The following is a 56,739-nucleotide window of genomic DNA, read 5'->3' on the forward strand; positions in this document are numbered from 1 at the left end:
CCTTCGGCGATATCGAGCCCCCGTTGAAGGGCTCAGACGCCGATGTTCTCGAGTTCTTCGCCCACCGCATGCTCGTCCGCGCTGGAGGAACTTCAGGCGCAGTGCTGGGCACGCTCTTCCGCGAGATGGGCGATGCCTTCGCCGACGCAGACGTGGATTCGCGCGACGCCGATGCCGCCGACTTCGCCCGCGCCCTGAGCACCGGCCTGAACAACGGCGTCGACGCGATCACCGCACTCGGTGGCGCAAAAGAAGGCGATAACACCTTGATCGACTCCCTCGCCCCCGCCGCGAAGGAAGCTGCGAATCTCGTCAAGGAGGCCGGAGCCAACACCATCGCCGAGGTTCTCGAGCAGCTTCATACCCCCGCTGTGGAGGGCGCGAAGTCCACCCGCGGCATGCAGGCTAAGAAAGGCCGTGCTTCTTACCTGGGAGAATCTGCCGCCGATGTGCCGGATCCCGGCGCGATCGCCATCACATGGTTGTTCGGCGAGGCAGCCGTCGACGAGTTCTAAAACACGGTTTTCTACACTCGTAGGCAAACGTAAAACGTGACGCACTAAATACTGAAGGAGCTAGTTGTCGTGGATTACATTTCCCGCCACATCGGCCCGACGGACAGCGAGCGCAGCATCATGCTCGACGCTGTGGGCTACAGTTCGGTCGATGAGCTGGTTGCCGCCGCTACCCCACCGGGCATCCTGGCGAAGGCACCGCTTGACCTGCCGGAGGCGCTGACGGAGCAGGAAGCCCAGAACCGCCTGCGGGAACTGGCCGGAAAGAATACGGTACTCAAGGCCTTCTACGGCCAGGGATTCTCCTCCACCATCACTCCCCCGGTGATCCGCCGCGGTGTCGTGGAGGATGCTGGCTGGTACACCGCCTACACCCCGTACCAGCCGGAAATTTCCCAGGGCCGCTTGGAGGCGCTGCTCAATTTCCAGACGATGGTGCAAGACCTCACGGGTCTGCCGATCGCGAATGCATCGCTTCTCGACGAAGCGTCTGCCGTCGCCGAGGCCATCGGTCTCATGTCCCGCAAGGTGAAGAAGGGCCGCCGCGTGCTTCTCGACGCACGTCTGCACCCCCAGGTCATCGCCGTCGCCGCAGAGCGTGCACGTGCTTTGGACCTCGAAGTGGAGGTCACCGCGCTCGACTCCAATCTGGTCGGTGAGGACTTCGTCGGCGTCGTTCTGGCCTACCCGGGCACCGAGGGCGATATCGTCGACCCGCGCCCGGTGATCGAGGCGATCCACTCCCGCGGCGGTCTTGCTACCGTTGCGGCTGACCCGCTGTCGCTGCTGCTCCTGGAATCGCCGGGCGAGCTCGGCGCGGACATCGCCGTGGGCACCACGCAGCGCTTCGGCGTTCCGCTGTTCTACGGCGGTCCGCACGCCGCGTACATGGCCGTGACGGAGAAGCTCAAGCGCCAGATGCCGGGCCGTCTCGTCGGTGTCTCCGTCGACGCTGAAGGCTATCCGGCCTACCGTCTCGCCCTTCAGACTCGCGAGCAGCACATCCGCCGTGAGAAGGCGACCTCCAATATCTGCACCGCCCAGGCACTTCTCGCTGTCACCGCGTCCATGTACGCCGTGTACCACGGGCCGGAAGGCCTGCGCGAGATCGCGCGGGACGTGCATGAATGGGCGGGGCGATTCGCGGCGTCGATAAGCAATGCTGGCTTGACCGTCAAGCACGACGCGTTCTTCGACACCGTGGCTGTCACCGTCCCGGGCCGCGCGCAGGGCATTGTCGACACGCTGGCCGACGCTGGCTACCTCGTGCGTGCCGTCGACGAGGACACCGTGGCTGTCAGCTTCGGCGAGGACACTGAAAACGCCGATCTGGCGGCGCTGCTCAACGGCTTCGGCATCATCGATGACCCCGCTGCTTCGGCGGTAAGTCACCTGCCGGATGCTCTCGCGCGCACCACCGAGGTGCTCACCCACGAGGTGTTCAACACCCACCACTCCGAGACGATGATGATGCGCTACATCCGCTCGCTCGGCGACAAGGACTTGGCGCTCGACCGCACGATGATCCCGCTGGGCTCGTGCACGATGAAGCTCAACCCGACTGCGGGCCTGGAGGCAATCACGTGGCCCGGCTTCGCAAATGTCCACCCGTTCACTCCCGACAAGTACACCGAGGGCTGGCGCGAGCTGATCGACGAGCTGACCGGCTGGCTGGTGGAGATCACCGGTTACGACGCAGTGTCCGTCCAGCCGAATTCCGGCGCCACGGGCGAGCTGGCCGGTCTGCTGGCCATCCGTCGCTACCACGTGGCTAACGGCGATACCGAACGCGATATCTGCCTGATCCCGGCCTCCGCGCACGGCACGAACGCTGCGTCGGCGACGCTGGCGAACCTGCGCGTGGTCGTTGTGAAGACCGCCGAGGACGGCTCGATCGACATCGCCGACCTGAATGCCAAGCTGGAGCAGTACGGCGAGCACATCGCCGCCATCATGATCACCTACCCGTCCACGCACGGCGTGTACGAGGAGACCGTCACCGAGGTCGCGGACAAGGTTCACGCTGTCGGCGGACAGGTCTACATCGACGGCGCGAACATGAACGCCCTGACCGGACTTGCCCGCCCGGGCGATTTCGGCGGCGATGTCAGCCACCTGAACCTGCACAAGACCTTCACCATCCCGCACGGCGGCGGTGGCCCGGGCGTCGGCCCGATCGGCGTCGGTGCGCACCTCACCCCGTTCCTGCCCGCCGACCCGCAGATGTCCGGTGCGGACGCGGCGAAGGAAGCCGCCGAGGGTGCCGGTGTGCCGATCTCCGCGACCACCTACGGCTCCGCAGGCGTGCTGCCCATCTCCTGGGCGTACATCGCCATGTCCGGTGCTGACGGCCTGGCTTCGGCCACCCGCAACGCGATCCTCAACGCCAACTACCTGGCGCACGAGCTCAACGACTCCTTCCCGGTGCTCTACACCGGCAACGCCGGTCTTGTGGGCCACGAGTGCATCATCGACCTGCGCGAGATCACCGATGCCTCCGGCGTCACCGCAGCCGATGTGGCTAAGCGCCTCGTCGATTACGGCTTCCACGCCCCAACACTCGCCTTCCCCGTTGCCGGCACGCTCATGATCGAGCCGACCGAGTCCGAGGACATCGCCGAGCTGCAGCGCTTCGTCACCGCGATGCGCTCCATCCGCGCAGAGATCCAGGACATCATCGACGGCAAGGTGGCTTACGAGGACTCCGTCATTCACCACGCGCCCTACACCGCGCGCAGCCTGGTCACCTCCAACTGGGACTACGCCTTCACCCGCGAGCAGGCCGCCTACCCGGTCGAGTCCCTGCTCACCGGCGGGAAGTACTTCCCGCCGGTGCGACGCATCGACGAGGCCTACGGCGACCGCAACCTCGTCTGCGCCTGCCCGCCACCGGAAGCATTCGACCTCTCCGCCTCCCCTGAGGACGGCGAGATCATCGAGCCTGTCGTCACCGAAGAAAACAGCAAGTAAAGGAGCACACACATGCCGCAGACTCCGCTGCACAGCAAGCACGAAGCGCTCGGCGCATCGTTCACCGACTTTGGTGGCTGGACCATGCCGCTGAAATACGGCAGCGAGCTCGAGGAGCACCGCGCCGTGCGCAACGCCGTGGGCATCTTCGACCTATCCCACATGGGCGAGATCGACGTAACCGGCCCGGATGCCGGCGCGTACCTCGACTACGTCCTCATCTCCAACCTGTCCAACCTCAAGGTGGGCAAGGCTAAGTACTCCATGATCGTCGACGAGAACGGCGGGATCCTGGATGATCTGATCACCTACAAATTCTCCGACGACCACTTCATGGTCGTGCCCAACGCCGCCAATACCGCCACCGTGTGGGCTGCCTTTGAGGCGCGCACCGAGGGCTTCGACGTTGAGATCCGCAACGACTCCGAGGCGGTGGCGCTCATTGCTGTCCAGGGCCCGGGATCGCTCGAGGCACTCACGCCCCTGCTTGCCGACGACCCGGCGCCCCTCGCCTACTACTCCGGCGCGTGGACCACTCTGAAGTCTGACGGCTCCGACGTGGAGGTCTTCGTCGCCCGCACCGGTTACACCGGCGAGGACGGCTTCGAGCTCTTCTGCCAGAACGAGGACGCCGAGAAGATCTGGGACGCCGTGATCGACTCCGGCATTCCGTGCGGCCTCGCCTCCCGCGACTCCCTGCGCTTGGAAGCTTCCATGCCGCTGTACGGCCACGAGCTCACCGCCGACATCACCCCGGTGGAGGCAGGCATGGGCCGTGCCTTTGCCAAGAAGGAAGCGAATTTCGTTGGCAAGGACGCCCTGACCGGACGCGAGCCATCCGTTGTCATCGCCGGCCTGACCTCCGAGGAGCGCCGCGCCGCCCGCGAAGGCGCAGAGGTCTTCCTCGCAGACGAGGACGGCTCTGACAACCGCATCGGCGTGGTCACCTCCGGCCAGCCCTCCCCCACTTTGGGCCACCCGGTCGCTTTGGCGCACATTGATCCCGCGCACGCTGAGCCGGGCACTAAAGTGGAGGTCGACATCAGGGGTAAGCACTACGCTTACACCATCTCTGAGACCCCCTTCTACTCCCGAAAGGACAAATAAGAATGTCTGATCTGCCCCAGGATTTCTCCTACTCCGAGGACCACGAGTGGGTCAACGCCGCCGCTGACGCCGTAGAGGGACAGACCGTCCGCATCGGCATCACCTCTGTGGCCACCGAGCGCCTCGGCGAGATCGTCTTCGCTGAGCTGCCGGCCGTCGGCGACACCGTGACCGCAGGCGAGACCTGCGGCGAGGTCGAGTCCACCAAGTCCGTCTCTGATCTGTACTCCCCGGTCACCGGCAAGGTCACCGCGGTCAACGAGGACATCGAAGACAACTACGAGGCGATCAACAACGACCCGTTCGGTGAGGGCTGGCTCTTCGAGGTCGCCGCCGAATCCGCAGGTCCGCTCATGACTGCCGACGAGTACGGTTCCGCAAACGGCCTGTAAACGGTCTCCTCTTAAGCCGGCGCGGCGGGAGGTCTACCATGAAGGGCATGAGTGCCCCACGTGTACCGTTCTTCCCCGCCGACCGCTCCATCCGAGCCTCAGATTCCCCACTAGACGTGCGGGAACTGGGGCTCGTGGACTATTCGGAGACCTGGGAGCTGCAGGCGAAGCTCGCCGCCCAGCGTGCCGACGACGAGATCGGCGATACGTTGCTCGTACTGCAGCATCCGAATACATACACCGCCGGCAAGCGCACCCAACCGGAGGATCTCCCCGATAACGGCCAGCCCGTTGTCACCGTCGACCGCGGCGGCCGCATCACCTGGCACGGTGAAGGCCAGCTGGTCATCTACCCCATTATCAAGCTCGCCGACCCCGTCGACGTGGTGGACTTCGTCCGCCGCATCGAGGAAGCCATGATCGCCACGATCCGCGAATTCGGTGTGGAGGACGCCGGCCGCATCGACGGCCGCTCCGGTGTCTGGGTGCCGGCAGACGATCCGTCGATAGGCGTGCGCCGCGACCGCAAAGTCGCCCAGCTAGGTATCCGCATCACCCGCGGCGTGACCATGCACGGCCTCGCCGTCAACTGCAACAACACCCTCGAATACTTCGGCCACATCGTCGCCTGCGGGATCAGCGACGCCGATGTGACAACAATGAGTCTGGAGCTGGGTCGGGACTTCACTACCGCAGAGCTGGCACCCCTGCTCATCCGCAATCTGGACCGCGCGCTCTCGGGCGAACTCGCCGTCGCTGACCACACCATTTCGCGCGACTGACTCTAAACGGGGGTTGCTTCGGCCTGCGATATTCGCACCTTTGCGCGAGCGGGGTTAACGTGGAACCCGTGACTGTCGCAGAAGAAGGACGCAAGCTGCGCCGCGTTGAAAAACGCAACGCGCAGACCCCGATCGAATCCAAGCCGCGTTGGATCCGCAACGCCGTGAAAACGGGCCCCGAATACGAGGACATGCGGAAGAAAGTGAAGGGTGCTTCCCTTCACACCGTGTGCCAAGAGGCCGGCTGCCCCAATATCCACGAGTGTTGGGAATCCCGTGAGGCTACCTTCCTCATTGGTGGCGCGAACTGCTCCCGCCGCTGCGATTTCTGCCAGATCAACTCCGCAAAGCCGGAGCCGCTCGATCGGGAAGAGCCGCAGCGCGTCGCAGAGAGCGTCCGCGAAATGGAGCTGAACTACTCCACCATCACCGGTGTCACGCGTGACGACCTCGAGGATGAGGGCGCATGGCTCTACGCCGAGGTTGTGCGCAAGATCCACGAGCTCAACCCGCACACCGGCGTGGAAAACCTCACCCCGGACTTCTCCGGCAAGCCGGACCTGCTCCAGCAGGTCTTCGAGTCCGAGCCGGAAGTCTTCGCCCACAACTTGGAGACCGTCCCGCGCATCTTCAAGCGCATTCGCCCGGCTTTCCGCTACGACCGCTCCCTGGACGTCATCCGCCAGGCACGCGATTACGGGCTGATCACCAAATCCAACCTCATTCTCGGCATGGGCGAGACCCGTGAAGAGGTCCTCGAAGCACTCCAGGACATGCACGACGCGGGCACCGACATCATCACGATCACTCAGTACCTGCGCCCCGGCCCGATGTACCACCCGATCGAGCGCTGGGTGAAGCCGGAGGAGTTCATCGAGTACCGCGATGCCGCCTACGACATGGGCTTCGCCGCTGTCATGTCCGGCCCGCTGGTGCGCTCCTCCTACCGCGCAGGCAAGCTCTATGTCGAGGCCATGAAGTTCCACGGCCGCGAGCTGCCGGAGAACTTGAAGCACCTCGCCGAGACCTCCCAGGGCGCCACCGACCAGGAAGCCGAGACCCTGCTGAACAAGTACGGCGCGTCCGAGGAAACCCCGGTCGTCTCCGCAGGCCGCCCCGCCGTCGGGCTTGGCATGCCGGGCATCGGCGCCGACTAGACGCGGGCGCGGGCGCTCAGGCGCTCCGCCGCCCCGCCACAGCTCTAAACCCAGCTATCTGGATCCAGATAGCTGGGTTTGGCGTATGCGAACAGTGACTCGTTCTAGCGACGACTAAAGCCCACCAGGGATCTCCCCTGATGGCCTTAGTCATGTGAGCGAGGCTCCGTCTTAATCAGGGACCGTCACTGACTTACTTCTTGCCGGTCGGAATGTTGGAGCCGACCTTCCATGCCTCCGGGTTGTCGCGGGAATCGTCCGTGCCACCGTCCTTGAACAGCGGGCGGTCGAGGACAACCGACGGGATGGCGAACGCGTCCACGAGCACCTCGGACCACGGACCGAGGGAGTCGACCAGGTCGTTGATGGATGCGCGGGCTGCCTTGACGCGACCGGAGGAGATCACGTTGTGCTCCTGGTACCAGCCGGCCTCGCGGACAATGGTGTCGAGAACGAACAGGTGGCGCACCTGCTCGAAGACGGCGCGCTCGGTGGAGCCCACCGGCAGGGAGCGCTCGGCCTCAATCATGGCCTGGACCATCAGGTTCTCGATGTACGCCCACGCGGCGTTGAGCATGTGGTCCTGAGCCTTGTCGATGACCTTCGCAGCCTCAGCCTTGTTCAGCTTGCGTGCGCTCTGGATACGGCGGATGAGGGAACGCATGACCAGCTGCTCGCGCATCTGGACGACCTTGAGCTGGTAGTCGGCATCGAACAGGGACGCTTCCTCGCTGGTGAACGTGTCCACCACGGACTGGACGGTGGAGCCCAGGCCAGCGCGGCTGCGGAAGATGTCGGTCACGTTGGTGGCCGCGAACTTCACGATGTCCACTGCGGACGGGTTAGCCATCTCGCTGGTGTACGCGGTCAGCAGGTTCTTGCCGGCGAGCTGCAGCAGGACGGTGTTGTCGCCTTCGAACGTGTTGTACACGTCGGTGTCGGCGCGGAAGGTGGTCAGCAGGTTCTCCGACATGAAGCCGGCGCCACCGCAGGCCTCGCGGCACTCCTGGATGGTGTCGGTGGCGTGCTCAGTGGCCACGGCCTTGAACGCCGCCGCCAAGGTCTCCATCTCGCGGGAAGCCAGAGCCTGTGCTTCGGTCGGGTTGGTCACGGACCACTCGCCGGAGGCCTGGCGTTCCGTCTGGTCGGCGTAGCGGGCCGTCAGCTGGTTCTGCAGCAGCTGGAGCGCGTAGGAGCGAGCCAGCGGGATGATCAGGCGGCGGCGGTGCTGGCGGTAGTCGATCAGCTTGCTTTCCTCGCCGGTGTCGCCGTAGTCGAACTGGCGGCGCTGGTGCGCGTACTTCAGAGCGATCGCCAGGGAGGACTTGGTCGCGCCGGATCCGGCGGCACCGACGGCAATGCGGCCGCGAATCAGGGTGCCCAGCATGGTGAAGAAGCGGCGGTTCTTCGAGTCGATCGGAGACGTGTAGTTACCCTCCGCATCGACATCGCCGAACTGGTTGAGCAGCGCCTCACGTGGGATACGGACGTTGTCGAACGTCAGGGTGCCGTTGTCGACGCCAAGCAGGCCGCCCTTGTGGCCGTGGTCGCCGATGGTGACGCCCTCGACCGGGGAGCCATCTTCCTCGCGGATGCGCACCACGAAGCAGTGCACACCGTGGGATTCCTCCACACCCGGAGTGTAGAGCTGCGCGAAGACAGCGGACCAGCGGCCGTCGCGGGCGGTGTTGCCGATGTAGACCTTGGTGGCCGACGGAGACGGGGAGTTGATGATGAACTCCTGGGTCTCCGGGTCGTAGGTCGCCGTGGTCTGCAGCTCCTGCACGTTGGAGCCGTGGCCGCGCTCAGTCATGCCGTAGCTGCCCAGCTTGGACAGGTCCATGGCACCCTGGGCGTACTCGCGGTGGCGCTCGGTGCCCAGCACGTCCACGGCACCGCCCCACAGGCCGAACTGCACACCGGACTTGATCGCCAGCGAGCCATTGAACTGCCCGAGCAGGTCCAGGCCCATGATGCCGACGTGGGCTTCACCCGAGCCACCGTTCGCCTTGGAGAAGGCCGTCTGCATCATGCCGGAGGCGGCCACCATTTTGACCTTCTCCAGCAGGGCGGCGCGGATCTCTTCAACGGAGCCCTCGATCATCGGCAGCGCTTCCTCACGGTTGAGCTGCTCGCGGATATTGTCCTTCTGCTCTTCCCACTGGCCATCGAGCAGCTTCTTCAGCTTGCCCGCGACTGCTGCGTCCGGGGTCTCCGGCAGTGCCTGCGGGGAACGGGTTTCGGGAGACGCCTTCTGGGGACGGCGTTCCAGATTGACCTTGCGGACTTTGTCTTCAACGGAAGTCATGATGACCTTCTTTCCTGAAAATGCTTCCTTTATGTGGTTGGGGGTATGTGGTGTTTAGCGCTCGATGATGGCGACAACACCCTGGCCGCCTGCCGCACAGACGGAGATGAGGGTGCGGCCGCCGCCGTTTTCCTCGAGGGTCTTCGCTGCGGAAGCGAGGATGCGTGCGCCGGTCGCCGCGAACGGGTGGCCGGCTGCCAGCGAAGAGCCCTTGACGTTGAGCTTGGAGCGGTCGATGGAACCCAGCGGGGCATCCAGACCGAGGCGCTCGCGGCAGTAGGTCTCGTCCTCCCATGCCTTGAGGGTGGCGAGCACCTGGGAAGCGAATGCCTCGTGGATCTCGTAGAAGTCGAAGTCCTGCAGGGTCAGTCCGTTGCGCTCGAGCAGGCGCGGCACTGCGTAGGTCGGTGCCATCAGCAGGCCGTCCTTGCCGGACACGAAGTCCACAGCAGCCAGCTCAGAGTCGACCAGGTACGCGCGGACCGGAAGGTTCTGTTCCTTTGCCCACTCTTCAGAGCTGAGCAGGATTGCCGCGGCGCCGTCGGTAAGCGGCGTGGAGTTACCTGCGGTCATGGTGGCGGTGCCGCCGTGCTGCTCGGCGTCCTTCTTACCGAAGACCGGCTTGAGCTTGGACAGCTTCTCCACGGTGGAATCCGGGCGGAGGTTGGTGTCGCGGTTGACGCCCAAGAACGGGGTCATCAGATCATCGAAGAAGTTCTCTTCGTATGCCTTGGCCAGGTTCTGGTGGGAGGTCGCCGCTAGTTCATCCTGCTCCTCACGGGAGATCTCCATCTCGCGTGCGGTGATCGCCGCATGGTCGCCCATGGACAGGCCCGTGCGCGGCTCACCGTTCTGCGGCTGCTCCGGAGCGAGCTGGTTCGGACGAATGGAACCAGCGAGCTTCAGCTGATCCTTCACAGACTTCGCGTTGGAGAGACGGATCAGCGTCTTACGCAGCGTGTCATTGACAGCCAGCGGAGCATCCGAGGTGGTGTCGGCACCGCAGGCAATGCCGTTCTCGATTCGGCCGAGCGCGATAGCGTCAGCGACCTGGATCGCGGAAGTCAGCGACGTGCCGCAAGCATGCTGCAGATCAAAGGCCGGGGTCGTAGACGCCAGCTCCGAACCGAGCACGGACTCGCGAACCAGGTTGAAATCGCGTGCGTGCTTGAGCACAGCACCGCCGACGACGAGACCCATCTCCTGGTCCTGCAGGCCATAACGTGCGACAAGACCGTTGAGGGCCGAGGTCAGCATGTCCTGGTTAGAGGCCTTCGCGTACTCCTTGTTGGAACGCGCGAACGGGATACGGTTTCCGCCGAGAATGGCTACTTTGCGGGGTTGATTCATGCTTATTTCCTGCACTTCCCATGGAGCTCGAGGTAAGTAACTGCTGTTCAGTCGTTTACCGTGCGATATTTGTCTGACATTTTACAAAGTTCGAACTTTGTAAGGTTCGTCACCATTGCGATCTTATAATAGTATCCGACACAGAGCTACCGAATTGATACGGTCGCACCCCCAAATCAGAAGGAGAAAGTTGTGGCAAAGAAAGGCCTCCTCGAACAGTTCATCAACTCCCCTCTCGCCGCTAAGGCGGGTGTCCCCCAGGGCTACCCCCTACGCCGCTACAAGCAGGGTGAGGATCTTCTTCACGGCCCGGTCGTCGTCGGTGGCAACGGCCGACTGGCCGAGCAGATCACGTCTCTCCTCGACGGCCCGTACAAGCTGATCAAGGCTGAGGCAGACACCAAGCGCGCCGGCATCGTCTTTGACGCGACCCAGCTGGAGAAGCCGGAAGACCTGGTCCAGCTGTACGAATTCTTCAACCCGCAGCTGAAGAAGGTCCTGGACAACGCACGCCTTATCGTCATCGGCACCACCCCGGAGCTGCTCGAGAACGCTGATGCCCGCATCGCTGCCCGTGCACTCGAGGGCTTCACCCGCTCCCTGGCCAAGGAGATGCGCAAGTCCGCCACGGTTCAGCTGGTCTACGTGGACCCGGCGATCGACGGCGCACAGATCAACAAGGTCGAGTCCACTCTCCGCTTCCTCCTGTCCGGCAAGTCTGCTTTCGTCGACGCACAGGTCATCCGCATTACCCCGGTCGATGTTCAGCTTCCGGAGAACTGGGAGAAGCCGCTCGAGGGCCGTCTCGCTGTCGTCACCGGTGCTGCTCGCGGCATCGGTGCCACCATCGCCGAGACCCTGGCCCGCGACGGTGCCAAGGTGATCTGCGTGGACATCCCGCAGGCTGGTGAGGGCCTCGCCGGGACCGCGAACAAGGTCAAGGGCACTGCCCTGCCGCTCGACGTGACCAACCCGAAGGCCGCCGAGGAGATCGCCAAGCACGCCCAGGAGCGCTACGGCCGCAAGATCGACACCATCGTCCACAACGCAGGTGTCACCCGCGACAAGCTGCTCGTCAATATGGACGAGGACCGCTGGAACATGGTCCAGAACATCAACCTCGTCGCACCGGTGCGCATCACCGAGGCGCTGCTCGACGCCGACGCATTCGCCGAGAATCCGGCCATCATCGGTGTTTCCTCCATGGCTGGCATCGCCGGTAACCGCGGCCAGACCAACTACGCCACCACCAAGGCAGGCGTGGTCGGCTTCGTCGACGCTCTGGCTGAGCGCATCGCCGAGGCCGGCGGTTCCATCAACGCCGTCGCACCGGGCTTCATCGAGACCGACATGACCGCCGCTATGCCGCTCGGCCCGCGCGAGGTCGGCCGTCGCCTGAACTCCCTGAACCAGGGCGGCCAGCCGGTCGACGTCGCTGAGACCGTCGCATACTTCTCTGCACCGTCTTCCGTCGCCGTCAACGGCAACACCGTCCGTGTCTGCGGCCAGAACCTCCTGGGAGCGTAAACACAATGACTACTGCTGTAAATCGGGGCAACGACGACAACGACCCCAAGAAGAAGGCCGAAGCAGCCGCCGCTGAAGCCAAGACCGAAGCTAAGGAAGCCGCTGCACAGGCTCAGGACAAGGCTGAAGAGGTCGCTGAAAAGGCAGCCGACACCTTCGAAGACGTGAAGGAGAAGGTCTCGTCCAAGGTCGACGAGCTGACCGATGCCGCCGAAAAGAAGGCTGAAGAGGCGACAGAGTCGAAGGCCGACGCAACTGCGCCGAAGGCAGCCGCCGGATCCACCAACGGCAACGGCACCCGCCAGTACGAGAACCTGAAGTCCATCCCGGACATGAAGGCGATCAACCGCAAGATCTTCGTCAGCGCCATTCCAGGTATCGGCGGTACCCGCGAGGCGAAGCAGGATCCGACATCGGCAATCCAGGTCAACGGCGTGAAGGTGGATAAGGCCAACCTGGCTGACTACACCAGCGCGACCGGTCTGCGCCTGGGCAACGATCTGCCGCCGACCTACTTCTTCGTCCTCTCTTTCCCGCTCGTCATGGAGTTGCTCTCCCGCCCGGACTTCCCGTACGCGGCGATGGGCGCGGTGCACGTCACCAACGTGATCGAACAGACCCGCACGCTCAAGGTCGACGACACGTACACCATCCGCTCCCACGGCGAGAACCTGCGTCCGCACCGCCGTGGTCTACTGGTCGACATCGTCACCGAGATCTTCGTCGAAGGCGAGGAGAACGGGGAGCCGGTGTGGCGCCAGACTTCGACGTTTTTGGGCATGGGCGCGAAATTCGCCAAGTCTGCAAATGTCAGCGTGACCACCCGCGCCGAGGATTCCGGCAAGGTCCTGCCGAAGCCGGAGCTTCCGGAGTTCAAGCCGAACGCCCGCTGGCGCTGGACTGGTGCCGACGTCAATGCGTATGTCGAGGCCTCCAACGACCACAACCCGATTCACACCTCCAACCTGGGTGCGAAACTGTTCGGGTTCCCGGCGCGCATCGCTCACGGCATGTACTCCGCCGCGGCTGTGCTCGCCCCGCTTGAGGGCCGTCTGCCTCAGGCACTGCGCTACTCCGTCGAGTTCGTCAAGCCTGTGGTGATCCCAGCGCAGGTCGCTCTGTGGACCATCAAGGACGAGGACGGTTCGTACGATATCCAGCTGCGCGGCTCCTCTAAGCCGGACAAGCTGCACCTCAACGCGGAGATCACTCCGCTGTAGGCCACAAGCGCTGACTCGTCGGCCGCGCTTTCCCGCCGCTTCCCCGCCACAGGAAGCGGCGGGTTTTCGCGTGTGTGGCACCAATCAGCCGTGGTAGTTCGTGCGGTGTGCGGGCTCTTCGTTACTCTAGTGACCATGGCAAAGGACAAGAAGGCAACTGCAGCCGACGCTTCCGCGAAGAAGGAACAGCGCTCGGCGAAGCGCATGAAACGCAAGCAGACCCGTTCCCAGATCTGGCAGGCGTTCAACCTCCAGCGCAAGCGCGATAAGAAGCTGATCCCGCTGATGCTGGCGTCCATCGTCGGCGTGGCGCTGCTCTTCTTCCTGATCGGTCTGCTGTTCGGTGGCGAGTGGTTCATGCTCGTCCCTGGCATTCTGTTCGGCTTCGTTCTGGCGATGTTCATCTTCACCCGGCGCCTCGAGGGCTCCATGTACGAGGAAGTCGGCGACACCCCAGGCGCAGCTGCGTGGACGCTCGAGAACATGCGCAACACGATGGGCATCGTGTGGCTGACCAAGACGGGTATTGCCGCTAATCCGCAGATGGACACCGTCCACCGCGTGGTGGGCAACCCTGGTGTCGTGCTCGTCGGAGAGGGCGACCCGAAGCGTCTCAAGCCGATGATGGAGAAAGAGCGCAAGCGCATCGACCGCCTCGTCGCGGGAGTCCCCATCCACGAGATTCTCGTGGGTTCGGGCGAGGACCAGGTCCCGCCGAAAAAGCTCCAGCGCACGCTGTTGAAACTTCCGAAGAACTACAGCAAGGACGAGGTTTATTCCGTCAACGCGAAGCTCGAGGCGATGGACAATATCCGCGGCGGCCAGCGCGCCGGCCTGCCGAAGGGTCCGATGCCGCACCAGGCGCAGAATATGGCGGGCATGAACCGCAAGATGCGCCGCATGCAGCAGCGCAAGGGAAAATAAACAGAGTTTCCAGCTAAATCCGCTCGTCAGCCACCTGGCTACGAGCGGATTACTGCTGTTCCGGTCGCACGATCGTGCATCCCGCGGCCGTCAGGGTCAACGATCGCCGCGGGGAAGATGAATCCAGTCAAGATGGTGCGCACCGCCGCTCGCCAGAAGCCGACGGTCGCGCCAGGCTTATCGACGCGAGCGACGCCCATCCCCAGCACTGCCATTCCCGGCGTGCGCGCAAAGAGCCAGCCGCTGAAGATTCCCAGCAACAGCCAAAGGATGTACGTCAACGTGGCAGTCCCGCCGAATACGTGGGTATTCATGACGATGAAACCCGCAATGATCCAGCAGATTCCCCAGTCGATGAGCACGCCTCCGGCGCGGCGCATGACCGATGCCATGGCTCCGCTGCCGTTCTTCGGCATGCCGAGGTGCTCCCCTGGCCAGCGTCCGACCATGAAGTCGTCGTCGCCGCCCACGGGACGGGGCGATTGTTTTCCGGCGTTGCCGCCACGCTGCGCATTACCCATGGTCATCAAGGATAGAACACCGTTTTTCTAATCCGAATTCATCTCTTCGGTACACCGGCGGAGACATTGCCCTTCCATGTAACATCGGTGGAAGCACCCAATTTGCACTCAAGGAGTTTTTAACTGTGGGCTTTGAAAATATCCAGGACACGATGAAGTTCATCAAGGATGAAGAAGTCGAGTTCGTCGACGTCCGCTTCACCGATGTGCCTGGCATTGAGCACCACTTCAGCATTCCTGCGTCCATGTTCGACGAGGACGCTGTCGAGGAAGGCTTGGCTTTCGACGGTTCGTCGATTCGCGGTTTCACCACTGTTGATGAGTCCGACATGATTCTCTTGCCGGATCTCGCTACCGCGCAGATCGATCCATTCCGCAAGGCGAAGACGCTGAATGTGAAGTTCTTCGTCAACGACCCGTTCACGCACGAAGCGTTTTCTCGCGATCCACGCAACGTCGCGCTCAAAGCTGAGGAGTACCTCGCGTCCACCGGCATTGCTGACACGTGTTTCTTCGGCGCAGAGGCGGAGTTCTATCTCTTCGATTCCGTGCGCTACTCCACTGACGCGCACAAGGCTTTCTACGAGGTGGATTCCATCGAAGGTTGGTGGAACCGCGATCGTGAGGTCGAGCACGACGGTTCCCCGAACCTCGGCTACAAGACGCGTTTGAAGGGCGGATACTTCCCCGTCCCGCCGTACGATCAGACGCTCGATGTCCGCGACGACATGACGCTGCGCCTGGCGCAGGCCGGTTTCGAAATCGAGCGGTTCCACCACGAGGTGGGCACTGGCGGTCAGCAGGAGATCAATTACAAGTTCAATACCCTGCTGCATGCGGCTGATGACCTGCAGACTTTCAAGTACATCATCAAAAACACCGCAAAGGAATGGGGCAAGACAGCGACGTTCATGCCGAAGCCGATTGCCGGCGACAACGGCTCCGGCATGCACGCCCACCAGTCCCTGTGGAAGGACGGCGAGCCGCTGTTCTACGACGAGTCCGGCTACGGCGGCCTGTCCGATATCGCGCGTTTCTACATCGGCGGCATTCTCCACCACGCAGGAGCAGTGCTGGCGTTTACGAACCCGACGCTGAACTCCTACCACCGTTTGGTCCCAGGCTTCGAGGCCCCGATCAACCTTGTGTACTCGCAACGCAACCGCTCCGCGGCGATCCGAATTCCGATCACGGGTTCGAACCCGAAGGCCAAGCGCATCGAGTTCCGTGCACCGGACCCGAGCGGTAACCCGTACCTTGGCTTCGCGGCGATGATGCTGGCCGGCTTAGACGGTGTGAAGAACCGTATCGAACCGCACGAGCCGGTGGACAAGGACCTCTACGAGCTCCCGCCGGAGGAAGCGAAATCCATTCCGCAGGCTCCGACCTCGCTCGAGTCGTCTTTGGCTGCATTGGAAGAAGACAGCGACTTTCTTACCGAAGGTGATGTCTTCACCGAGGACCTCATCGAGGCCTACATCAAGCTGAAGGTAGACGAGGAGATCACGCCGGCGCGTCTGCGCCCGACTCCGCTCGAGTACGAAATGTACTTCGACGTCTAAAGCGCGCGCTGCTGCGCCGCACCACCCCGCGCCTCCCGTTCCCGAGGAGGTCGCGGGGTTTTCCCGTTTCGCACAATCAGCTCAGATGATTACCATATGTTGAGTGACTGATAAGTTCCGCCAACTGCCTCCGCCCGGCCCCGCTTGGGGCGGCAGCCTCATGGGCACGTCGATCGTCGCTCGTCTGCTCGTCGAAAAGAACATGATGGTCGGCGCGGGCATCTTCGCCGCGATCGCCTGCGTGATCCTCGTGGTGCTCGTGTACGGATTCGCGCGCTACCGCCACCCCAGCTTCGAGCGCACGACGATGGCGGAATGGTCAATGTTCTTCATCGGCATCTTGGCGCTCGGCGCAGCGCTTTCGGGCTTGACCGGCGAGGGTGTGTACCGCCTCATCGGATTCTGGATCGGTGCGCCCGTCACGGTTGTCACCTGGGCCATCCAGCTGACGCGTTTCGACGGCACCCCGCGGTTTACCTGGGGCTTGCCTCTTGTCGGACCGATGATTTCGGCCTCCGTCGCCGGTTGGCTCGCCCGCGATTACGGCGAGATGTACCACATCATGGGCACCGTCTTCTTCGCCATGTCGATCCTCACAGCAGTGCCGGTCTTCATTCGCGTTTATTGGGCTGCCTGGCACCGGAAGGTTGATCTACGCGGCCCGAACTCGGCCACTGCATGGGTCCCGCTCGGTGTTGTCGGACAATCCACAACAGCGATGCAGATCCTCTACCCCGGTCCCGTGTCGATCTTCTATGGTCTCATCGCGCTCGGGATCGCCATTCCATTAGCGCTATTCGCAATGTTCACCTTCTACCCGAACGTCGCGCGGTGGGTCGAGTACTCACCAGCCTGGTGGGCGTGCACCTTCCCGCCGGGCACGATCAGCATGGGCGGCCACCAGCTCGCCCTCGTCAACGGGTCAGAATGGCTCGATGTGGTCGCACTCAGCATTCCGATTCTCCTCATCATCCATTGGTCGCTGTGTTCGGGAAGATTCCTAAGCTGGGTCGCGGAAGGACGCCGCCAAAAGGGATAGGTCCCTTCGCGCATTCTTCGGCAAAATTTTCTCACCGGTTATATATTTGGGTCCGTCCGTACAACTGCTCGAAGAAGGCGATAATGACTACTCCGAACATGCCCGGCCCGAACGGCCCCATTGGCAATCACGGCAACCCCGGCCCAGGCTCCCAGCAGTGGGGCAACCAGCAGCAGGCACCGAACGGCCCCGCCGGTCGGCCTTCTGCGGGTTCCACTGCCGCGGCAACGAAATCCTCGTCACTTCCTGGGTGGCCGACGTTCGCGGCAATCGGCTTGTTCCTTCTCAGCCTGATCAGCAGCTTCTTCCCTATCTTGACGCTGAAGTCGGACGCGGAAGCGCAGCGCGCCCAACTTGAAGAAGAATTCGGCGGCCTCAATCTCGGCATCGAAGACAATATTCTCGACTTCACGGTGACCATGAACTGGTGGGCTAGGGCCAAATTCAAGACTGCCGATACCAGTGAGTTTGCCAAGCAAATCGAGAACGGATACTCAAATACCGCCGAATTCGAAGATTTCCAGGTCGTGCTGATCGCATTGACCGCTCTCGTGCTCGTCGCATACGTTTCCGCCATCGTGCTTGGTTTCCTCAAACTGGAGCGCTTCGGCATCATGGCTGGGCTCGCCGCGGCAGCGTTCCAGGTCATCGCGATCATCGTTGCAGTGCTCAATTACGCCGACGCCAACGATCAACCAGAGATCAAGGATCTCCTGCAGGTGAGCTTTGGTGGCGGTTTCTGGACTTGGGTCCTGTTGGCTATCGCCGCCATTGCAGCATTTGTTTTCGCGCTGATCAACGGTGGATCTAAGAAATCCCCGAGCACGCCGGCGTTCGCAGGCCCCGGTCAGCCAGGCCAGCCACAGGGTTTCGGTCCGGGCCAGCCGCAGCAGCAGGGTTTCCAGCAGGGCCAGCCGTTCTCTCCGCAGGGCCAGCCGTTCTCTCCGCAGGGCCAGCCAGGACCGGGGTTCAACCCGGGCCAGCAGCCGGGACCGGGCGCCGGTTACCCGCACCAGCAGTTCGGCCGCTAAACAGCGCCCCTCTTCACCCCGGGCATCCACAGCACGGATGCCCGGGTTTCGTCTTTCCACAGCAAGCGCGCTTATCGACGAATCACCAAAAACTATTGACGGAGTGTTGTGTTTATGCAACACTTTGGATCATGCCCCCAAAGAAGGGTCCCGTTGACCTGATCCACCGTCAGGTGCGGGTGCTGCGCGTGGAGAGGGACTTAACGCGCGCGCAGCTCGCGGAAGCGATCGACATCAACATGCCCGACGAAATCTAATGGAGGAACCACTCATGACCGCCGCCACACCGAATACCGTCAAGGCCCGCAACCGCACAATCCATGCGACCGACGCTGCGATTGCCGTGGTGATCCTTTCCGCCGCTCTCCAGTTCTTCCAGCCGGGCATCGCGAACCTGCTGTGGATGGTAGGTGCTCTCGCCGCAGCCGTCGGCACGGTCGCCCTGCGCAAGCAGATCAATGGCGCCGACCTTCCGGGGGCGGAGCTCGACGAGTACGAGCTGCAGCACCACCTCGAGGCGCGCGAGGACGGTTTCAAGACGGGACTCGTTCTCTCTATCGCGTTCTTCCTCATCTCCGGGCTCGTCGCGCTGGCGTGCCAGCTGTGGGTCGAGCTCGATGCCACGGAGGTCGCCCTCTTCTTCGCCAAGCTGCTCACCGTCCAGATCCTGTGGGTGCCGTTCATGATCGCGCGCTCGTTGGCCGGCAAGATCAACCGGGACGAGCTCATCACCCGCTAAGGGTGAGGTGAACACAGTGATAAACTCCGGTTATGAGCGCCTATCATCTCCTCGGCCGCACATACCGTCTCCCCGCTGATGCAGCATCGGACTCTTCACGAGCTCCAGCCGGAATGCCTCCCCGACCCGCGTGGTGGCGTCCGCTGCTGGAGCTCGTGCTCGCTACCTCGCTCATGATCGGGCTCACTGCCGGAGCGACCGGCCTGTTCTACCTCTACGAGAAGATCGCGCAACCGAGTGTCAGTGCTTTCGACCCATTCGACTTCGCAGACCGCCCGTACTTAGCCGTCGTGACATTCATCGGCTGGGTCGCGGCCATTCCGGCAGGCTTCATCGCGGCCCGGCTCACCGGACGCGACCCACGTGCGTTGTGGTCGACGGAGCGCCGTTTCCGCTGGAAGAATTTCGGTCTCGCTCTCATCCCGGCCCTGATCTTCCTGGGCGGCGAGGGGATCTACGCCATCGTGAATTTTGACCGTTCACAGATGACAGCCGGGCCGCTCAATTGGGGTGCACTCGCCGTCATCATCGCGCTGGCGCCGCTGCAGTCGTTGTCGGAGGAGCTCTTCTTCCGCGGCTCGCTGGTCCAGATCATGGGCCAGTGGTTTTCCCCCGCCATCGTGGCGTACCTGCTGCCGTTCCTGTTCTTCCTGTCGGGCCACCACTACGGCTGGCAGGGCATGGTCAGCGTGGGGGTCTTCGCGGCTTGCGCGATGTTTTTGACCTACACCACCGGCGGGATTGAGGCGGCGGCAGCCGTCCACGCTGTGGGCAACACTTCCGCCTACGCGCCCGACGCATTCGATGTTGGCGGGGTGAATCTCAATGCAGCGACCACTGCCGATCTGCTCATCTCTGTGGTGGCTACCGTCGCCGCGACGGGCATTGCCTACGTGCTGATCGCGCGCGCACGTCGACATCCACCTCGTAACCGGCAACGAGACCGCGCGAGCCGTACTGCCACATCACGGGTGTTTGCTTGCCTATAGCCCTCGGCCACGCACGTCCCTGAAGGAGCTCCCGCGGCGTCCCGACATTGTCTGCGCCGTAATCAGCGACCCACACGGACCCGAATTCGGTGGTGCCAGCGCCGAGCATCCGCCAACGCCAATAGCGCGGATACGTGTAGATTCCGGCGACGGGCACACCACGCGCGGTCAATTCATCGCGGGCCTGGCGCACGTGGTCGAGGCTGAGTCCAGCGGGTGTCTCACAGTCGATCCACATGGGATAGACCTGCTCCCCCATCACCGCACAGGCGGCGTCGACCTGCTCCACAACCGTAGTGCCCTCCGAAGGGTTGCGCAGGTAGTGGTAGGTCTCGATGAAAAGACCGGCGCGGCGTGCGTCGTCGATATGCGATGCGTACGTCCGGTCCCGGTAGGTGCCGTCAGTGGTGCGCACGACGACGAAATCGATGCCCTCGGCAGCCGCTTGGACCAGGCTCAGCCCGTCTTGGTGCTCGCTGACGTCGATGCCGATGCGCAATTCCGCGGCCATGAGCTGCTTAGCGCTTGGAGAACCCCATGCGCGGTGTGAAAGCCGCGGGGTGCTTGCGCTGGGCAACGGCGTCGGCGATGACGAGACGCCACTTCGGGTCGGTCACCGGCATCTGAGCGATAGAGAACCAGCCGGTCTCGGTGTTCTCGTCATCGCCGACTTCCGGTACAGCGGCGGGATTGTCGGCCTCAAGGCGGATCGCGACAGACATGTAGGTGGCGTTGTCGCCGTTGGCGTGCACGATAGGGCCGACCGCTCCGACGCCGAGGAGCGCAGCAGCGCTGGCAGCCACACCGGTTTCTTCCTCCACTTCACGCTTGGCCGCGTGGTGGGGCTCCTCACCTGGGTCGCAGATCCCCGTCACGGGCGTCCATTCGCCGTTGTCGGAGCGCTTGACCAAGAGAACTTCGGGCACGGCCCACGGGGAGTCGTCGGTGGAATCGCGGAGCACCACGGCGGTGACAGCCGGGATCCACATCAGGTCGGTGCCGATTTTCTTCCGCATTTCCACGATGAATTCGGGGATGGGCATGTGTGCGCACCTTTCTGTCCGGAAGCGTCAAGCGAGTTCGCCGTCCAAGTCTACGTCCCGCGTCCCCGCGTTAACGGGTGGGTGAACTAACATCATCTTCATTATGAGCACGCAGGTCACCCCACCCATCAGCACGCAGGACACCGAGGACAACGCGTACAGCCGTGTGCCCGCGGGCGCGTTCATCGTGGGTTTCGGGGCGTTGGTGATCGTGTGCATCGTGCTCACGGTCGGTCTGTTCAATTACGAGTCGTCGGCGCAGGAGCGCGCTTCGAGCACATCGACGGCGACGTCGACGGAATCGTCGACAAGCGTGCACGATATCCCGACGGTGACCACCGTGACGGGCTCGGATGGCCAGCCGAGCGTCTCACGCCCGCCGAAGCCGGCGCCGCCGGAGACGAGCGAAGAGCAAGTGCGGTCGTCGATACGCGCGCATTTCATCGAGAACGCTAAGACGGCCCGCACGTACACGGGTGTCGCGGTCACTGGCGATGTCACGGAGCTCGCGCTCGAGGATATGCCGGAATTCACGGGCCACGTCAGTCGCCTGCTCGAGCAGAATTGTGTGGACTCGATGGCGCTGACCACGCCGGATAATGTCCGGCTGACGTTCAACGGTTTCTGCTACTCCACGATGCCGGGCGAGACCTTCGAGCGCATGCTCGACGTCGCGCTGGAAGGGGAGGCGGATTCGATCGATTTCGCCCATAATCCGTCGTACGGCCACAGCAACCACGTGTCCATGACGTGGTTCGTCGACAACGAAGAGCAGGCTGCCCGCATTCACGAGACGTGGCACGAGGTGCGCCGCCCGCGCGCAGTGCAGGAGATCCGTTTTACCACGTACTCGCCGGAGGTGGTCCACCGCCTGATCAAGGAGCGCGGCAAGGCCGACGCATGGATAGAAGACGAACGGTTCTAAGCATTTCGCTTATCGACGTCTCCCCTGCCCCCCTTACCAGGTCTGCTCCACCCAGTCGACGCCGGGAACGACCCGATTGATGACCTCCATTACTTGGTCGTAGTTGGAGTACGACATCATCTTGGTCTCTGAGCCTGCTGCGTCACATGGCTCAGCGGCGCGGCCTGCTTCGGTACCGGAGACGACACCGATAATGCTGGCGCGCCCGCCAATGAGATAGAACACCGGTCCGCCGGAATCGCCCGGCAGTGCGCAGACGTGGGCGATATCGCCGTAGGTCTCCCGCTCGGTCTCTGTGTCAGTGCGGATGATCTGCGTGCGGTTCGAGGCCTCGAAATCTCCGCAGGTGAATCCTGTGGTGGCACCCGTCTTGCAGATCTCTTCTCCCACCGGAATATCCCCGGAGTACAGCGCCGTCTCGATCGGCTTGCCCACGAGGTCCATATAGCGGTCGGGGTCGGTGATCTCGATGATGCCCACGTCGATGTCCCCGGTCTCCCCCACATCGTCGCTGTAGAGGCCCGAATAGATGTAATGCCCGACCTCCACGGAATAATCCGAGACCGTCTCGGCGTACGTCGGCCACACCAGGTCGCCTTCTTTGCCGCAGTGGCCGGCAGTGACGGCATAATTGCGCCCGTCTGGGCCACTGAAGCTGAACGCGACCGTGCATGTCTGCGCCGTGAACTGTTCGCCCGCCTGCGGATAGTGGTCAGTTGCCTGGATCTTGGTGCCGGGCGCCCACTGCGCGAATGCCGGGGAGGAAACTTGGTACCCCATCGCCGGCTGGTCCGGGTTCTCCGCCTGCCCGTCGTGGTGCTGTTCCCCCGGGGGACGCTGCACGTGCTCGCGCTCCTGGCGTTCCTCCGCTGACGGCGTCGGGTGCTGCGCCGTGGTGACTCCCAGCCATGCCACGGAAGCCACCATGAAGGTGGCGATCACGACCATGGCCGCCCACAGCGCCACTCCCGCTGAGGAACCGTGGTGTTCTTCTGGCCTCTGGTCCGCCCGGTGCGTCCCGTCGTGGCCCGCCTCGTAGTACGGGTACGACACGTCAGGTGCGGCGTGCTTAGGCGTCCTGCTCTCCGGAGTGTGTGTCATCGGTGGTGCTCTTCTCGCCGTTGTCGCCCTTCTCGCCGAATTCCTTGATCAAGTTCATGTCGCGGAGAAATTTCTCCGGGTCGAATTCGGTGTAGTGTTCGGGGCCTGCGAACTGCTCCTGGGCCATGGTGGCTGGTGTCTCCTTTGCGCTAGCTCTTCTGCTCCGCGGCGGCTGCGACGGTCTCGGCGATGTACGTCTTCACTGCCTCGGCATCGTTGGGCATGTCCACCACGTGACGGCCAGCATCCATGATGTGGGCGAAACGCTCAGGCACGTCGGGCTCCTGGCCGGTGGCCTCGACGATGGTCTCGGAGAATTTCACCGGCAACGCGGTTTCCAGCACAACGATCGGGGTGTCCACTTTATCGGCCACGCCGCGTGCGACAAAGACGCCGTCGGCAGTGTGGGGGTCGATCAGGACGTTGTGGGCGGAGTGGGTGTCACGAATCGTCGATACGCGATCTGCGTGCGTCGACGTGCCGGACAGGAACCCGTAGCGCGAACGGATCTCATCCATGAAGTGGTCGTCGAGCTCGAAGCCGCCGTCCTTCGCCTTGACGCCGAAGAGCTCCGCAGTCTGGTTCGCGTCGCGCTCGATGACGTCGAAGATGAAGCGCTCGAAATTGGATGCGCGGGAAATATCCATCGACGGCGACGACGTCGCGTGCGTCTCCGCCGCCGAGCGCGGGCGGTACTGACCGGTAGTGAAGAACTCGTGGAGCACGTCGTTCTCGTTCGTCGCGACGATGAGCTTGTCCACCGGCAACCCCATCTGCTTCACGATGTGGCCGGCGCAAATATCGCCGAAATTGCCCGTGGGGACCGAGAAGGAGATCTGCTCGTCGTTGCTTTCGGTGACCTTGATGTAGGTGGAGATGTAGTACACGGTCTGCGCGAGCAGACGCGCCCAGTTGATGGAATTCACCGCGCCGATGTGGTGCTTGGACTTGAATGCGGCATCGGCGTTGACCTCCTTGACCACGTCCTGGCAGTCGTCGAAGACGCCGTCGAGCGCGATATTGAAGATATTCGGCTCATCCAGCCCGAACATCTGGGCCTGCTGGAACGGCGTCATACGGCCAGCCGGGGTCAGCATGAACACGTTGATATTGTCCCGGCCGCGCATCGCGTACTCAGCGGAGGACCCCGTGTCGCCGGAGGTCGCGCCGAGAATATTCAGGGTCTCCTCGCGGCGGGCCAGCTCGAATTCGAAGAGCTCACCGAGCAGCTGCATCGCCATGTCCTTGAACGCGGCTGTCGGACCTTCAGACAGGTGGGCGATGTAGAGGTCATCCTCCAGCTTGCTCACCGGGACGATCTCCTCGTCCGCGAAGACGGGGGTGCGGTACGCGTTCGCGGTGAGCTGCTCGACCTTCGCCGGCGGGATATCGCTGACGAAGAGCTTCACCACCTCGGCAGCGAGTGCCGCATAACCACCCTCGGCGAGAACACCGCGCCACTGTGTGAGGCGCTCATCCGTGATCCGCGGGTACGCCACGGGCACGTACAGGCCGCCGTCGGGGGCGAGCCCGGACAGCAGAATGTCGGTGAACTTGTTCGGAGCGGCTGACGCGTCGCGCGTTGAGATGTAATCCACCCAAAGCAGTCTACGTGGGATCGCTCACTAAATAGAAGGGTGGGGGTAATGCGTTACCGGCTATGCGCGCCCGGCGGATCCTGCCGCCCGGTGAGAATGTCCATGATTCCGCGCACAGCATTCTCTCCCAGCACCGGCAGCACGCGATCTTCGAAACCTGGGGTGTCGCGGGTCTGCCGCGCATCGCGCGTGTAGCGCGCAGCAGCGTCGTCCCGGCGCGCCATGCTTACCGACGGCGCCGCCACCGAGACCTTCAGCATCGTGCCGTCCAATTCCAGGGAGGTGGCGGAGTCAGCGCCGGCGGTGCGTGCCGCATCCACGAGCGCGACGAGGTCGCCGTACGTAGCATCGTTCAGGTCGATCGACAGATTCACAGCCATGCCTGCCAGCATAGTTAGTCGTCGTACTCGAAGGACGGCTTCTCGCCCCAGAACACCTCCTCGACGACGGCGTGCGCCCGGCGCGTGAGCTTCAAGTAGTGGTCCAAAAAAGCCTGCGCGTCGTGGGGGTCGTATCCGGCGGCACCGGCGACCTGGTTGAGCTGCGCGCCCGGCCCCGGGAGCTGATCCGTGCGCTTGCCGGTCACCAGCACCAAGGCATTGCGTGCCTCGGTGGCGAGCAGCCACGCCTCCGTCAGCGTGCGCGCCTGGGGCGTCGCGATGATCTTCTCCCCCTCCTCCGTGACCAGGAAGTCCAGCACCTCGAGGGTGGAGGTGTTATGCAGCACGTCGTATTCGTGGGCGTGCATCATGGTGAGCAATTGGACGGTCCACTCGATATCCGATAGCGCGCCGCGCCCCAGCTTGGTGTGCGTGGCGCGGTCGGCGCCGTGGGGCAGGCGTTCGTTGTCCACACGGGCCTTGATGCGGCGGATCTCACGGATGTCTGCTTCGCTCGCGCCGCCTTTCGGGTAGCGGAACGGGTCGATCGCCTTTAAGAAGGCGGTGCCCACTTCGCGGTCGCCAGCGACGTAGGTCGCGCGCAGCAAGGCTTGTTTCTCCCACACCGCGCCCCACTCCTTGTAGTAGCGCTCGTAGGAAGCGATCGTGCGCACGACTGGCCCAGAGCGACCTTCGGGCCGCAGGCCGAGGTCGACTTCCAGCGGTGGGTCGCCGGACGGCTTGGACAGGCGTTTGCGCATCTGGTCGATGATCTTCGTCGCCCACGCCAAAGCCTCGGACTCGTCGACACCGTCTGCGGGCTCAGCCACCACGATCACATCGGCATCCGAGCCGTAACCGAGCTCCTGCCCGCCGAGACGGCCCATGCCGATCACGGCGATGCGGGCCAGCGGTTCCTCGGTGCCACGCGCGATGAGGTCGGCGCGCACTTCCGCGCGGATGCCTGCTTCGAGCACGGCGTCCCACACCCAGGAGAGCTGCTCGCAGACCTCGCGCACGTCCATGAAGCCGAGCAGGTCCGCGGAGGCGATGCGGGCGAGCTCTGCGCGGCGCAGTGAGCGCGCCACCTTCACGGCCTTGTCCGGGTCGTCGTGGCGCTTCGTCGCGGCCACCAATGCCTTGTAGACCCGGTCGGGGGCGGTGTCCAGGAGCTTCGGTTGGGACGCGCCGTCACCGAATTGCTTGACTACATCGGGCGCAGAAATGATCAGGTTCGCCGCGTACGGGGAGCTGCCGAGGATGTGCATGAGGCGCTCGCCGACAACGCCTTCGTCGCGAAGCATGCGCAAAAACCACGCCTTGTCGACGGCCGCTTCCGACAGCTTCCTGTAATTGAGCAGCCCGGCGTCCGGGTCCGCGGTCTCCCCCAACCACGCCATGAGCGTGGGCAGGAGGATCTGCTGCAACCTCGCCTTGCGGGACGTCCCCTTCGCCAGCGCGGACAGGTGCTCATAGGCACGGTCCGGGTGCGTGTAACCGAGGGCCTTTAGGCGGGCCTTCGCGGCATCGGCACCGAGACGTGCCTCGCCCACGCTCATCCCGGCGATCGAGTTCAGCAGCGGGCGGTAGAACAGGCGCGTGTGCAGGTCGGCGATCTTCTTGCGCTCTTTTTTCAAGCGCCGGTCCAGTTCGTCGACGGCGGAGGCCTTGGGCGAGGAGATGAACCCGGAGGTCAAAGCTAGCCAACGGCGGTTCTCCGCGTCGTCGTCGGCGGGCAGAGTGTGGGTGCGCTTGAAGCGGTGCAGCTGGAGGCGGTGCTCGAGCAAACGGAGAAATTCGTACGCCTCGACCAGGTCGGCGGCGTCCTCGCGGCCGATATAGCCGCCGGCTGACAGGGCCTCAATGGCAGCGACGGTGTTCTGGGCCTGAACGGAATCGTCGATCCTCCCGTGGACGAGCTGCAGCAATTGAACCGCGAACTCGGCGTCGCGCAGCCCGCCGGAACCGAGCTTCAGCTCGCGCGAGCGCATGTCCGCCGGCACATTCGACAGCACGCGGCGGCGCATGGCTTGAACGTCCTCGACGAAAGAATCGCGTTGGGAAGATTCCCACACCATCGGCCGTAGGCGGTCGTAATAGGCCTGGCCCAGCTCCATATCACCGGTCATCGGGCGCGCTTTGAGCAGCGCCTGGAATTCCCATGTCTCGGCCCAGCGCTTGTAATACGTCTCGTGAGAATCGAGGGTGCGCACCAATGCACCGGACTTGCCCTCCGGGCGCAGGTTCGGGTCGACGTCGAAGAACGCGGCGTTGCCCACAGCCGTCAGCTCGCTGGCGACGCGGGTGGCGTGCGTGTCTGCGGGCTCGGCGACGAAGATGACGTCCACATCCGAGATGTAGTTCAGCTCCCGCGCGCCGCATTTGCCCATCGCGATGACGGCGAGCGAGCCCTCGTAGTCCTCGTCGCCGTGCACCGTGCGCACCGCGACAGCCAGCGCCGCGGTCAGGGCCGCATCCGCGATGGTGGTGAGCAGCTCAGTCACCTCGCCGTACCCCAGCTCCTCGTGCTGAGCGCCGTAGCCCTTGAACGCGGAATACGTGCCCGCCAGATCCGCGGCTGCCACGCGCATGACCAGCGTGCGATACGCATCCTTCAGCAGCTTTTTCGCCTCAGTTCCCGTCACCGCCGCACGATAGGTTCCGGCACAATCACAGCTTTTCGACGCCGTCGGGTCCCCCTCCACCGGCTCCGCGTCCACCGCGCCCAACATGGCCTGGAAAATCTCTTCGGAGCTGGGCAACGGCTCCGCCAGCAGTTTCCATTTCTCCGGGTGCGCCACCAAGTGATCGCCTAAGGCTGTGGAGCCTCCCAATAGGGCGAAGAGGCGGACGCGGAGCACGTCGTCGTCGATAAGCGCTTGGCGCAATTCCTCGTAGCCGTCCCCGAGTGCCTCAGCGAGGCGGAAGCTCGTGTTGAGCGTGAGATCCGGATTGCCCGAACCCCCGAGCGTGTAGAGGACGTCGTTGTCGCTCCAGCCGAGTTTCTCCAGGTCCTCGGCGGCATTCGCCCCGGTGAGCGCGAGTTGGGCAGGCGACGGTGAGCTGCTGCGGGCCATGGTTCCTTTCTTAGAGATTCAGATTATTGGCCAGTTCCCACGGAGTGATCTGGTCCTCGTAGGCGTGCCACTCATCCCACTTAGAGCGCAGGAAGAACTCGAAGACCTGCTCGCCCAGCACCTCCGCCATGAACTCGGATGTCTCCAGCACGCGCAGCGCCTCGTCGAGCGAGCCCGGCAGATCCTTGTAGCCCATCGCGCGGCGTTCGCGGCGGGTGAGCGCGAAAACGTCGTCGACGGCAGGCTCCCCGAGCTCCATGCCTTCCTCGATTCCGTGTAGTCCAGCGGCGAAGATCGCGGCGTACGCCAGGTACGGATTCGCCGCGGAATCGATCGTGCGCACCTCGATGCGGCGCGATACCGATTTATGCAGGCGGTAGGTGGGCACGCGCACCATCGCCGAACGGTTGGACACGCCCCACGTCGCGGCCGTCGGAGCCTCGGACCCGAACTGGAGGCGCTTGTACGAATTCACCCACTGGTTCGTCACCGCGGAGATCTCCCCCGCATGCTCGATGACTCCCGCAATGAACTGGCGGGCCGTCTTCGACAGCGAATACTCGTCGTCCGGGTCGTGGAACGCGTTGTCCTCCCCCTCGAACAAGGAGAAGTGCGTGTGCATCGCCGATCCGTTGTGCTCGCGGAACGGCTTCGGCATGAACGTAGCCAGCACCCCGTTTTTCTCCGCGACCGTCTTGACCACGTAACGGAAGGCGATCACATTGTCCGCCATCGTCAGCGCGTCCGTGTGCCGCAGGTCGATCTCCTGCTGCCCCGGCGAGCCCTCGTGGTGCGAGAATTCCGTGACGATCCCCATGTACTCCAACGCAGAGACAGCTTGACGACGGAACCGTGGCGCCGCATTCTGCTTCGCCTGATCGAAATACCCGCCATCGTCGACAGGCGTCGGCTCGTCGCCCTTGAGCACGTAGAACTCGATCTCCGGGCTGGCCATGCACTCGAAACCCGCATCCGCGGCCTTATTCAGCTGGCGGCGCAGCACCTGTCGCGGATCCGCATACAGCGGCTTGCCGTCCGGCATCGAGATATCGCAGAACATCCGCGCCGTCTGCAATCCATCTTCCACGTCGAACGGCAACGTCTGGTACGTCGACGGATCCGGCAGCAGCAACGTGTCCGATTCAGAAACGCGCGAGAAACCTTCGATGGAGGAGCCGTCGAAGCCCACACCTTCGTCGAAAGCCATTTCCAGCTCCGCCGGGGACATCATGACCGTCTTCAGCTCCCCGAATAGGTCCGTAAACCAGAGGCGGATGAAGCGGATATCGCGCTCCTCAACGTCGCGCAGAACGTTTTCTTGTTGGCTGTTCATGCCTTCCAGCGTAGTGAGCATCACCGCGCCTGACGCTGAATCACGTTAGGTAAACTAAGGGTGAACAAGAATATTTGCTCCGAGTTTGCAAAGAAGGCCAGATCCAATGAGCACCCAACCGTTTATCGAGGTCGAGGCTAAGTTTGCCGTCGATGACTCCATCGCCGTCCCCGACCTGACCGCCCTTTCCGCCGTCGAATCCGCCGGCGAGACCGTCAACCACAGCCTGTCCGCGATCTACTACGACACCGCGGACCTGCGCCTGACCCGCGCCAAGGTGACCCTGCGCCGCCGCACCGGCGGCAAGGACGACGGCTGGCACATCAAACTCCCCGGCGCTAGTGGTCGAACCGAGCTCCACGCGGAGCTCACCGACCCGTCGACCCCGCCCGATGAGCTGCTCGCCGCAGTGCGCGCCATCATCCGCGGCGAGCCCCTTGCCCCCATCGCCCAGGTGGACAACGACCGCGCCGAAACCCCGCTTTTCGACGCCGCCGGCGACCAGATCGCCGAATTCTGCGACGACCACGTCACCGCCTGGTCCCTGCTGCCCGGCGGCCAGCAGACCTCGTGGCGCGAATGGGAAGTCGAACTATCCGGCGAGCTCGCCGAGACCGTCGACGGCAACGCGCTTTTGCACGAGGCCACCTCGCTGCTGATCAACCGCGGCGCCCGCAAATCTGCCTCCTCCTCCAAGCTCGCCACCGCGCTCGGCGATTCCGCCGCAGCTGCACCGGTACCGCCGTACATGAGCGCCGGAGGCCTCGACGAGGACTCCCCCGCCAAGGCCGTCGTCGACTCCCTGCGTGTCCAGCGCGACCGCCTCGTCGAATGGGACCCGAAGGTTCGCAACGACGAGTGGGATTCTGTCCACCAAATGCGCGTGGCCACCCGCGAGCTCCGCAGCCTGCTTGAGACCTTCGAGGGAATCCTCGCCGGCGACCAGACCAAACACGTCGAGAGCGAACTCAAGCAGCTCGCCGCCCTGCTCGGCAGCGCCCGCGATGCCGAGGTCGTCGAAGAACGCTTCATCGGCCTGCTCGACTCCGACACCACCGGCATGATCGACGACCCCGCCGCCGAGCACGTCCGCGGCGACATGCGCCGCGAATACGAACGCGCACACCGCCGCATTCTGCGCACGCTCGACTCCCAGCGCTACCTCACGCTTCTCGACGACATCGATGCCATCCTCGCCGACCCGCCCCTCGCCACGGACACTTCGGCAGAAGAAGATTCCGGGGAGGCTGCTACCGCTGAGGCTGCTACCGCCGAGTCCGCCCCGGCCGAGGCCCGCACCTCCGAGGAGATCCTCTACGAACACCTCGAGCGCGGCTACAAGAAATTGGCCAAGCGCCACAAACTGGCGCTTGAGCACTACCCGGACATGTCCCTGCCACTGCACGACCGTGAGGAATACGTCCACGACGTGCGCAAGGCCGCGAAGAAGCTGCGCTATTCGGCCAACGCTGCAAAAGACAGTGGCCTCAAGGCCAGCAAGCTGTCCAAGGCGTGCAAGGAACTCCAGGAGATCTTGGGCGACTACCAGGATGCGGTGACTTCACGCGACCGCATCGAGAAGCTCGCCGCCAGCGCCCGCAAGCGCGGCGAGGACACCTTCTCCTACGGCATGCTCTACCAACGGGAAATGTCGCGCGGCGACAAGGCTCTCAAGGACTACCCGAAGGCGTTCAAGGAGGTCAAAAAGGCCTTCAAGAAGGTGGAGCCCAAAGAAAACTAGCGCCTAGCGGCACACTCCCCGCCAAGCGCTAGACCACAAGAATTAGGGAGTTATTTCTCCCACGAGGCCGGCTGACCCCAGTTGTCGTCGGCCTCGTCCTGTGCCTCGGCGGCCTTATTACGCTCCTGCGCGGTAGCGAGCGCCTGCTCGGCTTCTTCGCGAGTGTCGTACGGCCCCATGCGATCGTCCCAGGAGCCTTCCTTGCCCTGGGAGACCTCGCGGGTGCTGGGGTTGAAGTAGAACTTCTCGTCGCTCATCATTAGTTCCTTTCGGTCGCGTGTTCTTTCGACCAGGCTACCCGCGGACGATTGGTACTGTTGTGTGGGTAAATTCGCCCGCCCGACCGCGCACCGAAAGGACAGTGCATAACACCCATGGCTGTGTGGACCGCCCCTGAAACTACCGCGTCCGACCGCGTCGCCCAGGCTCACCGCAGCCGCACCGGGAATGCGCCCGCCCACACTGCCGACGCGCCGGGCACGTTCATCGTCGTCGGGGAAAATTCCGACCATTTCGGCGGCATCACCATCGTGGGCCTGACCGACCTGCGCGCAGCGGCTGCCGTGAGCCCGCGCGAGGACAGCACCATCGCGGTGCACGCGGAATTCGCGGGCATCACCGTGGAGGAGACCACGGACTGCACGCGCATCGCCCAGCTCGCTGAGCACAACGAGCCGGCGGACGAGAGCCCGGCGCGCACGCTCGCGGAGCGCTTCGGCGGGCTGGTGCACACGCTCGTCGGCAGGCAGATGCTCTCGCGCGATACCGCGGGCATGGACATCACCGTCATCGCGGACATCCCGCTCGGCGCGGGACTGGGCGCGCTGCATGCGGCGGACGCGGCGCTCGTTCTCGCGCTGATGGGAGGCGACGAGGAGATCGACGCGGCGCCGCTGCGCACGCGTCTGGCGGATATCGCGTCGCAGTCGGCGCGCACGTTCTCCCACCTGCCGGTGCTGCGCGCACGTCATTCGGCGGCGCTGCGCGGCAAGGAAGACACGGTGTCGGTGATCGACTACGCAGATGGTTCGCTCACCCAGGCGCCGCACCCGGCGAAGGCAGAGGTACGGATTGTGTCGGTGGCGTCGTCGCACGGGGAACCGTTCGTCGACAAGGCGCAGGGTGTGCAGGAAGGGCGCGAGTTCATCGACGACGCGTGCGCGAATTTCGGCGTGGCGTCGCTGCGCCAGTTGCCGAATGCCGCAGACCGCGTCGTGGAGTGGGTGGACGCGCGACGGCAGGTCCACGGCACGGATTCCGCGCCGACGCTCGAGACGGCCCGCGCATGGGTCGATTTCGGTGCGGCGGAAACGGAGCTGTCCGCGAATGCGGCCCGCGCGCTGCGTTCCATGCGCACGGATGAGTTCTTCGAGGTCATCGGCGCGCCTGAGCAGACGCCGGGGTTGCCGGCGCCGGAACAGCTCGTCCAGCTGCTCGCCCTGCGTGGCGCACGCGCGGCACGTCCCGCGGCGGCAGGCATGTCCGCCGCGGCGCTCGCCTATATTCCCAGTGTCACAGCAGACAACGCGATCGCGGACTTGTCCGCTGACGGGCTCGCGGTCGTGGAGGTCACCCCCGGCGAGCCCGCGCGGGTCACCAGCTAGTCAGCGGGCCACGCAAAAAGCACTTCACGCTTATCGACGTCCGCCCTCACCAGCGACATCCCCACCTCCGTCGCTTCCTCCGGGGTGCCGGCGCACTCGGCCAGCACCGGCGGGTCGGCGATGAAGACGCGGGCGGTGTCGGATTCCTCATTGGTCTGCAGCACCACGCCGGTGAAATTCTCCCCCACCCACGGCTGCAGGACCGTCGCCTCGGTGAGGTTCAGACACGCGCGGTCGACGGTGTTGGCCAGCTGGGATGTCCGCCCCATGGTCTTGAGCACCCGGGTAGTGTCGTCGTGCACCCACTGCGGGATCTCGGTGCCGGCGCACAGCGCCAGGCACACCTCGGTGGCATAGCGGTCGACCAAGCGCCGCAGCGGCGCAGTCACGTGCGAATAGTATCCACCGATGCCGGCGTGAACCTCCGGCTCGTCGCCAGTAAGCGCGACGTATCCCGCGCCGCGCAGCAACTTCTGCGCTTCACGCATCACGGCCATGCCACGCGGGGTGTCCGCGTCGATGGTCTGGAGAAATTCGCCGATATCGGCATCGTCGGACAAGTCAAAGCCCAACGCGCGAACTTCGCCGCGGAACGCCTGCTCCGACTTCTCTTCCGCCGGACGCAGCGTCCGCAAAAAGCCCACGCCTGCATCCTCCATCATTCTTCCCGCGGCCATGCCGGTCAGCAGGGAGATCTCAGAGTTATAGTCCATCATTTTCTGGCGGGGCTCGATGAGGAGCTCAAAGCGGCCGTCGTCAAGCTCAACGACGCGCACCGACGGAACGCGCAAGTTGATCGCGTGCCTGCGTAGCGACGACGCCGCCCGCAGCTCCCCCACTTCCGGTAGCAACGCGATCGACGGGTGCAGCTCGCCGTTGTCCATGTCTTCCTGCACGCCGTCGTAATCGAGGCGCGCGACTGAGCGCACCACCGCGCGCTCCACATTCGTGTCGGTGAGCTCGCCCCGCGCGTCCAGCTCGAATGTCCACAGCACCGCTGGCTTGTCCTCATCCGGCAAAAGCGATGCCGACCCCTCGGACAGCTCCTCCGGGTGCAGCCGCGCTGGCTCATCCGGCAGGTAGATCGTCTGTCCGCGCTTCAGCGACTCCTCGTGCAGCGCGCTGCCCGGATCCACGAACGCCGCGACATCCGCGATGGCGTAAAACACCCGGTAGCCGTCGCCGTTCTTCTCGATCGCAACTGCCTGATCCAGGTCCATCGAGCCCGCCGGGTCAATGGTGACGAACTCGATCTCGCGCGCGTCGCGTCGCCTGTCGGCGTACCTGTCCTGCGCATTCGCTGCCTCTGAGTGCAGCTCGGGCAGAAAATCCGTGGGCACGTCGAATTCGTCGGCGATCGCCCGGAAATCAAGCGGTGCGGCATAGAGCTTCATGGGGGCCAATTGTGGCAGAAACTGGGCGAGTGAGTCAGCCTTTAAGCCGGATTCTGTGCCCCTACCCCGTGTGGGGAGGGGCGGCGATCATCCATCTAGGACGCCGGTTGCCCGGCGCCTCGAGCAGCTACCTTCGAACTGGGCGGGCAGCCTCATAACGTCCGACGATCCCAGCGTGCGCGGCTGGAATTCTTGCCTTGCTCCCGGTGGGGTTTACCTGGCCGGTTGTGTCACCACATCCGCCGGTGCGCTCTTACCGCACCCTTTCACCCTCACCCGGTTTCCCGGGCGGTCTACTTTCTGTTGCACTTTCCCGCGGGTCGCCCCGGGTTGCCGTTAGCAACCACCGTGCCCTGTGGAGTCCGGACTTTCCTCGACCCCTGCCTGACACCACTGATGTGGCGGTACAGGTCGCCGCGATCACCCGGCCGACTCACTCGCAGCGAGTAACTGTACTCTGCCGATGCCTATAAGCGGAAGTGAGCGACGTCGTTGACGCACCGAACCACGCCGAGCTCGCCATAAAACTCGACGACGCTGATCGACGCCAAATCCAAGAACACATGCTTGAACGTGTCCGGCCCCGATTCCAGCGCCTGCCGGATCACCGACTTGATCGGCGTCATGTGCGTGACCACCAGCACCGTCTGTCCCTCATGAGCTTCCTGCACTTTCAGGCGCGCGCGAGTCACCCGTCGGTGCACGGCGACCAGGCTTTCACCTTCCGGAGGAGCTTTGCTTGCCGACGCCTCCCACGCCCCGAATTCCTCCGCGTACTTTTCCCGCGCCTCATCTCGAGTGAGTCCCTCGAAGACCCCGAAATCCAGCTCCCGGAAACCGTCGACTGTCTCGATGTCCGCAGCGTCGATCCCCAGCGCCTCCGCGCACGCCTTGGCCGTTTGCTGTGCCCGCACCGCCGGCGACGCCACGACAGCGTCAATCTGGCCGAACGCCGCCACCGCCTGAGCCACTGCCGCCGACTGCTTCTCCCCCAGCTCCGTCAACTCCGGGTCCGACGAGCCGCTGTAGCGCTTCTGTGCCGAGTGCTCCGTCTGGCCGTGACGGACCAACACGAACCGGGTGCGCGGGGCGGTGTTCCCGTGCCAGTGGGCGGGGCTGGCGGTTTCGTGGCGGGCGGGCGGTTGTGCGGTTGAAGAGCCCGTCGATAAGCTCTGCGTCTCCACGATGCCCGGCTTCGCGCCCCGCGCAGCGGCGTCCATGGCCACGTTGGACAGCTCGTCGGCTTTCTTGTTCTTCGCGCGCGGAACCCACGCGTAGCTGACCGACGTGAAACCAGCGGCGAGCTCCCGTGCCTCGAGCGCCAGCTTCTTCATGTCCGGGTGCTTGATTTTCCAGCGTCCCGACATCTGCTCGACGACCAGCTTGGAGTCCATGAAGACCTCCACCTCGCCCGCCCCGAGCTCGCGCGCCGCCTCGAGTCCGCGCAACAAACCGTGGTACTCGGCGACATTATTCGACGACTTCTGGCCGACAACGTAGGCGATCTCCGCGAGCGTCGCGCCCGACTCGTCGTAGACGACGCTTCCCGAGCCCGCGACCCCCGGATTCCCCCGCGAACCGCCGTCGGTGTAGACCGTCACCTTCATGCGCGCGCCGCCCTAGCCTGTGACCCGGATGAGCAACGTGCCGCAATTCGGGCAGGTCGGGAGCTCGTTTTCGGGCACCGCCATGACCTCCGCGCGCTCGGCGGGCGGGAGCTGGAGGAAGCAGCTGTTGCAGGTGCGCCCGTTGAAACGCGCCGCGCCGACTGTTGCGTACACGCCGAGCACGCTCGACGGAAGTTCAGCGCGCAACGCATCCGTATCGACCTCTTCCTTCGCGGGGACCGCATCAGCTGCCCGGCGCGCCGCCTCGATCTTGCGGTCCAGCTCGTCGAGCTTCGCGCCGTGCACGTCGCGGTTATTGCGCAGGGCCTTGACCTCGCCGTGCGCCTCCTTGAGCTCGTACAAAAGGTCCGCGATGCGCGACTTCGCCGCGTAACGATCGTGCTCTAAGTCCTTGCGGCGCTCCGGGTCCGTCTCTGCGGAAAGCTGGCGCTTGTCGTCGAGCTCACGCTTTTTCAGCTTGCGCTCGTCCTCCTGGATGCGCAGAATCTCCGCCTCCACATCGTCGACGGCGAGCTGGGCTGCCGCCGCCGCATTCGCGAGCCCCGGGCGCTGCGCCTCGAGTTTTTCCAGCTCTTCCTGCTCCGGCGACGCCGCGGTGTCGTGAGTCTGGCTACGCTCCGCCTCCGCGAGCGCCAGCAGCGTACGTTGCTTATCCAGTTCCAGTTCCACGTCAGCCTTCTTTCTACTTCGTGTGGTTCGGGTGTGCGGAGATCGTCCACGGGTCGGTGCGCAGGGTAATGATTCCCGTCGCGACCTCAGGGCACGCGCCCGCGACGATCTCGCTGGCCTGCTCCGTCCACGGGAACTCGCTCGCCCAGTGCGCGGTGTCGATCACGGCGGGGCCGCCGGCGCGCAGGTGCTCGTCGACGGGGTGATGCCTCAAATCGGAGGTCACGTAGACGTCCACCCCGAGGCCGCGCACGGCGTCGAGGAAGCTGTCGCCGGAACCCGACGATACCGCGACCTTCTGCACCATCGCGTCGGGATCACCGGCCGCGCGGACACCCCACGCGGTCTCCGGCAGAGCGTCAGCGACCTGCTGTGTGAACTCGCGCAGGGTCATCGGCTCGGGCAGTTCGCCCACGCGGCCCAGGCCGGTGGCGCGCGACAAATCACCAGTTCCGGCGAGCTGCACGACGTCGAACGCGGGCTCTTCGTACGGGTGCACCTCGCGCAGAACTTCGGTCAGGCGGGCGCGCAGGCGGGACGGCGCGACGAACTGCACGCGGGTCTCCGGCGCGGAGTAGTGAGAGCCGACTTCGCCGTCGGTGGGGTTGGCGCCAGGCTGCGGGGTGAAGCCGCCGCGCCCGTCCCATTGGAAGGAGCAGTGGGAGTAGTTGCCGATTGCGCCGGCGCCGGCGTCGAAAAGCGCGTCCATGACGGCGGTGACGTCTGCGGGCGGGATGTGTACGCCCCACAGGTCCTGGGCATCAGGGTCGACGACCTTGATCGGGCGGCCGGGCGTGATGCCGACGAGTTCAGCCAGCTTGTCGGACACGCCGGGGCGCGCGGAATCGGCGTTGGTGTGCGCCGCGAACAGCGCGCAGCCGCCGCGCACGAGGGTGTGCACGACCTTGCCCTTCGGCGTGTCCGCGGCAACGGACGTGACGCCGCGCATGAGCAGCGGGTGGTGCACGACGAGCATGTCGGCGCCGAGCTCGACGGCTTTTTCCGCGACGGCCTGGGTGCAGTCGAGCGCGAACGCGACCCGCGCGACCTCGGCGGACGGGTCGCCGCAAATGAGCCCGACGGCATCCCAGTTTTCGGCGAGCCGCGGCGGGTACGCGGTCTCCAGCGCCGCGACGACATCAGCAACAGTCGTAGTCATATTGTCCCAGTCTAGGTCGATTGCCGCGGCAGCTGCGCACTGCCATGCTGGGGTGCGTGATCACACTGCTTCTCGATGTCGACGGCACCCTCATCGACTCCTTCCCCGGCATCCGCGCCGGGTTTATCCACGCGCTCGACGCCGTGGGCTGGGAGCATCCTGACGACGAGTTCATCGCTCGCATCCCGGGCCCACCGATGGAGGAGACGCTCACCAGCGTGGGCATGGACGACGCGACGCGCGATCGCGCCTTCGCCGCCTACATGGACTTCACGCACGCGGGCGGGTGGCAAAACGCTCAGGCATTCCCCGGCATGCGCGACCTTCTCAAAAGCTGGAAGGAGGAGGGGTTCCAGGTGGTCACGGCGACGTCGAAAGGCGAAGGTTTCGCGCGCGCCATCTTGGAGCGCGAAGGCATGCTCGAGTTCATCGATTTTCTCGGCGCCGCGCAGGAGGACGGGCCGCGGCGCCGCAAGGCGGACGTCATCGCGCATGTGCTGGATAATGTGAAGGTGGGCCGCGGGCTCATGATCGGCGACCGCCTCCACGACATCGAGGGGGCCGCGCAATTCGGCTTATCGACGGCCGCCGTCACCTGGGGTTACGGCACCCAGGACGAATGGAACCGCGCGTGGGCCATCGCGCGCACCCCGGCTGAGCTCGCCCGCATCGTCACCGCTTTCAAGGAGGAACAGTGATCCACATCGACTTCGTGTGCACCGGCAATATCTGCCGCTCGCCGATGGCGGAAGTCATCGTGCGCCAAAAGCTTATCGACGCCGGACTCGACCCCCACGTCCGCGTCACCTCCTCCGGAATCGGTGGCTGGCACGTCGGCAACCCCGCCGACGAACGCGCCCTCGCCGAGCTGTCCGCCCACGGTTACGACGGCTCCGCCCACCGCGCCCAGCAATTCGGCGGCGAGCAGATGTCCGCCGACTTGATCGTCGCTTTGGCCACCCGCCACGTCTCCGAGCTCGTCGCTCAAGGCGTGGACGAGGAAAAGGTGCGTCTGCTGCGGTCCTTCGACCCCACCGCGCCTGAGCAAGCAAGCGTCGAAGACCCCTATTACGGCGGCCCCGAAGGATTCACCGTCACCCGCCAGCAGATCGAAGCCGCTGCCGACGGCATTCTGGATTGGGTGCGCGCCCGAGTAGACTGATCGGCGTGACCACGTCGAAGTCGATCTGGAAGACATTTCTCAGTCCCGGATGGGTCCTCGCCGTCGTCTTCGCTGTCCTCTTCTCCTGGTTCGCCATCACGTGGTTGTCCCCGTGGCAGCTAGGCAAAGACCACGCCATCAAAGAGCGCAACGAACGCATCGAGCAAGCCTTCGACCGCGACCCCGTCGCCGTCGAGGATGTCCTAGCCAGTGAGTCCCCCGAGGAATGGACCCGCGTGACCATGCGCGGCCGTTATCTCCCCGACGACGAGTTGCTGTTGCGCCTCCGCCCCGTCGAAGGTGCCCCCGCATTCCAGTCGTTGGTGCCTTTTGCCCTCGACAGCGGAAAGACCGTCCTGGTCAACCGCGGCTGGGTTCCTGCCGATGAAGGCGGCACCGCCGTCCCGCCCATCGACCGCGCCCCCACCGAGCCCGTCACCCTCAGCGCCATGATCCGGCTTGCCGACCAATCCTCCATCCCGCCCATTTCCGAGCAGGGCTACACGATGGTGCAAACCATCAACACCTCCCAACTCTCCGAACTCACCGGCACTGAGCTCGCCGCGCCATACGCCCAATTGCTTAACGACGAACCCGGCGTCCTCAATCCCATCCCCCTCCCCGTCCTCGACCGCGGCAACCACCTGTCCTACGGCCTCCAATGGATCGCCTTCGGCATCATGGCTCCTGCCGGACTCGCCTATTTCATCTATTCCGAAGTCCGCGAACGACGCCGCTACGCCTCCGAACAACAAGAACTAGCTGCTCTTTCCTCCGCTGAGTCTGAGTCGGCGCCCTCCGGCGAGCCCTCCCCTGCTCCCGCCCGCGCACGCTACGGCCACTCCCGCAACAACCCCTGGGCAACGAAGCCCGACGAGGAACGCATCTAGCTTTTTGTTGCTCACTGTTCCCCCGTGCTAGCATTTCCTCCACGCGCGCCGTTAGCTCAGCTGGAAGAGCAACTGGTTTACACCCAGTAGGTCGGCGGTTCGAGCCCGTCATGGCGCACCAATAACACACGCTCACCCGAAAGGTGAGCGTTTTCCTTTGTGGGGGTCGTCCCTGTGGATAGTTTTGAGTTATCCACAGGTTTTTGGGTTGCCTGTTTCGCGTTTGCGTTGGTCGGTTTAGCGTGTGGGGCATGAACGATTTCGAGGCGTTTATCGTCGCTGCTGCGCGACCAATGGATATCCTGGCTGATTTCAACCGCCAGGCTGCTCAGGCTGCCGGCGTCAAACCGACCACGTATATCGAGTGGGGAAAAGCCCACGAGACCTACTTCGGCACGACCCGCTCCACCCGCAAACAAGCCCACGCAGTACGCATCGCCCGTGAGACGGGGAAGTCGTTGGACCAGATCTTGTTCATCGAACAGCAAGTGCGTTCGTTGGGTACGGAGAAGGAGAAGTGGACAATCCGCCTGGCGTTGTTGTCTGTGCGCGGGAACTACGAGACGTTGAAACGCCGCGCGAAAGACATCGTCCCTGAGGTGGATGCACCTGCCCCTGAGTCGGCGGTGCGGTTTGGTAAGGAGCGGAAAGGTAAGCGCACTTTCAGTGCTACTGGTGATGCGAGTGATATCGCCGCCCTTGAGTACGCCCTGCGCCAAAAACTCGACGCCAACCGCCCCGAGGGCCCGCAGATGTACGAGGCATTCCACGACTTGCTGCACAACGATGGTGCTGTCGCTGATGCTGTTCCACGCCCGCTGGTCCAGATCCCGCTGCCGGATTACATCAAGGTCCTTGGTGGCCAAGGGGATGACACCATCCTGGGGTTGTCTGATGGCACCACGATGACTGGTGCGGAGTATCTAACGCACCATCACTCCAAAGACCTTGAAGTGGCACTGTTCCACCCGCAGCACGGTCCGGTGAACCTGTACAACACGAAACGGTTCGCTAATAAGAAACAACGCGACCTGGCCCGGGCAACACTGACGACGTGTCCTGTGCCGGATTGTCGGCATGCTGCTGATAACTGCGAGGTCCACCACATCGAACCGTGGGCTCGCGGTGGGCAGACGAATATGAGCAACCTGTCGGTGTTGTGCAGGTATCACAACCGCACCAACGATGATGACCCCGATAGAAACAACAGGGGCCGAATACAGGTGCGCGATGGGACACCGATATGGGTTTCACCGCGCGGAACACCAGTGGCGAACAGCACACACCAATACGGTGCCATGCACCTACTGTTCGGAACCTAGCCGAGGGGCCACCACACCCCACGGCCACTTCCGCATGCCTATCTGGTCTGGCGCTGTGGGGGTGGAAAGCCTACTGGCCCGTCCCCATTCTTCCAACGGATGTATGCAATAAATCTGCGAATTATCAGTGATCCAGCAATCGGAACCGCGATGAGAAGGAAAAATCCGTTCCTGTCCATAGTTATGAGCAGGATGCCGAGTACGCCGGGCGCAAACGCGATGAGATCTCCCCAAAATTCATCGACTGGGCGCATAAGTAGGGGAATCGTGGTTAGCATCAGTACGACGACCTGGAAGCCGATGAAGAGGGTCACCAGGATAATCGTGAAGAACAGAAGTGGCGCACCGGGATTTTCACTTCCGGATAAGCTGATTAGGCTCACGATGAGAACGAGCAGGGCAATCGCCCCCACCGCAAGCTCCGGAATCGGGAGCCTCAGAAGCGGAAAATCCCAGAGGCGCGGTGCATCGGGAGCGCTCGGCATCTCGCCTTGAGCAGGACCAGGCGCGGGCGCGCCTGGGTGCGTCGGCACCTCCGGTGCCAGCTCCTGGTTCTCATGCGGATACACAGTTTGCGGGTGAGGAGCCTGTTGACGATCAACGCCGGTAGGATCGAGCCTCGGCCCTGATGTCACCGGCGTTTCCCGCCCAGCAGGCGTGGATTCGGCTCGAGTTTGCTCAGGAGCAGCTGGTTCTTCTGACGGATTATTTGGCGAGGTGGAGGGGCCGTGCTGGTCCATGCCAGTATTCTATGCACGCTCGAAATACGGCGACGGAAGAATCCGAAACTCACACAGGTTCGCAGGCAGCAGCCGGACAGAAGCTACCTCTCACCAGATGGCTCCGGGTGAGTTGGTGCAGTTTGAGTTGGAGCCGGGTGAGCTGGATCAGCCTGAGTTGGAGCCGGGTGAGCTGGAAGCGGGCGAAAAGGCGCCGTCCGCGGCTTTGAATCGCGACGCGCCCGGGGATTGACGCCCAGCTTCCACAGGGTGAAAGCGATCAATCTCCTCACGAAGAGGGATACAGCGACGGGAAGAATCCCAATGCCGAAAGCAATGCCATCAACGCCTTCAACCCAAGCCCACAGCCCCAGAGCTCCCACGACCAGCACCATGATGTCCCACCCGAAGGATGTGACGGCGCCTCTTTGGAACGGAATCGTCAAGAAGAAGCCGAGCATCATGACCACCGTCAAAGGCACGAGCACAAAGAAAGTGATGAGACCGTTGCCGCCTGTCATGTAGTTGATGTCCATGTAGGCGAAATAAGCGAAGACACCGAGGACGCACAGTTCCAATAAAGGCAGTCTCAGCACCTTGAAATCGGTCAGGCGAGGCGGCTTATTTTGCTGCGAGCTGTTTGGTTCGGCCGGTGGGCGTGACTCGGCTGCTGTTCCTGGCTCGGTCATACCGGAAGCATATACATTTCCTCGCAAATGCACTGCGGGAAGCGACGTGAACTATGTGAAGCGAGCGCGCGGGCACAGAGTCGGAGGCTCAGCTGACGTGGTTTGGTCGGACACAGTGCCGAACGGACACGGTTCGGACAGAATCGGAAGGGAATTCGACGCGAATCAGAAGCGAATCACGCCGATCCCGCGAATGAAATCGGGCAAAACGGGGGTAGTGAAAGCGGGTTTGGGCGGGATGGTGGGGAATCTCACAGGGGTGAGGGGGTCGTCGATAAGCGAAATGCTTTGAGCAGCACTATCGCTTCACGCCGGCGTTGCGCAGGCAAGAACCCTGCCAGGAACCGAGGCGATCTGCCTTCGTCTGAACAAGCCCCGCGAGCTGGGCAGACTCGGAAATATCGCCCGGGTGGACCTCGCCGGGCTGATTCGCGCCCGGCGTCAGGAGCCAAATGCAGCCCGAATCGGAGAGATTACGGGTGGCGTCCACCAACGAATCGACGAGATCTTCGTCGTCAGCGCGGTGCCAGAGGAGGACGACGTCGCAAAGCTCATCCGTATCGTCGTCAAGCAGGGCTTCCCCGATCGCATCCTCGATGGACTCCGAAATCGACGCATCACAATCGTCGTCCCAACCGAGCTCCTGGACGATCTCGCCCTTCTTAATACCGAGCTTATCCACGTAGTTTGCGGCACCAGCGGCGCTCACTGTCTCCACTTCCTCCTTGAACGGCGAACAAGAATATAGCCAGGATACAGCCACACTTACCCCCGTGGGCGACAGTCCGAAAAAGAACGTATCCTTGAAACTTGTAGGCACCGGCGAGTTCGCGCCGGACGGGCATGTGAACAATCGTCCTGACGTGCGAAAAGCTGGTGGAAAACACACCACGAAATCGGAGGATGGTCTTGTCTGACCCTCAAAACCTGAACGATTCGAACATCCCGGTCATCCGTGACGGCGTCGCATCGTATCTGCACGACGCCGACCCGGAAGAGACCCAGGAATGGATGGACTCCCTGGATGGTCTCCTCGAGACCTCCGACCCGGAGCGCGCCCGCTATCTCATGCTGCGTCTCCTCGAGCGCGCATCCGCACAGCGCGTGCCGATGCCGGCAATGACGTCGACTGACTTCGTCAACACCATCCCGACCAAGCTCGAGCCGGAGTTCCCCGGCGACGAGGCAATGGAGAAGCGCTACCGCCGCTGGATCCGCTGGAACGCAGCCATCATGGTGCACCGCGCACAGCGCCCGGGCATCAAGGCCGGCGGCCACATCTCCACCTACGCGTCCGCAGCGGCACTCTACGAGGTCGGCTTCAACCACTTCTTCCACGGCAAGGACGCCCCGCAGGGCGGCGACCAGGTCTTCATGCAGGGCCATGCCTCCCCGGGCATGTACGCCCGCGCTTTCCTCGAAGGCCGCCTGTCCGAAGACCAGATGGACGCCTTCCGCCAGCAGCACTCCCGCCCGGAGCTGGGCATGCCGTCCTACCCGCACCCGCACGACATGCCGAATTTCTGGGAGTTCCCGACTGTGTCCATGGGTCTCGGCCCGATGAACGCGATCTACCAGGCACGCTTCAACAAGTACCTGCAGCACCGCGGCATCAAGGACACCGACCAGCAGCACGTCTGGGCATTCCTCGGCGACGGCGAGATGGACGAGCCGGAATCTCGCGGCCTGCTCCAGATGGCTCGTCTGTACGAGCTGGACAACCTGACCTTCGTCGTGAACTGCAACCTGCAGCGTCTCGACGGACCGGTTCGCGGTAACGGCCAGATCATCCAGGAGCTCGAGTCCTACTTCAAGGGCGCTGGCTGGAACGTCATCAAGATCGCCTGGGGCCGCGAGTGGGACGAGCTGTTCGAAAAGGATGAGGACGGCGCACTCGTCGACCTCATCAACAACACCACGGACGGCGACTTCCAGACCTTCAAGGCGAACGACGGCGCCTACGTCCGCGAGCACTTCTTCGGCCGCGACGAGCGCACCGCCAAGCTCGTCGAAGACTGGTCCGACGAGGAAATCTGGAACCTGCGCCGCGGTGGCCACGACTACCGCAAGGTCTACGCCGCATACAAGAAGGCGCTGGAGACCAAGAACGGCAAGCCGACCGTCATCCTCGCGCTCACCGTCAAGGGCTACGGCCTGGGCCACAGCTTCGAGGGCCGCAACGCGACCCACCAGATGAAGAACTTGACTCTGGATGACCTGAAGCTCTTCCGCGACATGCAGGAAATCCCGATCTCCGACGAAGAGCTGGAGAAGGATCCGTACCTGCCGCCGTACTACAACCCGGGCCCGGACTCCGACGAAGTCAAGTACATGCTCGAGCGCCGTAAGAAACTCGGCGGCTACCTGCCGGAGCGTCGCGAGAACTACACGCCGCTCGAGGTGCCGGATCTGGAGAAGACCTACCGCCCGCTGTTCAAGGACTCCGGTAAGCAGAAGGTCGCCTCCACCATGGCGCTCGTCCGTGCCTTCAAGTCGCTCATGCGCGACAAGGAGATCGGCAAGCGCGTCGTCCCGATCATCCCGGACGAGGCCCGCACCTTCGGTCTGGACTCCTGGTTCCCGACCCTGAAGATCTACAACCCGAAGGGCCAGAACTACGTCCCGGTCGACCACGACCTGCAGCTCTCCTACCGCGAGGCACCGGAGGGCCAGATCCTGCACGAGGGCATCAACGAGGACGGCTCGTCGGCAAGCTTCATCGCCGCCGCAACAAGCTATGCGACGCATGGTGAGCCGATGATCCCGATGTACATCTTCTACTCGATGTTCGGCTTCCAGCGCACCGGCGACAACTTCTGGGCTGCTGCCGACCAGATGGGCCGCGGCTTCATCATCGGCGCGACCGCCGGCCGCACCACCCTGACTGGTGAGGGCCTGCAGCACATGGACGGCCACTCCCACGTCATCGCGTCCACGAACCCGAGCATCGTCGCCTACGACCCGGCGTTCGCATACGAGATGCCGTACCTGGTCAACCGCGGTATCGAGCGCATGTACGGCCCGGAGGGCGGCGAGAACGTGATGTACTACCTCACCGTCTACAACGAGCCGATGCACCAGCCGGCCCGCCCGGAGAACCTGGACGTCGAGGGCCTGCACAAGGGCATCTACCTCTACGACCGCGGCGAGGAGAAGGAGAACAACGTCTCCCTGCTCGCTTCCGGTGTCGGCATGTCCTGGGCACTGCGCGCGCAGAAGATCCTCCAGGAGGAGTACAACGTCGGCGCTGCCGTCTACTCCGTCACCTCCTGGACCGAGCTGGCACGCGACGGCGCAGCCCGCAACAAGGCGCGCATCCAGAACCCGGCCGAGGATCAGGGCGAGCCATTCGCTACCACGCAGCTGAAGCAGACGGAAGGCCCGTACATCGCGACGAGCGACTTCACGACCGAGCTGCAGGAGATGATCCGCCCGTACGTGCCGGGCCGTTACACGGTGCTCGGCGCAGACGGCTTCGGCTTCTCCGACACCCGCGAGGCCGCACGTCGCTACTTCAACATCGACGCTGAATCCATGGTTGTCGCAGCGCTGACGTCGCTTGCCGACGAAGGCAAGATCGACATCTCCGTCGCCGCCCAGGCCGCCAAGGACCTCAAGGTCGACGACCCGACCGCTGCGGTTCCGGCGACCCCCAGCAAGAAGGACGACTAAGTCAAATGAGGTCGCGCGAGGAGATCTAACTCCGCGCTAGCACCCAATGAGCTCCCCGTCCCCACTGTGGGGCGGGGAGCTTTTCGCATGGTTGGGCACAGCCGACGTGTGCAGCGTCCAAACACATGTATTGGGGGTATCGGCGAGGTTTACGGGGGTAAAAACACGTCTGCGCTTGCGGTGTCGCCGCAGATACCGGATTGTTATCTCTTATGAAGAAATACGTCATTTCCCTGGCGACCGCTGCCGCCGTATTCGCAGCCGGACTGTCCCCCGCCCACGCCGCCGACGCCGAAAACACGAACGGCGCAGACCCCGTGGCTATCTCCCCAGCGGCCAACACAGACGCGGGAAAGGAAACTCCCGCTGAAGATGGCGGCTCCGAAGATGGTCTGACTGACGGACAGATCGCCGGCATCGTCATCGGTGTCGTAGCTGCGGTCGCAGCTGTCGCTGGCGGCGCTCTCTGGGCGATCCAGCAGGGTCTTATCCCGAATCCGGCTCCTGGTCTCATCCCGGGACCCGCGCCTAAGCCAGCCCCGAAGCCTGCACCCGCTCCAAAGCCTGCACCCGCTCCAAAGCCTGCACCCGCTCCAAAGCCTGCACCCGCTCCAAAGCCCGCGCCGAAGCCCGCGCCGAAGCCCGCGCCGAAGCCGGCGCCGAAGCCGGCCCCGGCGAAGACCTACGCTAACTGCCGCGCCGTGTGGAATGACCTCGGTCGTCCGATCCGCAGCAACGAGCCAGGTTACGGTAGCCACCTTGACCGCGATGGCGACGGCGTGGGCTGCGAGAAGCGCCCCCGCTAAGGAACCCTGAATCTCTCCAACGCCCTTGCCACGCCCAGTGTTCGCACGAACCTAAGCGCAGCAAGGGTTTTCGCTTTGCGTATCTCTAGAATGGGGCGCATGGAACTTTCGCAACGCCTCGACTTGGCCAAGCTCGGACTTGATCCGGACCTCGTCCCGGACGACGCGGAGAACGCCGACAAGACCGTCGCCGCCGAGGGCAGCACGATGGCTCAGCTGGCCAGCCTTTTCGCCAAGGTCGGCGCTGTGGAGGATGCGGATGAGGTCGGTGCGGATGACACGCTCGACAGCTTGGGGGTCGACTCACTGACGCGGATTGAGCTCGCGGTGCGCGCTGAAGAGCATTTCGGGGTGCTGGTGAGCGAGGAGGATGTCAGCCCGAGTTCTACGCTGGGCGAACTCGCCGAATACTTTGCGACGAACGACGCGCCCTAGGCAACCCGAGCGTCGAAGCGAAATGTTTGGGCGAGCTCGGTCAAGGCACTGCGGAATGTCGCGATCTCTTCTTCCGAGGCTTCGATGACTTCGCGGCAGCTGACAGCTCCGTCGCGAGCTGGTTCCCTGCGCCAGCGGGTGAACCACGGTACGTCCCACACGCTGACCAACGAAGGAACGGAAGAGGGTTCGCTGAGGTGCTCGTACATGAGTCCCTCGACACGCAGACGCAGGTGACGCGGCATGGAGCTGATCGACAGCACGCAACGGGTGCGGGAGGTAGCTGCGGCAGAGTCGGCGTGGGCCAAGGTGGCGGTCATGTCGGGAAGGTGTCCTTTCGCTGTTGAAACGCACCGCTCCCCCGCGACCAGGAGCTGGCCGGAGGTGTGGTGCGTCAGACGAGGCTCGTCTTCCCCAACGCCCTCATGTGACTCTCGGCAATTGTTGCTTCGCTTAAGCCACACGGGCAACCCTCAACAACCGCTTGATCCCCCCGATCATTCAAGGATGGGTTGAAGGTTGCTTAACTTCGTTTAACGGCCCACCCGTCGGCGGAGTCCTCACCGCGCGAATCGACGAACACCCGATACAAGGCACCCAGGAACTCGTCACGGGTGGCGGGATGGGAGCTCGGGTCGGAGCCGGGACGTACATCAGGACGGTAGGAAGGACCAGCAGCCCCGCGGAGAGCTTCGCGGACTTCGCCCTTGGTGGGCATCATGCCGTCGTCGGCAAGCGGATCGTCGGAGGGGAGGGAGGATTTGGTGAGGCGCCAGCGTCGCAAAGCTTCTGGCTCGAGCTTGCCGAAGGGCGTGAACATGAAGCGCGCCCACGTGTTTATCGGCGCATTCTTCATGGTGACCGGGACGTACCAGCCGGCCCAGTACGCAGCGGTGCCGAGCGTGAACCCGACGAGCGGCGCGGCGGCGATAGCGGCGGTGGCGTGCCCTGCGTTGTAGAGGACCATGGCGGTGATCGACCCGGCGATGGCGGGGACGACGTACATCTGCTGGTCGTTGAGGATGCGGGGGATCCGCCCGATGAGAACCTCGCGGATGACCATCCCACCGGTCGCGGTGAGAACGCCCATGAGGATGCAGCCGGGCCACGCGACGCCGGCTCCGATCGCGGTGATAGTGCCGGTGGTGCACCAGACGCCGAGGATGATCATGTCGCCGTGGAAGCGCGCGAGCTCCCACACATAACCGTGGAGGTTAGCGAAGAAAGCGGTGGCGGCGCCGAGGACGGCGACGGAGATGTACCAGGGGTCGGCAAGCGCGGCGACGGGGGTATTGCCGATCAAGGCATCGCGCATCATGCCGCCAGCCATGCCCGAAATGATGGCGATGAGTATGAAGCCCACCGCGTCGAATCTCATTCGCCGAGCTACGGTCCCGCCGATGATCGCGTTGAGAAACACACCGATCAAGTCGAGGAGAGCAATGGCTTGGCCTACTGCATTGTCAATGCCACCGAAGTACATTCACGTATCGTAACTAATCTAGCTCGGCAAATATGCGGGTATTGGTTTCTTGCCACAGGGGTTTGGCCCAGTCGCCGAATTCGCGGTCGGTGAGCGCGACCATGGCTGAGCCAGCGGCGCGCGACTCGGACCAGGCGGGCACGACCCACAGGTAGGTGCCTGCCATGCCGAAGTGGCCGACGGTGTCTTCGGGCATGCCGTCGCCGGTCCAGTGGGGGTCTTTATCAGCCTTGATTTCAAAGCCTAAGCCCCAGGGACAAGGCTTTTGCATGCCGTAGCCGGGGACAATGCCACGGACATCGCCGAACTGGTTGGCGAAGGCGTCGCGGAGGGTGGTTTCGTCGATAAGCGTGGGCGCGAGGAGTTCGCGCGCAAAAGAGAGCAAATTATCGACGTTCGACCTCCCCCCGTGCCCCGCCGAACCGTAGATCTCGGTCGAACTCATGCCGAGGGGCTCAAAGACACCTTGGGCGGCGTATTCGGCGAATGTCATGCCGGTCTCCTCCTCGAGGCGCTCCGCGAGAATCTCGTAGCCGGCCGACGAATAGATGCGGCGCTCCCCCACCGGCTTTTGCGGCTCGCGGGTATCGAAGCCGACGCCCGACGTGTGCGCGAGCAGGTGCCGCACCGTCGCTCCGTCCGGCCCGCACGGGGTGCTCAGCTCGAAGACGCCCTCCTCGACGGCCATGAGGAACGCGTAGGCGGCGAGCAGCTTCGTCACGCTAGCGAGCTCGAAGACATGCTCCTGATCTCCGAAGGTGCTGGTCTCATCGGCTCCTGCGCCCGGCGCGATCAGCGCGGCGGCGACGGTGTCGGCGGGCCAGTTTTCAAGGTGCGGGGCGAGTTCCATGCCCGCCAGCCTAGCGCGGGATTTACGGCAGCTGCGGCAGCGAAGGAAGCTGCGGGAGCTTCACCAACTGGGTCAGCTGCGGCGCGACTGCGATGCCCCCTGCGATAAAACCGAGCAGGGCGAGAACGCCGACGAGGGCGCCCTGCCACTCCTTCGGCGCGACGGCGGATCCTTCGGGGACGGTCACCTCGTGGACTTCCTCAGGAGGTGCGGGGCGCTCGTCGGCATCAGGGCAACCGGCGTTGACGACCTTGGTGCGCCAGTCGTCGGCGTTGTACATGAACGCGAGGGCGCCGTAAGGCACGTGGCCAGTGCGCTCGGGGGATAAGGAGCTGGTGCCGTCGAAAAGCTTGCCGAAAACGGACGAACCCGTCGCGGTCTCCCCTTCGTCCTTCAGAGGCAGGGTGCCGACGAGCTCAGCCGTGGCCTCACCGTTGTCGAGGTTGCGGGACAGCTCAGCTTTGCGGGAGTTGTACTCCCTCAGCGCGTCGCGCCACGTCGCGTCATTGTAGTGCGCCAACCAGAGCTTCTCGGCGGCGATCGCGGGGATCTCGGCGGCGGTGTACGCAATCGAGCAGGTGCCGGTCTCACTAGCGGGAGCGCCGGAGGGAGTCTCGGCGGCAGCGGCGGTGGACGCTGCAGAAACGGGGACGACGACGGAGAAGGTCAGGGCGGTAACGAGGAAGGCGGAAGGGAGTTTCATGGGGGAAACGATACGTCGATAAGCAATGCCTTGGGGACGCTTTTCCGAAACTGACGCGCATGCTCTTGTAAGCTGCCGTCCATGAGCGCAACGACGATGACCAAGCGCAAGAATGACTCAGCGGGCTTCCTCGGCTGGATCGAAAAGATCGGCAATAAGCTGCCCGACCCGTTCTGGCTATTCGTAATTCTGTCGGGCTTTGTGGCGGTGTCGTCGTGGCTAGCGAGCCACGCGGGACTGAGCGCCATCGACCCGTCGTCCGGCGAAGAAATCCATGTGGAAAACCTGCTGACGGCCGAAAATCTGTCGCGCATGGTGTCGGACGCGGTGGATAATTTCATCTCGTTCCCGCCGCTCGGCGTGATCCTCGCGGTCATGCTCGGTGTCTCCATCGCCGAGAAAGCTGGCCTTTTGTCTGCGCTGGTGCGCCGCATGGTGGTGCGTGTCAGCCCGAAGATGCTCACGTTCATGGTGGCACTCGCGGGCGTCACCGGCTCCGTTGCATCCGACGCGATCTACGTGATCGTCATTCCGCTCGGCGCGATGGCGTTCTACGCGGTCGGCCGCTCCCCTATCGTGGGCGCGATGGTCGCGTTCGCGGCATCGTCGGCGGGCTTCAACGCGTCGCTGATCCTCAACATCACTGACTTGCTGCTCGCCGGTATCTCCACCTCCGCGGCACAGCTTGTCGACGAAAACTACGCCGTCTCCCCCCTCGCCAACATCTTCTTCGTCATCCCGTCCGCCGTGGTCCTGTCGCTGATCATCACGGCAGTCACCGAGTTCTACGTGGACAAAAAAGCCAAACAGCTTATCGACGACGACCACATCGACCCCTCCGAGCTTGCCTTCGACGACGACACGGAGCCGGATGACGCTGACTCCGATGCTTCGTCGAAGTCTGACAGTGACTCTGACAGCGACTCTGAGGGCGCCTCACAAGACGACCTCGCCCTGTCACCCCTGGAGCAAAAGGGTCTGATCTGGTCCGGCGTCGCGCTGCTCGCGTTCTTCGCCGTCTACTTTGCCCTGCTGTTCGCGCCCGCCTCCCCCTTCGCACGCCCCGAAGAGGGCTTCATGCAGTCCCCGCTCATCCAAGCCATCGCTGTGCCGATCGCCCTGGCATTTTTCATCACCGGCCTCGTTTACGGCCTCATCGTGGGCACCGTGAAATCGCCGTCCGACATCCCGTCGTTCATGGCCAAGGGGCTGGAGTCCCTGCTGCCCATGATGGTGCTCTTCTTCGCCGTCTCCCAGTTCCTCGCGTGGTTCCAGTGGTCGAACCTCGGCTCGTGGACGGCGATCCGCGGCGCTGAGCTCCTCCAGACGTGGAACCTGCCGAACATCCTGCTTTTCGCCGCGTTCGTGCTCATGGTCGCGCTGCTCAACCTCTTCATCACCTCTGGCTCCGCCCAGTGGGCACTCATGGCGCCCGTGGTCGTGCCGATGATGATGTACGTCGGTGTCTCCCCCGAAGTCAGCCAGATGCTGTTCCGTATCGGCGACTCCCCGTCCAACATCATCACCCCGATGTCCCCGTACTTCGCCGTCGCCCTGACGTTCCTGCAGAAGTACTACAAGAAGGCCGGCGTGGGCACTCTGATGTCCCTCGCCCTGCCCTATTCCATCGCCATGTGCGCCGGCTGGTTCCTGTTCTTCCTCGCCTGGTACTTCCTCGGCATCCCGCTCGGCCCCGGCGCGCCGATGAGCTACGACGTGTAGAGCGGTTGCGGGGGCGATCTGGGACAACAAAAAGCGCCCCCATACAGGCGATTTGTAACCTTGTTCAGTGAGACGCTAGAGTATCAACACGTTGCACAGCAGCGCCTGATTCACTGAGAATCAAGCAAAGCTACAGCAGATATTCCTCCATAGCTCAGTTGGCAGAGCATTCGACTGTTAATCGAAGGGTCACTGGTTCGAGCCCAGTTGGAGGAGCACATACACTCACCCCGCAACTAGCACAGAAGCTGGTAGCGGGGTGTTTCTGTTGCGCAGCACGGCAGCGAGAGTTTCGGGAAGGTGGCCCCGCTGGGCGATTGAGTCTAGGGTCGGGCCGAGAAAACGACGATTCAAGGAGCAGAGCATTGACTACAAGCAAGCAGTGGGTCCTCGCCTCCCGCCCGGAAGGCACACCGACCAGCGAGAACTTCCGGCTCGAGACAAAAGAGCTGCCAGAGCTTAGCGACGGCCATATCCTCGTCGAGAACTCCTTCGCCAGCGTCGACCCCTACATGCGTGGGCGAATGAATGACGTGAAGTCCTATATCCCGCCGTTCCAGATCGATGAACCGCTGACAGGCACCGCGGTCGGCACTGTTGCGGAGTCCCGCTCTGACGCGTTCAAGGTGGGCGACACCGTGCGTCACTTCGCGGGATGGCGCACACACGCTGTCCTGAACGAGAGCGAGGCGGAAAAGATTGACACCAGTATCGCTCCGGCAGAGGCGTATCTGGGCATGCTCGGTCTGACGGGGTTGACTGCTTATGTCGGGCTGACCGCCGTCGGCGAGATGAAGGAAGGCGATGTCGTGTTCATCTCGGGTGCGGCGGGTGCTGTGGGCTCGGCGGCTGGGCAGATCGCTAAGCATCTCGGCGCGGCGAAGGTGATCGGGTCTGCGGGCTCCGCGGAGAAGATCGATTACATCACCGGTCGGCTCGGTTTCGACGAGGCGTTCAACTACAAGGACGGCGACGTCACCGGCCAGCTTGCCAAGGCTGCACCGGAAGGCATCGATGTCTATTTCGACAACGTCGGCGGGGACCACCTCGAAGCGGCAATCGCCAATGCGAATACATTCGGCCGGATCGCCATGTGCGGGGCGATCGCGCAGTACAACGACACCGAGCCGGTGTCAGGGCCGCGCAATCTGGGCCTATCCATCGGCAAATGCCTGACGCTGCGCGGCTTCGTGGTGGGCCAGTATTCTCACCTGGCCAAAGAATTTCAGGAAAGGATCGCGCCGCTCGTCGTCGACGGCTCGATCAGCTACGAGACGACCGTGCGTGAGAGCATCGACAACATGCCGAACGCGTTCCTCGAGCTTTTCGACGGCGGCAACACCGGCAAAATGATCGTCAAACTGTAAGACGAATAGTCAGCCTCGCTGGGCTTGACCGGAAAATTGTGGGGCCAGCGGGGCTCGAACCCGCGACCAGCGGATTATGAGTCCGCGGCTCTAACCGACTGAGCTATAGCCCCTCGCTGCGCCTTTGAACCACGTGCTCTACGCATCATTAGTGCGCGAGATGCGGCGGACGCATCGTCAAAGTATAACTATGCAACGCTAGCTGCGAACAATCTCCCCAAGTCACGTCGTTAAAGTGGGTTCGCTAAGGTGAAAAGGTACTGGCACGGAGCTCTACAAGGAGGCTGAACACGATGGGACGTTTGACCCAACTGGCAATTGGAGCAGCTGCCGGATATGTCATGGGCTCAAAGGCCGGGCGAAAGCGTTATCACCAGATCGTGGACACCACGCAGAAAGTGGTCAACTCGCCTCTTACCCAGCAGGTGATCCGCTCGACCCGCAAGACCATTGCGAACCAGCTCGACCCGGATCCGCGGATGCGCGAGGTCAAGGACTTGCGCCGCGGTCGCGGAAAGAACCACGGCGAGATCGCTGACACCATTTACGAACCAGACCACGATTAAGCGCGTATTCAAAGTCGCTTGGCCGCTGCCACAGCGAATATCTAGTACACTCGGATAGCCGGGTAAAGTGTAAGAATGCTCAAACGCGACATCACTAGGTTCGATGCGCTGCATTCGTACCCCAACCTTGAAGCGTTCTACCGCGATACGCCCAAAGAGGAGCTCACCACCATCAAATATGGTGCAGGGGACCTTGATATCTTGTTCCTCGACCGTGAAGCCTCCACCACGGTCGTATGCTTCCACGCGGCGCTGTCACCGAGCGGAACTAACTCTTACCCCTTGTTCTCCGCGTTGAGAATGACCACCGACTTGGATGCGAACATCATCTGTGTCTCGGATCCCATTCTGGAAAGGGGGCTGAGCCTCGGCTGGTACGCCGGCGCCGAAGGCCAGCCGTTGCAACGGGACCTACCGAATGTGATCAGGCATTTTCTTTCGAGATGCAAAGTAAACCAGCACGTCGTGTTTTTCGGCTCTTCCGGCGGCGGCTTCGCTAGTCTGTATTATTCACACGGATTCCCGGGGTCCTCCGTGCTGGCGATGAACCCGCAAACCAACATCGCGGAATACACGCCGAAGACTGTTTCGGACTACGTGCAGGGAGCATGGGGAAAAAGCGAGATTGAACAAACCCCGATCACGTACAACCTCACCGATGTGTACCGGGACGGCTTCCCCAATACTGTTTATTTCATGCAGAACCTCTACGACGCCCACCACAGGGACCGCCACGTCGCCTGGTGGATGCGGGGAATTCCTGCGCACTCACCCAATATGAATCTGTTGATGGACGACTGGGGCTTAGGGCATGTCCCTCCCCCGAGCGATCTCGCCGAGGCAGCGTTGAAAGCCGTCGTGGAAAAAGATCGCGACCGCTTGGCGGAGCTCGGATTCATCAATGCTCCCGCAAAGGACGAACCGGCTCGGCTGTTTCTCGCTAGGAAAGCCGCCCAACAGAAAACTAATCTCTAGGCTGGATCAGGACTTGTGCCTGGTAGATGCGCGCGCAAGTGCGCTGCGCCAGTCATGCTAAGTAGAATCTCTCACAACTATGAAAAACGTAGCATTCGTAGGTCTGGGCTACATCGGCCTGCCGACCGCAATTGTCATGTGCAACGCCGGACTGAACGTCGTTGGCGTTGATGTCCTTTCGGAAAAGGTCGACGCGATCAACCGCGGCGAACTCACTATTTCTGAGCCGGGCCTGGAGGAAGAACTGGCTGAAGCGATCAGTAGCGGCCGATTCCGTGCCACTGTTGACATGCCGGAAGCAGATGTCTACGTCATCGCGGTGCCGACCCCTTTCACGGACCGCCATGATATCGATATGAGCTTTATTTACACCGCCGCGGAGTCGATCGCTCCGAAGCTCAAAGGCGGAGAGCTCATCATTTTGGAGTCGACTTCTCCACCCCGCACGACCGAGCGTCTTGCCCAACGGATTCTGGATCTGCGAAGCGATCTGCGCCTACACCAAGATGGTGGCGAAACCGATGGCGCAGAGCTCTATTTCGCACACTGCCCAGAAAGAATCCTGCCCGGTCAAGCACTGCGCGAGCTACGTTCCAACGACCGCATCATCGGCGGGATGTCTCAGGCTGCCACTAAACGCGCCAAAGAAATCTACGGGACATTCTGCACAGGGGCCCTCCTCGAAACCGACTCCACGACCGCTGAGCTAGCTAAGCTCACTGAAAACTCGTTCCGCGATGTCAACATCGCTTTTGCGAATGAACTCTCCATGATCTGCGACGAACTCGGGATCAGCGTGTGGGAGCTCATTGAGTTGGCCAACCACCACCCGCGTGTGAATATCCTCCAGCCAGGCCCTGGTGTCGGAGGCCACTGTATCGCCGTGGACCCGTGGTTCATCGTCTCCACAGCCCCCGATACTGCGAAGCTGGTTCGCACTGCGAGGGAGGTCAACGATTCCAAGCCAGAATGGGTGTACCAGAAGATTTCTCAAGCAATAGAGTCTCAGGCCAACTCCGTTGAGCAAACCGCAGAAGTGGAAGGAACACCAGCAGTCGCTCTTCTTGGTTTGACGTTCAAGCCGAATATCGATGACCTCCGCCAGTCCCCGGCACTCGACATCGCTGTGAAAACCGCAAGCCGCCACCCCGATCACCAGTTCATCGTCGTGGAACCGCACATCACGGCTCTGCCGGACGCACTCGCGGACCTCGATAATGTCCGCTTAGGAACAGCCCAGGAAGCTCTAGACTCCGCAGAGACGATCGTCCTGCTGGTGAACCACGACGAGTTCAACGACCTTGATACTTCCGCTTTCCCGCCGGACCGGGTGATTAATACCCGCGGGTCCTGGGCGCAGTGATCCAGCTGCTTTTCGCGTAGAGGAACAGCTCGGCTTGCGCGACCGCGGCTACAGCCACATCCCCGTCATCCACATGGATGCCAACGCTAAGCGGGACAACGCGACCCTCGCGTTCTTCTTGTCTTCGTAGGTCTCGAAGAGACTGCCCAAGTCAGCTGGACCGGCGGAGAGGACTCGCTCAATGGTCTCCACGAACTCGTCGTCAAGCATGCTTTTCATCGCAGTCCACG

General features: G+C 63.3%; 53 protein-coding genes, 3 tRNA genes, 1 other RNA gene and 1 pseudogene (2 of these 58 running past the window's edge). 32 read left to right on the forward strand and 26 right to left on the reverse strand.

The genetic code is table 11. The features are described from left to right. The 6 genes from M3G19_RS03550 to lipA all read left to right on the forward strand — a co-directional run. Positions 1-515 carry the end of a dihydroxyacetone kinase family protein gene (locus M3G19_RS03550; RefSeq protein WP_259900469.1) on the forward strand. 1,255 nt of this gene lie to the left of the window's left edge, so only the last 515 of its 1,770 coding nucleotides appear in the window; its start codon lies beyond the left edge, outside the window; the stop codon is at positions 513-515. A gap of 69 nt (positions 516-584) precedes the next feature. Next, positions 585-3,485 carry an aminomethyl-transferring glycine dehydrogenase gene (gcvP, locus tag M3G19_RS03555; RefSeq protein WP_259900470.1) on the forward strand — a complete coding sequence of 967 codons (2,901 nt, stop codon included), beginning with the start codon at positions 585-587 and terminating at the stop codon, positions 3,483-3,485. Positions 3,486-3,497: 12 nt separating this feature from the next. Next, complete coding sequence (gene gcvT / locus M3G19_RS03560; protein WP_259900471.1) at positions 3,498-4,592, forward strand: glycine cleavage system aminomethyltransferase GcvT; 1,095 nt, start codon at positions 3,498-3,500, stop codon at positions 4,590-4,592. A 2-nt stretch (positions 4,593-4,594) separates the two neighbouring features. Then, positions 4,595-4,984: a glycine cleavage system protein GcvH gene (gene gcvH, locus M3G19_RS03565; RefSeq protein WP_259900472.1), complete on the forward strand. Its 390-nt coding sequence runs from the start codon at positions 4,595-4,597 to the stop codon at positions 4,982-4,984. 47 nt (positions 4,985-5,031) lie between these two features. Then, the gene (lipB, locus tag M3G19_RS03570; protein WP_259900473.1) at positions 5,032-5,766 is read left to right on the forward strand and encodes a lipoyl(octanoyl) transferase LipB; all 735 of its coding nucleotides are present in this window, start codon (positions 5,032-5,034) and stop codon (positions 5,764-5,766) included. 68 nt (positions 5,767-5,834) lie between these two features. After that, positions 5,835-6,923, forward strand: coding sequence for a lipoyl synthase (gene lipA, locus M3G19_RS03575; protein ID WP_259900474.1), 1,089 nt, complete (start codon positions 5,835-5,837; stop codon positions 6,921-6,923). A 193-nt stretch (positions 6,924-7,116) separates the two neighbouring features. Here lipA and M3G19_RS03580 read toward each other — a convergent pair whose 3' ends face one another. Beyond that, on the reverse strand, positions 7,117-9,231 hold the full coding sequence (locus M3G19_RS03580; RefSeq protein WP_259900475.1) for an acyl-CoA dehydrogenase family protein: 2,115 nt from the start codon (positions 9,229-9,231) through the stop codon (positions 7,117-7,119). A gap of 54 nt (positions 9,232-9,285) precedes the next feature. Further along, the gene (locus M3G19_RS03585) at positions 9,286-10,581 is read right to left on the reverse strand and encodes an acetyl-CoA C-acetyltransferase (protein ID WP_396121736.1); all 1,296 of its coding nucleotides are present in this window, start codon (positions 10,579-10,581) and stop codon (positions 9,286-9,288) included. A 192-nt stretch (positions 10,582-10,773) separates the two neighbouring features. Between M3G19_RS03585 and M3G19_RS03590 the strand changes: the two genes are divergently transcribed. The 3 genes from M3G19_RS03590 to M3G19_RS03600 all read left to right on the forward strand — a co-directional run bounded on the left by M3G19_RS03590 (position 10,774) and on the right by M3G19_RS03600 (position 14,252). Then, positions 10,774-12,108, forward strand: a complete 1,335-nt coding sequence (locus M3G19_RS03590) for a 3-oxoacyl-ACP reductase (RefSeq protein ID WP_259900476.1) — start codon at positions 10,774-10,776, stop codon at positions 12,106-12,108. Positions 12,109-12,113: 5 nt separating this feature from the next. After that, positions 12,114-13,328: a MaoC/PaaZ C-terminal domain-containing protein gene (locus tag M3G19_RS03595; RefSeq protein ID WP_259900477.1), complete on the forward strand. Its 1,215-nt coding sequence runs from the start codon at positions 12,114-12,116 to the stop codon at positions 13,326-13,328. 135 nt (positions 13,329-13,463) lie between these two features. Continuing rightward, a complete protein-coding gene (locus M3G19_RS03600; protein WP_259900478.1) occupies positions 13,464-14,252 on the forward strand; it encodes a DUF4191 domain-containing protein in 789 nt (262 codons plus the stop codon). 38 nt (positions 14,253-14,290) lie between these two features. Here the strand turns inward: M3G19_RS03600 and M3G19_RS03605 are convergent, their stop codons facing one another. Further along, positions 14,291-14,773 (reverse strand): RDD family protein, encoded by a 483-nt coding sequence (locus M3G19_RS03605; protein ID WP_396121737.1) that lies wholly within the window; start codon positions 14,771-14,773, stop codon positions 14,291-14,293. A 152-nt stretch (positions 14,774-14,925) separates the two neighbouring features. Between M3G19_RS03605 and glnA the strand changes: the two genes are divergently transcribed. The 6 genes and pseudogenes from glnA to M3G19_RS03635 all read left to right on the forward strand — a co-directional run. Continuing rightward, positions 14,926-16,335: a type I glutamate--ammonia ligase gene (gene glnA / locus M3G19_RS03610; protein ID WP_259900851.1), complete on the forward strand. Its 1,410-nt coding sequence runs from the start codon at positions 14,926-14,928 to the stop codon at positions 16,333-16,335. A 103-nt stretch (positions 16,336-16,438) separates the two neighbouring features. Beyond that, positions 16,439-17,374, forward strand: coding sequence for a TDT family transporter (locus M3G19_RS03615; protein WP_259900479.1), 936 nt, complete (start codon positions 16,439-16,441; stop codon positions 17,372-17,374). 83 nt (positions 17,375-17,457) lie between these two features. After that, positions 17,458-18,405, forward strand: a complete 948-nt coding sequence (locus M3G19_RS03620) for a hypothetical protein (protein ID WP_259900480.1) — start codon at positions 17,458-17,460, stop codon at positions 18,403-18,405. Positions 18,406-18,536: 131 nt separating this feature from the next. Further along, positions 18,537-18,662 carry a hypothetical protein gene (locus tag M3G19_RS03625; RefSeq protein WP_259900482.1) on the forward strand — a complete coding sequence of 42 codons (126 nt, stop codon included), beginning with the start codon at positions 18,537-18,539 and terminating at the stop codon, positions 18,660-18,662. 14 nt (positions 18,663-18,676) lie between these two features. Next, a complete protein-coding gene (locus M3G19_RS03630) occupies positions 18,677-19,144 on the forward strand; it encodes a hypothetical protein (protein WP_259900484.1) in 468 nt (155 codons plus the stop codon). 485 nt (positions 19,145-19,629) lie between these two features. After that, positions 19,630-19,911: pseudogene (locus tag M3G19_RS03635) on the forward strand (CPBP family intramembrane glutamic endopeptidase); the annotation flags it as partial. A gap of 97 nt (positions 19,912-20,008) precedes the next feature. On the opposite strand, the gene M3G19_RS03640 reads toward M3G19_RS03635, so the two are convergent. Then, positions 20,009-20,644 (reverse strand): glycoside hydrolase family 25 protein, encoded by a 636-nt coding sequence (locus tag M3G19_RS03640; RefSeq protein ID WP_259900486.1) that lies wholly within the window; start codon positions 20,642-20,644, stop codon positions 20,009-20,011. A 7-nt stretch (positions 20,645-20,651) separates the two neighbouring features. Then, positions 20,652-21,176, reverse strand: a complete 525-nt coding sequence (locus tag M3G19_RS03645; RefSeq protein ID WP_259900487.1) for an NUDIX domain-containing protein — start codon at positions 21,174-21,176, stop codon at positions 20,652-20,654. A gap of 103 nt (positions 21,177-21,279) precedes the next feature. Here M3G19_RS03645 and M3G19_RS03650 point away from each other — a divergent pair, with 103 nt between their 5' ends. Continuing rightward, positions 21,280-22,101: a hypothetical protein gene (locus M3G19_RS03650; protein WP_259900488.1), complete on the forward strand. Its 822-nt coding sequence runs from the start codon at positions 21,280-21,282 to the stop codon at positions 22,099-22,101. Positions 22,102-22,134: 33 nt separating this feature from the next. Here the strand turns inward: M3G19_RS03650 and M3G19_RS03655 are convergent, their stop codons facing one another. From M3G19_RS03655 to M3G19_RS03680, 6 genes are read right to left on the reverse strand one after another with little or no spacing between them, the layout of a single operon-like run. Further along, entirely contained in the window at positions 22,135-23,202 is a 1,068-nt protein-coding gene (locus M3G19_RS03655; protein WP_259900489.1) for a S1 family peptidase, read from the reverse strand. Then, positions 23,171-23,329, reverse strand: coding sequence for a hypothetical protein (locus M3G19_RS03660; protein WP_210571529.1), 159 nt, complete (start codon positions 23,327-23,329; stop codon positions 23,171-23,173). The genes M3G19_RS03655 and M3G19_RS03660 overlap by 32 nt, the downstream gene beginning before the upstream one ends. Positions 23,330-23,351: 22 nt before the next feature. Further along, positions 23,352-24,800 carry a threonine synthase gene (gene thrC, locus M3G19_RS03665; protein ID WP_259900491.1) on the reverse strand — a complete coding sequence of 483 codons (1,449 nt, stop codon included), beginning with the start codon at positions 24,798-24,800 and terminating at the stop codon, positions 23,352-23,354. A 53-nt stretch (positions 24,801-24,853) separates the two neighbouring features. After that, positions 24,854-25,180: a hypothetical protein gene (locus M3G19_RS03670; protein ID WP_259900494.1), complete on the reverse strand. Its 327-nt coding sequence runs from the start codon at positions 25,178-25,180 to the stop codon at positions 24,854-24,856. Between the two features lie 14 nt (positions 25,181-25,194). After that, positions 25,195-28,257 carry a bifunctional [glutamine synthetase] adenylyltransferase/[glutamine synthetase]-adenylyl-L-tyrosine phosphorylase gene (locus tag M3G19_RS03675; protein ID WP_259900495.1) on the reverse strand — a complete coding sequence of 1,021 codons (3,063 nt, stop codon included), beginning with the start codon at positions 28,255-28,257 and terminating at the stop codon, positions 25,195-25,197. A 10-nt stretch (positions 28,258-28,267) separates the two neighbouring features. Then, on the reverse strand, positions 28,268-29,590 hold the full coding sequence (locus tag M3G19_RS03680) for a glutamine synthetase family protein (RefSeq protein WP_259900496.1): 1,323 nt from the start codon (positions 29,588-29,590) through the stop codon (positions 28,268-28,270). 106 nt (positions 29,591-29,696) lie between these two features. Here M3G19_RS03680 and M3G19_RS03685 point away from each other — a divergent pair, with 106 nt between their 5' ends. Beyond that, positions 29,697-31,331 (forward strand): CYTH and CHAD domain-containing protein, encoded by a 1,635-nt coding sequence (locus M3G19_RS03685; protein ID WP_259900497.1) that lies wholly within the window; start codon positions 29,697-29,699, stop codon positions 31,329-31,331. 50 nt (positions 31,332-31,381) lie between these two features. Here the strand turns inward: M3G19_RS03685 and M3G19_RS03690 are convergent, their stop codons facing one another. Further along, positions 31,382-31,588 carry a hypothetical protein gene (locus M3G19_RS03690; RefSeq protein WP_210571516.1) on the reverse strand — a complete coding sequence of 69 codons (207 nt, stop codon included), beginning with the start codon at positions 31,586-31,588 and terminating at the stop codon, positions 31,382-31,384. A 117-nt stretch (positions 31,589-31,705) separates the two neighbouring features. On the opposite strand from M3G19_RS03690, the gene M3G19_RS03695 reads away from it, so the two are divergent. Beyond that, positions 31,706-32,935, forward strand: coding sequence for a galactokinase (locus tag M3G19_RS03695; RefSeq protein WP_259900498.1), 1,230 nt, complete (start codon positions 31,706-31,708; stop codon positions 32,933-32,935). On the opposite strand, the gene M3G19_RS03700 is transcribed toward M3G19_RS03695, so the two are convergent. From M3G19_RS03700 to M3G19_RS03720, 5 genes are all read right to left on the reverse strand, one after another. Continuing rightward, a complete protein-coding gene (locus tag M3G19_RS03700; RefSeq protein WP_259900507.1) occupies positions 32,932-34,329 on the reverse strand; it encodes an RNB domain-containing ribonuclease in 1,398 nt (465 codons plus the stop codon). The genes M3G19_RS03695 and M3G19_RS03700 overlap by 4 nt on opposite strands. 26 nt (positions 34,330-34,355) lie before the next feature. Further along, an RNA gene (gene rnpB, locus M3G19_RS03705) (RNase P RNA component class A) lies at positions 34,356-34,765 on the reverse strand. Positions 34,766-34,796: 31 nt separating this feature from the next. Continuing rightward, on the reverse strand, positions 34,797-35,936 hold the full coding sequence (locus M3G19_RS03710; protein ID WP_259900509.1) for a bifunctional RNase H/acid phosphatase: 1,140 nt from the start codon (positions 35,934-35,936) through the stop codon (positions 34,797-34,799). A 12-nt stretch (positions 35,937-35,948) separates the two neighbouring features. After that, positions 35,949-36,626 (reverse strand): zinc ribbon domain-containing protein, encoded by a 678-nt coding sequence (locus tag M3G19_RS03715; protein ID WP_259900514.1) that lies wholly within the window; start codon positions 36,624-36,626, stop codon positions 35,949-35,951. A gap of 13 nt (positions 36,627-36,639) precedes the next feature. Beyond that, positions 36,640-37,785 carry a Nif3-like dinuclear metal center hexameric protein gene (locus tag M3G19_RS03720; RefSeq protein WP_259900523.1) on the reverse strand — a complete coding sequence of 382 codons (1,146 nt, stop codon included), beginning with the start codon at positions 37,783-37,785 and terminating at the stop codon, positions 36,640-36,642. A 56-nt stretch (positions 37,786-37,841) separates the two neighbouring features. Here M3G19_RS03720 and M3G19_RS03725 point away from each other — a divergent pair, with 56 nt between their 5' ends. The 5 genes from M3G19_RS03725 (at position 37,842) to M3G19_RS03745 (ending at position 41,159) form a co-directional block, all read left to right on the forward strand. Beyond that, complete coding sequence (locus M3G19_RS03725; RefSeq protein WP_259900531.1) at positions 37,842-38,483, forward strand: HAD-IA family hydrolase; 642 nt, start codon at positions 37,842-37,844, stop codon at positions 38,481-38,483. After that, positions 38,480-38,947: a low molecular weight protein-tyrosine-phosphatase gene (locus tag M3G19_RS03730; RefSeq protein ID WP_210572733.1), complete on the forward strand. Its 468-nt coding sequence runs from the start codon at positions 38,480-38,482 to the stop codon at positions 38,945-38,947. Before M3G19_RS03725 ends, M3G19_RS03730 begins: the two co-directional genes overlap by 4 nt. Before the next feature lie 5 nt (positions 38,948-38,952). Further along, a complete protein-coding gene (locus M3G19_RS03735; protein ID WP_259900534.1) occupies positions 38,953-39,837 on the forward strand; it encodes an SURF1 family protein in 885 nt (294 codons plus the stop codon). 45 nt (positions 39,838-39,882) lie between these two features. Beyond that, positions 39,883-39,958 (forward strand) — tRNA-Val (locus tag M3G19_RS03740). 130 nt (positions 39,959-40,088) lie between these two features. Further along, positions 40,089-41,159: an HNH endonuclease signature motif containing protein gene (locus tag M3G19_RS03745; RefSeq protein ID WP_259900536.1), complete on the forward strand. Its 1,071-nt coding sequence runs from the start codon at positions 40,089-40,091 to the stop codon at positions 41,157-41,159. Positions 41,160-41,197: 38 nt separating this feature from the next. Here the strand turns inward: M3G19_RS03745 and M3G19_RS03750 are convergent, their stop codons facing one another. The 3 genes from M3G19_RS03750 to M3G19_RS03760 all read right to left on the reverse strand — a co-directional run bounded on the left by M3G19_RS03750 (position 41,198) and on the right by M3G19_RS03760 (position 43,276). After that, positions 41,198-41,899, reverse strand: a complete 702-nt coding sequence (locus M3G19_RS03750; protein WP_259900539.1) for a hypothetical protein — start codon at positions 41,897-41,899, stop codon at positions 41,198-41,200. Positions 41,900-41,982: 83 nt separating this feature from the next. Further along, positions 41,983-42,567 (reverse strand): hypothetical protein, encoded by a 585-nt coding sequence (locus tag M3G19_RS03755; RefSeq protein ID WP_259900548.1) that lies wholly within the window; start codon positions 42,565-42,567, stop codon positions 41,983-41,985. A 298-nt stretch (positions 42,568-42,865) separates the two neighbouring features. Continuing rightward, complete coding sequence (locus M3G19_RS03760; RefSeq protein WP_259900852.1) at positions 42,866-43,276, reverse strand: DUF3052 domain-containing protein; 411 nt, start codon at positions 43,274-43,276, stop codon at positions 42,866-42,868. A gap of 200 nt (positions 43,277-43,476) precedes the next feature. Here M3G19_RS03760 and aceE point away from each other — a divergent pair, with 200 nt between their 5' ends. The 3 genes from aceE (at position 43,477) to M3G19_RS03775 (ending at position 47,480) form a co-directional block, all read left to right on the forward strand. Next, positions 43,477-46,239 carry a pyruvate dehydrogenase (acetyl-transferring), homodimeric type gene (gene aceE / locus M3G19_RS03765; protein WP_259900554.1) on the forward strand — a complete coding sequence of 921 codons (2,763 nt, stop codon included), beginning with the start codon at positions 43,477-43,479 and terminating at the stop codon, positions 46,237-46,239. A 212-nt stretch (positions 46,240-46,451) separates the two neighbouring features. After that, the gene (locus M3G19_RS03770) at positions 46,452-47,045 is read left to right on the forward strand and encodes an excalibur calcium-binding domain-containing protein (RefSeq protein WP_259900556.1); all 594 of its coding nucleotides are present in this window, start codon (positions 46,452-46,454) and stop codon (positions 47,043-47,045) included. A 99-nt stretch (positions 47,046-47,144) separates the two neighbouring features. Continuing rightward, positions 47,145-47,480, forward strand: a complete 336-nt coding sequence (locus M3G19_RS03775) for an acyl carrier protein (RefSeq protein WP_259900558.1) — start codon at positions 47,145-47,147, stop codon at positions 47,478-47,480. Here M3G19_RS03775 and M3G19_RS03780 read toward each other — a convergent pair. The 4 genes from M3G19_RS03780 to M3G19_RS03795 all read right to left on the reverse strand — a co-directional run bounded on the left by M3G19_RS03780 (position 47,477) and on the right by M3G19_RS03795 (position 50,516). Continuing rightward, positions 47,477-47,800, reverse strand: coding sequence for a hypothetical protein (locus tag M3G19_RS03780; RefSeq protein ID WP_259900560.1), 324 nt, complete (start codon positions 47,798-47,800; stop codon positions 47,477-47,479). The genes M3G19_RS03775 and M3G19_RS03780 overlap by 4 nt on opposite strands. 203 nt (positions 47,801-48,003) lie before the next feature. Next, entirely contained in the window at positions 48,004-48,963 is a 960-nt protein-coding gene (locus M3G19_RS03785) for a trimeric intracellular cation channel family protein (RefSeq protein ID WP_259900569.1), read from the reverse strand. 13 nt (positions 48,964-48,976) lie between these two features. Continuing rightward, positions 48,977-49,813: a serine hydrolase gene (locus tag M3G19_RS03790; protein WP_259900571.1), complete on the reverse strand. Its 837-nt coding sequence runs from the start codon at positions 49,811-49,813 to the stop codon at positions 48,977-48,979. A gap of 22 nt (positions 49,814-49,835) precedes the next feature. Further along, positions 49,836-50,516 (reverse strand): hypothetical protein, encoded by a 681-nt coding sequence (locus M3G19_RS03795; RefSeq protein WP_259900573.1) that lies wholly within the window; start codon positions 50,514-50,516, stop codon positions 49,836-49,838. Between the two features lie 81 nt (positions 50,517-50,597). On the opposite strand from M3G19_RS03795, the gene M3G19_RS03800 reads away from it, so the two are divergent. From M3G19_RS03800 to M3G19_RS03810, 3 genes are all read left to right on the forward strand, one after another. After that, on the forward strand, positions 50,598-52,238 hold the full coding sequence (locus M3G19_RS03800) for an AbgT family transporter (RefSeq protein WP_259900576.1): 1,641 nt from the start codon (positions 50,598-50,600) through the stop codon (positions 52,236-52,238). Positions 52,239-52,381: 143 nt separating this feature from the next. Beyond that, positions 52,382-52,454: transfer RNA gene (locus M3G19_RS03805), tRNA-Asn, on the forward strand. Between the two features lie 149 nt (positions 52,455-52,603). Further along, positions 52,604-53,605, forward strand: a complete 1,002-nt coding sequence (locus tag M3G19_RS03810) for an NADP-dependent oxidoreductase (protein ID WP_259900578.1) — start codon at positions 52,604-52,606, stop codon at positions 53,603-53,605. A 39-nt stretch (positions 53,606-53,644) separates the two neighbouring features. On the opposite strand, the gene M3G19_RS03815 is transcribed toward M3G19_RS03810, so the two are convergent. Next, positions 53,645-53,718 (reverse strand) — tRNA-Ile (locus M3G19_RS03815). A 189-nt stretch (positions 53,719-53,907) separates the two neighbouring features. Between M3G19_RS03815 and M3G19_RS03820 the strand changes: the two genes are divergently transcribed. From M3G19_RS03820 to wecC, 3 genes are all read left to right on the forward strand, one after another. Beyond that, positions 53,908-54,171 carry a hypothetical protein gene (locus tag M3G19_RS03820; RefSeq protein ID WP_259900853.1) on the forward strand — a complete coding sequence of 88 codons (264 nt, stop codon included), beginning with the start codon at positions 53,908-53,910 and terminating at the stop codon, positions 54,169-54,171. A gap of 75 nt (positions 54,172-54,246) precedes the next feature. Next, positions 54,247-55,146, forward strand: a complete 900-nt coding sequence (locus M3G19_RS03825; protein ID WP_259900580.1) for a hypothetical protein — start codon at positions 54,247-54,249, stop codon at positions 55,144-55,146. A gap of 79 nt (positions 55,147-55,225) precedes the next feature. Further along, the gene (gene wecC / locus M3G19_RS03830) at positions 55,226-56,509 is read left to right on the forward strand and encodes a UDP-N-acetyl-D-mannosamine dehydrogenase (RefSeq protein WP_259900582.1); all 1,284 of its coding nucleotides are present in this window, start codon (positions 55,226-55,228) and stop codon (positions 56,507-56,509) included. A 48-nt stretch (positions 56,510-56,557) separates the two neighbouring features. Here wecC and M3G19_RS03835 read toward each other — a convergent pair whose 3' ends face one another. Continuing rightward, positions 56,558-56,739 carry the end of a hypothetical protein gene (locus tag M3G19_RS03835; protein WP_259900584.1) on the reverse strand. 1,654 nt of this gene lie beyond the right edge of the window, so the window shows 182 of its 1,836 coding nt (coding positions 1,655-1,836); its start codon lies beyond the right edge, outside the window; it ends in the stop codon at positions 56,558-56,560.

Source organism: Corynebacterium sp. p3-SID1194, from assembly GCF_025144155.1.
Taxonomy (GTDB): Bacteria; Actinomycetota; Actinomycetes; order Mycobacteriales; family Mycobacteriaceae; genus Corynebacterium.

What these genes read in the sequence shown, in the direction of transcription:
- gcvT (WP_259900471.1), top strand. Translation starts at nt 3,498, where the DNA reads ATGCCGCAGACTCCGCTGCACAGCAAGCACGAAGCGCTCGGCGCATCG.
- gcvH (WP_259900472.1), top strand. Translation starts at nt 4,595, where the DNA reads ATGTCTGATCTGCCCCAGGATTTCTCCTACTCCGAGGACCACGAGTGG.
- lipB (WP_259900473.1), top strand. Translation starts at nt 5,032, where the DNA reads ATGAGTGCCCCACGTGTACCGTTCTTCCCCGCCGACCGCTCCATCCGA.
- M3G19_RS03580 (WP_259900475.1), bottom strand. Translation starts at nt 9,231, where the DNA reads ATGACTTCCGTTGAAGACAAAGTCCGCAAGGTCAATCTGGAACGCCGT.
- M3G19_RS03585 (WP_396121736.1), bottom strand. Translation starts at nt 10,581, where the DNA reads ATGAATCAACCCCGCAAAGTAGCCATTCTCGGCGGAAACCGTATCCCG.
- M3G19_RS03595 (WP_259900477.1), top strand. Translation starts at nt 12,114, where the DNA reads ATGACTACTGCTGTAAATCGGGGCAACGACGACAACGACCCCAAGAAG.
- M3G19_RS03600 (WP_259900478.1), top strand. Translation starts at nt 13,464, where the DNA reads ATGGCAAAGGACAAGAAGGCAACTGCAGCCGACGCTTCCGCGAAGAAG.
- M3G19_RS03605 (WP_396121737.1), bottom strand. Translation starts at nt 14,773, where the DNA reads ATGGGTAATGCGCAGCGTGGCGGCAACGCCGGAAAACAATCGCCCCGT.
- glnA (WP_259900851.1), top strand. Translation starts at nt 14,926, where the DNA reads ATGAAGTTCATCAAGGATGAAGAAGTCGAGTTCGTCGACGTCCGCTTC.
- M3G19_RS03620 (WP_259900480.1), top strand. Translation starts at nt 17,458, where the DNA reads ATGACTACTCCGAACATGCCCGGCCCGAACGGCCCCATTGGCAATCAC.
- M3G19_RS03625 (WP_259900482.1), top strand. Translation starts at nt 18,537, where the DNA reads ATGCCCCCAAAGAAGGGTCCCGTTGACCTGATCCACCGTCAGGTGCGG.
- M3G19_RS03630 (WP_259900484.1), top strand. Translation starts at nt 18,677, where the DNA reads ATGACCGCCGCCACACCGAATACCGTCAAGGCCCGCAACCGCACAATC.
- M3G19_RS03640 (WP_259900486.1), bottom strand. Translation starts at nt 20,644, where the DNA reads ATGGCCGCGGAATTGCGCATCGGCATCGACGTCAGCGAGCACCAAGAC.
- M3G19_RS03645 (WP_259900487.1), bottom strand. Translation starts at nt 21,176, where the DNA reads ATGCCCATCCCCGAATTCATCGTGGAAATGCGGAAGAAAATCGGCACC.
- M3G19_RS03650 (WP_259900488.1), top strand. Translation starts at nt 21,280, where the DNA reads ATGAGCACGCAGGTCACCCCACCCATCAGCACGCAGGACACCGAGGAC.
- M3G19_RS03655 (WP_259900489.1), bottom strand. Translation starts at nt 23,202, where the DNA reads ATGACACACACTCCGGAGAGCAGGACGCCTAAGCACGCCGCACCTGAC.
- M3G19_RS03660 (WP_210571529.1), bottom strand. Translation starts at nt 23,329, where the DNA reads ATGGCCCAGGAGCAGTTCGCAGGCCCCGAACACTACACCGAATTCGAC.
- M3G19_RS03670 (WP_259900494.1), bottom strand. Translation starts at nt 25,180, where the DNA reads ATGGCTGTGAATCTGTCGATCGACCTGAACGATGCTACGTACGGCGAC.
- M3G19_RS03675 (WP_259900495.1), bottom strand. Translation starts at nt 28,257, where the DNA reads ATGGCCCGCAGCAGCTCACCGTCGCCTGCCCAACTCGCGCTCACCGGG.
- M3G19_RS03680 (WP_259900496.1), bottom strand. Translation starts at nt 29,590, where the DNA reads ATGAACAGCCAACAAGAAAACGTTCTGCGCGACGTTGAGGAGCGCGAT.
- M3G19_RS03685 (WP_259900497.1), top strand. Translation starts at nt 29,697, where the DNA reads ATGAGCACCCAACCGTTTATCGAGGTCGAGGCTAAGTTTGCCGTCGAT.
- M3G19_RS03690 (WP_210571516.1), bottom strand. Translation starts at nt 31,588, where the DNA reads ATGAGCGACGAGAAGTTCTACTTCAACCCCAGCACCCGCGAGGTCTCC.
- M3G19_RS03695 (WP_259900498.1), top strand. Translation starts at nt 31,706, where the DNA reads ATGGCTGTGTGGACCGCCCCTGAAACTACCGCGTCCGACCGCGTCGCC.
- M3G19_RS03700 (WP_259900507.1), bottom strand. Translation starts at nt 34,329, where the DNA reads ATGAAGCTCTATGCCGCACCGCTTGATTTCCGGGCGATCGCCGACGAA.
- M3G19_RS03710 (WP_259900509.1), bottom strand. Translation starts at nt 35,936, where the DNA reads ATGAAGGTGACGGTCTACACCGACGGCGGTTCGCGGGGGAATCCGGGG.
- M3G19_RS03720 (WP_259900523.1), bottom strand. Translation starts at nt 37,785, where the DNA reads ATGACTACGACTGTTGCTGATGTCGTCGCGGCGCTGGAGACCGCGTAC.
- M3G19_RS03745 (WP_259900536.1), top strand. Translation starts at nt 40,089, where the DNA reads ATGAACGATTTCGAGGCGTTTATCGTCGCTGCTGCGCGACCAATGGAT.
- M3G19_RS03750 (WP_259900539.1), bottom strand. Translation starts at nt 41,899, where the DNA reads ATGGACCAGCACGGCCCCTCCACCTCGCCAAATAATCCGTCAGAAGAA.
- M3G19_RS03755 (WP_259900548.1), bottom strand. Translation starts at nt 42,567, where the DNA reads ATGACCGAGCCAGGAACAGCAGCCGAGTCACGCCCACCGGCCGAACCA.
- M3G19_RS03770 (WP_259900556.1), top strand. Translation starts at nt 46,452, where the DNA reads ATGAAGAAATACGTCATTTCCCTGGCGACCGCTGCCGCCGTATTCGCA.
- M3G19_RS03775 (WP_259900558.1), top strand. Translation starts at nt 47,145, where the DNA reads ATGGAACTTTCGCAACGCCTCGACTTGGCCAAGCTCGGACTTGATCCG.
- M3G19_RS03780 (WP_259900560.1), bottom strand. Translation starts at nt 47,800, where the DNA reads ATGACCGCCACCTTGGCCCACGCCGACTCTGCCGCAGCTACCTCCCGC.
- M3G19_RS03785 (WP_259900569.1), bottom strand. Translation starts at nt 48,963, where the DNA reads ATGTACTTCGGTGGCATTGACAATGCAGTAGGCCAAGCCATTGCTCTC.
- M3G19_RS03790 (WP_259900571.1), bottom strand. Translation starts at nt 49,813, where the DNA reads ATGGAACTCGCCCCGCACCTTGAAAACTGGCCCGCCGACACCGTCGCC.
- M3G19_RS03795 (WP_259900573.1), bottom strand. Translation starts at nt 50,516, where the DNA reads ATGAAACTCCCTTCCGCCTTCCTCGTTACCGCCCTGACCTTCTCCGTC.
- M3G19_RS03800 (WP_259900576.1), top strand. Translation starts at nt 50,598, where the DNA reads ATGAGCGCAACGACGATGACCAAGCGCAAGAATGACTCAGCGGGCTTC.
- M3G19_RS03825 (WP_259900580.1), top strand. Translation starts at nt 54,247, where the DNA reads ATGCTCAAACGCGACATCACTAGGTTCGATGCGCTGCATTCGTACCCC.
- wecC (WP_259900582.1), top strand. Translation starts at nt 55,226, where the DNA reads ATGAAAAACGTAGCATTCGTAGGTCTGGGCTACATCGGCCTGCCGACC.